52 protein-coding genes and 1 pseudogene (2 of these 53 cut by a window edge) are annotated in these 57671 nt (G+C 71.7%); 24 read left to right on the top strand and 29 right to left on the bottom strand.

Features of this window, described 5'->3' with window-relative positions; translation table 11 throughout:
- From KALB_RS02485 to KALB_RS02475, 3 genes are all read left to right on the top strand, one after another.
- Positions 1-471, top strand: the 3' end of a protein-coding gene (locus tag KALB_RS02485; protein WP_025354144.1) for a carboxylesterase/lipase family protein. It extends 1032 nt beyond the left edge of the window; 471 of the gene's 1503 nt are visible here — the last part of the coding sequence; the start codon falls outside the window, past its left edge; it ends in the stop codon at positions 469-471.
- A gap of 95 nt (positions 472-566) precedes the next feature.
- Entirely contained in the window at positions 567-1601 is a 1035-nt protein-coding gene (locus KALB_RS43595) for a hypothetical protein (protein WP_025354143.1), read from the top strand.
- Between the two features lie 32 nt (positions 1602-1633).
- Positions 1634-3346 carry an IlvD/Edd family dehydratase gene (locus KALB_RS02475; protein ID WP_025354142.1) on the top strand — a complete coding sequence of 571 codons (1713 nt, stop codon included), beginning with the start codon at positions 1634-1636 and terminating at the stop codon, positions 3344-3346.
- A 118-nt stretch (positions 3347-3464) separates the two neighbouring features.
- On the opposite strand, the gene KALB_RS02470 is transcribed toward KALB_RS02475, so the two are convergent.
- Positions 3465-4220: a GntR family transcriptional regulator gene (locus KALB_RS02470; RefSeq protein WP_025354141.1), complete on the bottom strand. Its 756-nt coding sequence runs from the start codon at positions 4218-4220 to the stop codon at positions 3465-3467.
- A gap of 277 nt (positions 4221-4497) precedes the next feature.
- Here KALB_RS02470 and KALB_RS02465 point away from each other — a divergent pair, with 277 nt between their 5' ends.
- From KALB_RS02465 to KALB_RS02450, 4 genes are read left to right on the top strand one after another with little or no spacing between them, the layout of a single operon-like run.
- Positions 4498-5745, top strand: a complete 1248-nt coding sequence (locus KALB_RS02465) for an extracellular solute-binding protein (protein ID WP_025354140.1) — start codon at positions 4498-4500, stop codon at positions 5743-5745.
- Positions 5746-5749: 4 nt separating this feature from the next.
- Positions 5750-6727 carry a carbohydrate ABC transporter permease gene (locus KALB_RS02460; protein ID WP_025354139.1) on the top strand — a complete coding sequence of 326 codons (978 nt, stop codon included), beginning with the start codon at positions 5750-5752 and terminating at the stop codon, positions 6725-6727.
- Between the two features lie 5 nt (positions 6728-6732).
- Positions 6733-7554, top strand: a complete 822-nt coding sequence (locus tag KALB_RS02455) for a carbohydrate ABC transporter permease (RefSeq protein WP_030107991.1) — start codon at positions 6733-6735, stop codon at positions 7552-7554.
- A 52-nt stretch (positions 7555-7606) separates the two neighbouring features.
- Positions 7607-8641 (top strand): SIS domain-containing protein, encoded by a 1035-nt coding sequence (locus KALB_RS02450; RefSeq protein ID WP_030107990.1) that lies wholly within the window; start codon positions 7607-7609, stop codon positions 8639-8641.
- Between the two features lie 123 nt (positions 8642-8764).
- Here the strand turns inward: KALB_RS02450 and KALB_RS02445 are convergent, their stop codons facing one another.
- On the bottom strand, positions 8765-9952 hold the full coding sequence (locus KALB_RS02445; RefSeq protein WP_025354136.1) for an NADH:flavin oxidoreductase/NADH oxidase family protein: 1188 nt from the start codon (positions 9950-9952) through the stop codon (positions 8765-8767).
- 60 nt (positions 9953-10012) lie between these two features.
- On the opposite strand from KALB_RS02445, the gene KALB_RS02440 reads away from it, so the two are divergent.
- Complete coding sequence (locus KALB_RS02440; protein WP_025354135.1) at positions 10013-10624, top strand: TetR/AcrR family transcriptional regulator; 612 nt, start codon at positions 10013-10015, stop codon at positions 10622-10624.
- A 592-nt stretch (positions 10625-11216) separates the two neighbouring features.
- On the opposite strand, the gene nagA is transcribed toward KALB_RS02440, so the two are convergent.
- The gene (nagA, locus tag KALB_RS02435; RefSeq protein ID WP_025354134.1) at positions 11217-12398 is read right to left on the bottom strand and encodes an N-acetylglucosamine-6-phosphate deacetylase; all 1182 of its coding nucleotides are present in this window, start codon (positions 12396-12398) and stop codon (positions 11217-11219) included.
- 234 nt (positions 12399-12632) lie between these two features.
- Between nagA and KALB_RS02430 the strand changes: the two genes are divergently transcribed.
- On the top strand, positions 12633-13307 hold the full coding sequence (locus KALB_RS02430) for a FadR/GntR family transcriptional regulator (protein ID WP_025354133.1): 675 nt from the start codon (positions 12633-12635) through the stop codon (positions 13305-13307).
- On the opposite strand, the gene KALB_RS02425 is transcribed toward KALB_RS02430, so the two are convergent.
- From KALB_RS02425 to KALB_RS02385, 9 genes are all read right to left on the bottom strand, one after another.
- A complete protein-coding gene (locus KALB_RS02425; RefSeq protein ID WP_025354132.1) occupies positions 13291-14130 on the bottom strand; it encodes an amidohydrolase family protein in 840 nt (279 codons plus the stop codon). The two genes, KALB_RS02430 and KALB_RS02425, sit on opposite strands and share 17 nt — an antisense overlap.
- Before the next feature lie 125 nt (positions 14131-14255).
- Positions 14256-15188, bottom strand: coding sequence for an aldo/keto reductase (locus KALB_RS02420; RefSeq protein WP_025354131.1), 933 nt, complete (start codon positions 15186-15188; stop codon positions 14256-14258).
- Positions 15185-15499: an L-rhamnose mutarotase gene (locus KALB_RS02415; RefSeq protein WP_025354130.1), complete on the bottom strand. Its 315-nt coding sequence runs from the start codon at positions 15497-15499 to the stop codon at positions 15185-15187. The genes KALB_RS02420 and KALB_RS02415 overlap by 4 nt, the downstream gene beginning before the upstream one ends.
- Entirely contained in the window at positions 15500-16501 is a 1002-nt protein-coding gene (locus KALB_RS02410; protein ID WP_025354129.1) for an ABC transporter permease, read from the bottom strand.
- On the bottom strand, positions 16494-17999 hold the full coding sequence (locus KALB_RS02405; RefSeq protein ID WP_025354128.1) for a sugar ABC transporter ATP-binding protein: 1506 nt from the start codon (positions 17997-17999) through the stop codon (positions 16494-16496). The genes KALB_RS02410 and KALB_RS02405 overlap by 8 nt, the downstream gene beginning before the upstream one ends.
- The gene (locus KALB_RS02400) at positions 17999-19033 is read right to left on the bottom strand and encodes a sugar ABC transporter substrate-binding protein (protein WP_025354127.1); all 1035 of its coding nucleotides are present in this window, start codon (positions 19031-19033) and stop codon (positions 17999-18001) included. The genes KALB_RS02405 and KALB_RS02400 overlap by 1 nt, the downstream gene beginning before the upstream one ends.
- A gap of 23 nt (positions 19034-19056) precedes the next feature.
- Positions 19057-19809, bottom strand: coding sequence for an SDR family NAD(P)-dependent oxidoreductase (locus KALB_RS02395; RefSeq protein ID WP_025354126.1), 753 nt, complete (start codon positions 19807-19809; stop codon positions 19057-19059).
- On the bottom strand, positions 19806-21107 hold the full coding sequence (locus tag KALB_RS02390) for an enolase C-terminal domain-like protein (protein WP_025354125.1): 1302 nt from the start codon (positions 21105-21107) through the stop codon (positions 19806-19808). Before KALB_RS02390 ends, KALB_RS02395 begins: the two co-directional genes overlap by 4 nt.
- Before the next feature lies 1 nt (position 21108).
- Positions 21109-21960 (bottom strand): fumarylacetoacetate hydrolase family protein, encoded by an 852-nt coding sequence (locus KALB_RS02385; protein ID WP_025354124.1) that lies wholly within the window; start codon positions 21958-21960, stop codon positions 21109-21111.
- Between the two features lie 131 nt (positions 21961-22091).
- Between KALB_RS02385 and KALB_RS02380 the strand changes: the two genes are divergently transcribed.
- On the top strand, positions 22092-23087 hold the full coding sequence (locus KALB_RS02380; protein ID WP_035970311.1) for an N-acetylglucosamine kinase: 996 nt from the start codon (positions 22092-22094) through the stop codon (positions 23085-23087).
- A gap of 230 nt (positions 23088-23317) precedes the next feature.
- Here KALB_RS02380 and KALB_RS02375 read toward each other — a convergent pair whose 3' ends face one another.
- Positions 23318-25558 (bottom strand): ATP-binding protein, encoded by a 2241-nt coding sequence (locus KALB_RS02375; protein WP_025354122.1) that lies wholly within the window; start codon positions 25556-25558, stop codon positions 23318-23320.
- Between the two features lie 266 nt (positions 25559-25824).
- Positions 25825-26469, bottom strand: a complete 645-nt coding sequence (locus tag KALB_RS02370) for a DUF3159 domain-containing protein (RefSeq protein ID WP_030109708.1) — start codon at positions 26467-26469, stop codon at positions 25825-25827.
- Positions 26470-26621: 152 nt separating this feature from the next.
- On the opposite strand from KALB_RS02370, the gene KALB_RS02365 reads away from it, so the two are divergent.
- From KALB_RS02365 to KALB_RS02340, 6 genes are read left to right on the top strand one after another with little or no spacing between them, the layout of a single operon-like run.
- Positions 26622-27821 carry an ROK family transcriptional regulator gene (locus KALB_RS02365; RefSeq protein WP_148309329.1) on the top strand — a complete coding sequence of 400 codons (1200 nt, stop codon included), beginning with the start codon at positions 26622-26624 and terminating at the stop codon, positions 27819-27821.
- A gap of 59 nt (positions 27822-27880) precedes the next feature.
- Entirely contained in the window at positions 27881-29212 is a 1332-nt protein-coding gene (locus KALB_RS02360) for an ABC transporter substrate-binding protein (protein ID WP_025354120.1), read from the top strand.
- Positions 29212-30198, top strand: coding sequence for a carbohydrate ABC transporter permease (locus KALB_RS02355; protein ID WP_025354119.1), 987 nt, complete (start codon positions 29212-29214; stop codon positions 30196-30198). Before KALB_RS02360 ends, KALB_RS02355 begins: the two co-directional genes overlap by 1 nt.
- On the top strand, positions 30198-31076 hold the full coding sequence (locus tag KALB_RS02350) for a carbohydrate ABC transporter permease (protein ID WP_025354118.1): 879 nt from the start codon (positions 30198-30200) through the stop codon (positions 31074-31076). Before KALB_RS02355 ends, KALB_RS02350 begins: the two co-directional genes overlap by 1 nt.
- Positions 31073-32338: a 6-phospho-beta-glucosidase gene (locus tag KALB_RS02345; RefSeq protein WP_025354117.1), complete on the top strand. Its 1266-nt coding sequence runs from the start codon at positions 31073-31075 to the stop codon at positions 32336-32338. The genes KALB_RS02350 and KALB_RS02345 overlap by 4 nt, the downstream gene beginning before the upstream one ends.
- Positions 32335-33357, top strand: coding sequence for an N-acetylglucosamine kinase (locus KALB_RS02340; protein WP_025354116.1), 1023 nt, complete (start codon positions 32335-32337; stop codon positions 33355-33357). The genes KALB_RS02345 and KALB_RS02340 overlap by 4 nt, the downstream gene beginning before the upstream one ends.
- A 3-nt stretch (positions 33358-33360) precedes the next feature.
- On the opposite strand, the gene KALB_RS47420 is transcribed toward KALB_RS02340, so the two are convergent.
- The 6 genes from KALB_RS47420 to KALB_RS02310 all read right to left on the bottom strand — a co-directional run bounded on the left by KALB_RS47420 (position 33361) and on the right by KALB_RS02310 (position 37705).
- Entirely contained in the window at positions 33361-33843 is a 483-nt protein-coding gene (locus tag KALB_RS47420) for a hypothetical protein (RefSeq protein WP_158510702.1), read from the bottom strand.
- A gap of 179 nt (positions 33844-34022) precedes the next feature.
- Positions 34023-34790, bottom strand: a complete 768-nt coding sequence (locus KALB_RS02330; RefSeq protein WP_025354114.1) for an ESX secretion-associated protein EspG — start codon at positions 34788-34790, stop codon at positions 34023-34025.
- Positions 34790-36028 carry a PPE domain-containing protein gene (locus KALB_RS02325; protein WP_025354113.1) on the bottom strand — a complete coding sequence of 413 codons (1239 nt, stop codon included), beginning with the start codon at positions 36026-36028 and terminating at the stop codon, positions 34790-34792. Before KALB_RS02325 ends, KALB_RS02330 begins: the two co-directional genes overlap by 1 nt.
- Positions 36029-36056: 28 nt before the next feature.
- Complete coding sequence (locus KALB_RS46255) at positions 36057-36584, bottom strand: DUF3558 family protein (RefSeq protein ID WP_158510701.1); 528 nt, start codon at positions 36582-36584, stop codon at positions 36057-36059.
- Positions 36581-37045, bottom strand: a complete 465-nt coding sequence (locus tag KALB_RS46250; protein ID WP_025354111.1) for a hypothetical protein — start codon at positions 37043-37045, stop codon at positions 36581-36583. The genes KALB_RS46255 and KALB_RS46250 overlap by 4 nt, the downstream gene beginning before the upstream one ends.
- Positions 37046-37183: 138 nt before the next feature.
- Entirely contained in the window at positions 37184-37705 is a 522-nt protein-coding gene (locus KALB_RS02310; protein ID WP_025354110.1) for a DUF3558 family protein, read from the bottom strand.
- A 160-nt stretch (positions 37706-37865) separates the two neighbouring features.
- Here KALB_RS02310 and KALB_RS02305 point away from each other — a divergent pair, with 160 nt between their 5' ends.
- Positions 37866-38660, top strand: a complete 795-nt coding sequence (locus KALB_RS02305; protein WP_201771879.1) for an SGNH/GDSL hydrolase family protein — start codon at positions 37866-37868, stop codon at positions 38658-38660.
- A gap of 165 nt (positions 38661-38825) precedes the next feature.
- On the opposite strand, the gene KALB_RS02300 is transcribed toward KALB_RS02305, so the two are convergent.
- From KALB_RS02300 to KALB_RS02290, 3 genes are all read right to left on the bottom strand, one after another.
- Positions 38826-41648 carry an AfsR/SARP family transcriptional regulator gene (locus KALB_RS02300; protein ID WP_025354108.1) on the bottom strand — a complete coding sequence of 941 codons (2823 nt, stop codon included), beginning with the start codon at positions 41646-41648 and terminating at the stop codon, positions 38826-38828.
- Positions 41649-41847: 199 nt separating this feature from the next.
- Positions 41848-44379: an ATP-binding protein gene (locus tag KALB_RS02295; RefSeq protein ID WP_025354107.1), complete on the bottom strand. Its 2532-nt coding sequence runs from the start codon at positions 44377-44379 to the stop codon at positions 41848-41850.
- Between the two features lie 428 nt (positions 44380-44807).
- A complete protein-coding gene (locus KALB_RS02290; protein WP_025354106.1) occupies positions 44808-46226 on the bottom strand; it encodes an FAD-dependent monooxygenase in 1419 nt (472 codons plus the stop codon).
- 73 nt (positions 46227-46299) lie between these two features.
- On the opposite strand from KALB_RS02290, the gene KALB_RS02285 reads away from it, so the two are divergent.
- A complete protein-coding gene (locus KALB_RS02285; RefSeq protein WP_025354105.1) occupies positions 46300-46923 on the top strand; it encodes a TetR/AcrR family transcriptional regulator C-terminal domain-containing protein in 624 nt (207 codons plus the stop codon).
- Here KALB_RS02285 and KALB_RS02280 read toward each other — a convergent pair.
- Positions 46916-47620, bottom strand: a complete 705-nt coding sequence (locus KALB_RS02280; protein WP_025354104.1) for an FAD:protein FMN transferase — start codon at positions 47618-47620, stop codon at positions 46916-46918. The two genes, KALB_RS02285 and KALB_RS02280, sit on opposite strands and share 8 nt — an antisense overlap.
- A 122-nt stretch (positions 47621-47742) precedes the next feature.
- Here KALB_RS02280 and KALB_RS02275 point away from each other — a divergent pair, with 122 nt between their 5' ends.
- Positions 47743-48450 (top strand): response regulator transcription factor, encoded by a 708-nt coding sequence (locus tag KALB_RS02275; protein ID WP_030109194.1) that lies wholly within the window; start codon positions 47743-47745, stop codon positions 48448-48450.
- A gap of 5 nt (positions 48451-48455) precedes the next feature.
- Positions 48456-49895 (top strand): sensor histidine kinase, encoded by a 1440-nt coding sequence (locus tag KALB_RS02270; protein ID WP_236650155.1) that lies wholly within the window; start codon positions 48456-48458, stop codon positions 49893-49895.
- Here the strand turns inward: KALB_RS02270 and mgrA are convergent.
- From mgrA to KALB_RS02255, 3 genes are all read right to left on the bottom strand, one after another.
- Positions 49854-50846: an L-glyceraldehyde 3-phosphate reductase gene (gene mgrA / locus KALB_RS02265; RefSeq protein WP_236650311.1), complete on the bottom strand. Its 993-nt coding sequence runs from the start codon at positions 50844-50846 to the stop codon at positions 49854-49856. The genes KALB_RS02270 and mgrA overlap by 42 nt on opposite strands.
- 94 nt (positions 50847-50940) lie before the next feature.
- Positions 50941-51516 carry a Uma2 family endonuclease gene (locus KALB_RS43585; protein ID WP_025354100.1) on the bottom strand — a complete coding sequence of 192 codons (576 nt, stop codon included), beginning with the start codon at positions 51514-51516 and terminating at the stop codon, positions 50941-50943.
- Positions 51517-51604: 88 nt separating this feature from the next.
- Positions 51605-52525, bottom strand: coding sequence for an NADP-dependent oxidoreductase (locus tag KALB_RS02255; RefSeq protein WP_025354099.1), 921 nt, complete (start codon positions 52523-52525; stop codon positions 51605-51607).
- A 78-nt stretch (positions 52526-52603) separates the two neighbouring features.
- Between KALB_RS02255 and KALB_RS02250 the strand changes: the two genes are divergently transcribed.
- Both KALB_RS02250 and KALB_RS02245 read left to right on the top strand, forming a co-directional pair.
- The gene (locus KALB_RS02250) at positions 52604-53011 is read left to right on the top strand and encodes a winged helix-turn-helix transcriptional regulator (RefSeq protein WP_025354098.1); all 408 of its coding nucleotides are present in this window, start codon (positions 52604-52606) and stop codon (positions 53009-53011) included.
- Positions 53012-53184: 173 nt separating this feature from the next.
- Entirely contained in the window at positions 53185-53691 is a 507-nt protein-coding gene (locus tag KALB_RS02245; protein ID WP_025354097.1) for a DUF6069 family protein, read from the top strand.
- On the opposite strand, the gene KALB_RS43580 is transcribed toward KALB_RS02245, so the two are convergent.
- Both KALB_RS43580 and KALB_RS02235 read right to left on the bottom strand, forming a co-directional pair.
- Positions 53652-55712 carry a tetratricopeptide repeat protein gene (locus KALB_RS43580; RefSeq protein ID WP_025354096.1) on the bottom strand — a complete coding sequence of 687 codons (2061 nt, stop codon included), beginning with the start codon at positions 55710-55712 and terminating at the stop codon, positions 53652-53654. The two genes, KALB_RS02245 and KALB_RS43580, sit on opposite strands and share 40 nt — an antisense overlap.
- A 2-nt stretch (positions 55713-55714) precedes the next feature.
- A complete protein-coding gene (locus KALB_RS02235; protein WP_025354095.1) occupies positions 55715-56884 on the bottom strand; it encodes a hypothetical protein in 1170 nt (389 codons plus the stop codon).
- Between the two features lie 449 nt (positions 56885-57333).
- Between KALB_RS02235 and KALB_RS50155 the strand changes: the two are divergent.
- A pseudogene (locus KALB_RS50155) lies at positions 57334-57489 on the top strand (helix-turn-helix domain-containing protein); the annotation flags it as partial.
- A gap of 75 nt (positions 57490-57564) precedes the next feature.
- A protein-coding gene (locus KALB_RS49010) for a hypothetical protein (protein ID WP_236650154.1) crosses the window boundary here: on the top strand, positions 57565-57671 show its 5' portion. 61 nt of this gene lie beyond the right edge of the window; 107 of the gene's 168 nt are visible here — the first part of the coding sequence; it begins with the start codon at positions 57565-57567; its stop codon lies off the right edge, out of view.

Here is a 57671-nt window from a genome sequence, read left to right as displayed (position 1 = left end):
CTGACCGACACCTTCGGCGAGCGGGTCGCACGGCGCTACGCGTTGGCGCCGGGGCAGTCCCCGCTCGCCGGGCTGTCCAGGCTCTACACCGACGCCGACTGGATCTGCCCGGCACTGACCAGCAACCAGTTGTACGCCAAGGACAAGCCCGCCTTCGGCTACGTGTTCGACGACCCGGCCGCACCGGTGGCGGACGGTCGGCCGCTGCCGCCGGAGGTGACCCCGGCGACCACGCACGCCTCGAACATCTACTACCTGCTCGACAACCCGGCGCTGTCCGGGGCCGAACGCGCCCTCAGCGATCAGCTGATCGCGTACTGGGCGAACTTCGTGCGCACGGGTGACCCGAACGGCACCGGCCTGCCGCACTGGCCGCAGGCCGGTGGCGCCCAGGCGCAACGGCTCGCGCCCGGCGCCACCGGGCCGATCGACCTGGTCGCCAGCCACCAGTGCGATCTGTGGGCGCAGTGATGGAGATCCTGTGAATCCCTATTCCTGATGGCGCCCGAAATGTCTAGCCTGTCCTGGGCCCGCACAGCGCGGGTCCAGGACAGGGGGGTTACACCGTGAAGTTCGGACGTGTGTTCGGTCTGCTCTGCGGTTCGGCCGTGGCCGTGACCGTGCTGGTTCCCGCGACGGCCTCGGCCGAGCCGGGCGTGCGGCAGCTGCCCGCGCTGCCGGGCGGGTCGGCCAGCGGGGCGTGGGGCGTCAACAACAGCGGCGCGGCCGCGGGCTGGTCCAACACCGGGAACACCTCGCACGGCGTGCGCTGGACCGCCGAAGGCACCGCCGTCGACCTGGGCACCCTGCCCGGGGACACCGGCAGCTCCGCCACCGCGATCAACAACTCCGGCACCGTGGTCGGGCGCTCCTCGTCCAGCGGCGCGGACCACGCCGTGCGCTGGGGCTCCGACGGCGTGATCAAGCAGCTCGCCGCGCTCGAGGGCACCACGTACTGCACGGCAGAGGCCATCAGCGACTTCGAGGTCGCCGCCGGGCACTGCGGCGCCTCCTGGGCCTCCTACGAGGGCCGTGCCGTGCGCTGGAGCTGGGACGGCACCGTCACGGAGCTGCCCGCTCTGCCCGGGGACAAGTTCAGCAGCGCGCTGAAGGTCAACCGCGCGGGCACGGCCGTGGGCTACTCGACCACCCCCGGCTACGTCTCGCGTCCGGTGCGCTGGAGCGCGGACGGCACCGTCACCGCGCTGCCGCTGCTGCCGGGCGGCGAGTCGGGCAAGGCGCGCGGCCTGACCGAGAGCGGCGTGGTCGTCGGCACGGTCTGGGTGTACCGCAACGGGCACGGGGTGAACCACGCCGTGCGCTGGAACACCGACGGCACCGTCACCGACCTCGGTGTGCTGCCGGGCACGACCGACGCGCAGAGCGAGGCGTACGCCGTCAACGCCGACGGCACGGTGGTCGGCGAGACGCAGGACTCGCAGGGCCGCTACACCGCCGTGCGCTGGGCCGCGGACGGCACGGCCACCAACCTCGGCCTGCTGCCGAACGCCGTGGAGGGGTCCATCACCTTCGCCACGGCCGTCAACGACAGTGGCCTGGTGGTCGGCAGCTCCTCGGCCAACGCCGTGCGCTGGGGCTGACACGGCCCCTGGTCGCCACTAGCGTCGGCTCCATGGTCGACTCGCTGCGCAGTCACGGCTGGTTCCGCGATGAGGGCGTGCTGGGCTTCACGCACCGGTCGTGGCTGCGCAACCAGGGTCATCCCGACCACGCCTTCGACGGGCGGCCGGTGATCGGCATCTGCCAGACCGCCAGCGACCTCACCCCGTGCAACGCGCACCTGCGCGGCCTGGCCGAGCACGTCAGGCGCGGGGTGTACGAGGCGGGCGGCCTGCCCATGGAGTTCCCGGTGACCTCACTGGGCGAGGTCCTGATGCGGCCGACCACCATGCTGTTCCGCAACCTGGTGTCGATGGACGTCGAGGAGACGCTGCGCGCCAACCCGCTGGACGGGGTGGTGCTGCTCACCGGGTGCGACAAGACCACGCCCGCCCTGCTGATGGGCGCCGCCAGCGTGGACCTACCGACCCTGGTGGTCAACGGCGGTCCGATGCTCAACGGCCGGTTCCGCGGCAGGCAGCTCGGTTCGGGCACCGACGTGTGGCGGTTCGCCGACGCGCGCCGCACCGGGGCGATGTCGGCCGCCGACATGAGCGCGGCCGAGGCGTGCATGTCCCGCTCCGCGGGTCACTGCAACACGATGGGCACGGCCTCCACGATGGCCTGCTGGGTCGAGTCCATGGGCCTGTCGCTGCCCGGCATGGGTGCGCTGCCCGCGGTGGACTCCCGGCGCGCGGCCCTCGCCCACGTGTCGGGCAGCCGCATCGTCGAGCTGGTGCGGGAGGACGTACGCCTGTCCGCGATCGCCACCCGGCAGGCCCTGGAGAACGCGGTGGTCGTCAACGCCGCGATCGGCGGCTCCAGCAACTTCGCCGTGCACCTGCTGGCGCTGGCCGGTCGGCTGGGCGTGCCGTTCGGCCTGGACGACGTGGACCGGCTCGGCAGGGACGTGCCGCTGCTGGTGGACCTGATGCCCGCTGGCCGCCACCTGATGGAGGACTTCTGCTATGCCGGTGGCCTGCCCGCCGTGCTGCGCGAGCTGGGCGACCGGCTGCCGCACCCGCACGCCCCGACGGTCACCGGCGGCACCCTGGCCGAGAACACCGCCGACGCCGAGGTGTTCGACCGCGAGGTGATCCGCTCGGTGGCCGACCCGCTGCGCAGCGACGCCGGGCTGGCCGTGCTGCGCGGCAACCTCGCCCCGGACGGGGCCGTGATCAAGCCTGCCGCCGCCTCACCCCGCCTGCTGCGGCACGCCGGGCGCGCTGTGGTGTTCCACGGGGTCGAGGACCTGCACGCTCGGATCGACACCGTGGACTGCGACGCCGACTCGGTGTTCGTGCTCACCGGGGTGGGCCCGCGCGGGTTCCCCGGTATGCCGGAGGTCGGCAACTTCGGGCTGCCCAAGCGGCTGCTGGACGCGGGCGTGGACGATGCCGTGCGGATCTCCGACGGGCGGATGAGCGGCACCGCGTTCGGCACCGTGGTGCTGCACGTGGCGCCCGAGTCAGCGGTCGGCGGCCCGCTGGCCCTGGTCCGTGACGGGGACCTGGTCGAGCTGGACGTACCCGCGCGCAGCCTGCACCTGGCCGTGCCCGAGGAGGAGCTGGCCAGGCGGCGGGCGGAGTGGACCCCGCCGCCCCGGGCCGCCGAGCGCGGCTGGGTCCGGCTCTACGTGGACCACGTCGGCCAGGCCGACACCGGGGTCGACCTGGACTTCCTGGTGGGCGGCAGCGGCGCGCCGGTGCCGCCGGGCAACCACTGACCTGTACTCATCCCCCGCCACTCCCAGGGGGGCGACCCCGTCACCAGTCTACCGCCCACCCCCGACAGTTGATCTTGCTCAAGATCCACATGTGGACAACTCGGCGGGTGTGCACAACTCAGTCGTCGATGGGCCGGTTCAGGGTGGCCACGAACTTGTACCGGTCACCCCGGTAGACCGAGCGCACCCACTCCACTGGGTTGCCCTCGGTGTCGAAGGAGTGCCGGGACAGCAGCAGCATCGGCAGGCCGATGTCCGCGCCGAGCAGCTCGGCCTCCTCCGGGGTGGCCAGCGCGGTCTCGATGGTCTCCTCGGCGTGACCCATCTCCACCCCGAACCGCTCGCGCAGCACCTGGTACAGCGAGCCGCCGGAGCTGACGTAGCGGCGCAGGCCCCTGAACCGCCCGAGCGCCAGGTGCGTCGTCTCGATGGCCATCGGCTCCCCGTCGGCCAGGCGCAGCCGGTGCAGGCGCAGCACCTTGGCCCCGGCCCGCACGCCGAGCCAGCGGGCCAGTTCGGCGTCGGCGGCCTCCTCGCTGGCCTCCAGCAGCCGCGAGGAGGGCTGGCGGCCCTGTGCCCGCATGTCCTCGGTGTAGGAGCTCAACTGCAGGCGCTGGGCGACCTTGGGCTCGGCGGCGAAGGTGCCCTTGCCCTGCACGCGGAGCAGCCTGCCCTCCACGGTGAGCTCGGCCAGCGCCTGGCGCACGGTGGTCCTGGACACGTCGAAGTCCGCGGCCAGCGAGCGCTCGGTCGGGATCGGCGAGCCGGGCGGCATGGACCGCAGCAGTTCGAGCAGGTGCCGCTTGAGCCCCCAGTACTTGGGCTCGCGCTGCACCCGCGACCTGGCCCCGGCGTCGGCTGACGTCTCGAGCATGGCCTCCTCCTCCTTGGCTTGTCGCCCCACACCCCGGTGAACAGGATGCCCTGTCAACCGCTCTTCGTGCGATCACACCCCCGGTCATTCGTCGGATGACTTTGCAACGGTCTGGCAACCACCTTGACATCGACTGTGGCGCGGCACACCCTTTCTCGCATTGGTCTACACCAAATTGGCGACACAGGTGAGCTCGTCCGGCGGCGGAGCCGGGGTGGAAGGGCGGAAGCACGTGCTGCGGAGAACTACCTCACGGAGAACTACCTCTCGTATCGTGATGGCCACCGTGGGGGCGGTGACACTGGCGCTGGTGGCGGCGGCCTGCGGTTCCGGCGCCTCGGGTGGCGGTGACAAGAAGCTGACCGTCTGGCTGATGAGCGGCTCGGCCCCGGACGCCACGGTCAGCGCGATCAACAAGGACTTCGAGGCCGCGCACCCCGGTGTGAAGGTCGACTACCAGGTCCAGCAGTGGAACGGCATCGGTCAGAAGCTGACCACCGCGCTGACCGGCACCAGCGGCGGCCCCGACGTCATCGAGCTGGGCAACACGCAGGTCTCGCAGTACACCTCGCAGAAGACCCTGCTGGACCTGACCGGCGCGGTGGGCGACCTCAACGGGGCGCAGTGGCTGCCCGCGCTCAAGGAGTCCGGGGCCGACAGCGGCAAGCAGTACGGCGTGCCCTTCTACGCGGCCAACCGCGTGGTGATCTACCGGACCGACCTGTTCCAGCAGGCGGGCATCACCGCCCCGCCCACCTCCAACGAGGAGTGGCTGGCCGACCTGGGCAAGCTCAAGTCCCTGCCGAACATCGACCCGCTGTACCTGCCCGGCCAGGAGTGGTACACGCTGCTGTCGTTCATCTGGGACCAGGGCGGTGACGTCGCCAAGTCCGACGGCGGCACGTGGAAGTCCGCGCTGAACACCCCCGAGGCGAAGGCCGGTTTCGCCTTCTACAAGCAGCTGGTGGATGCCTCCGGCACCAAGGCGGCCAAGGACACCGACGAGGCCAAGCCGCAGCAGTCCGACGTGGTGGCCAAGGGCGACACCGCCTCCTTCATCGGCTTCTCCTGGGAGCTGGCCGGGGTGCTCAAGGCCAACCCGGCGCTGAAGGACAAGTTCGGCGCCTTCCCGATCCCGTCCAGGACCGCGGGCCAGACGGCCCCGGTGTTCCTGGGCGGCTCGGACCTGGCCGTCCCGGCCAACAGCAAGAACGCCGACCTGGCCAAGGACTGGCTGAAGCTGATCACCAGCGCCAAGTACCAGGGCCAGCTGGCCGCGGGCGGCTCGGTGCCGGGCACCTCCACCGACACGACCGCGCTGAACAGCACCCCGGCGGGCAAGGCCATGGCCACCGCCGCCAAGAACGGCAAGGTCACCCCGATCACGCCCAAGTGGGCCGCGGTCGAGGCCGACAACCCGCTCAAGACGGCGCTGACCGCCTACCTGACCGGGCAGAAGAGCCTGGACCAGGCCGTGTCCGACGCCGACTCGGCGATCACCAAGACGCTCGGCAGTTCGAGCTGAGCCGATGACGGTGACCACGAACACCGCGGTGCCGGTGGGGGCTCCCCCGCCGGCACCGCGTGCCACCGCGCCCGAGCGGCCCCGCAAGCGGCTGCTCGGGCAGCAGGCGATCCCGTACCTGTTGCTGCTGCCCGCCACGTTGGCGGTGCTGGTCATGCTCGGCTACCCGGTGCTGTCCGTGGTGCTGACCAGCTTCCGCCAGCTCGACCTGGGCGAGCTGGTGCAGGGCGAGGTCGTCTGGAAGGGCCTGGACAACTACCGGGAGATCCTGTCCGACCCGAACTTCTGGGTGATCACCGGGCGCACCCTGGTGTTCACCGCGGCCTGCGTGGCCAGCACCGTGCTGGGCGGTCTTGGCGTGGCGCTGCTGATGCGGCACGCCAGCCGGGGCGTGCGGCTGGTGCTCCAGCTGAGCCTGGTGTTCGCCTGGGCGATGCCGCTGCTGTCGGCGACCACCGTGTTCCAGTGGATGTTCGACCAGAACTACGGGATCCTGAACAAGACCCTGGTGCAGCTGGGCTTCCACCAGTTCGCGGGCTTCTCCTGGTTCTCCACCGGGTTGAGCACCATGGCCGTGATCGTCATCCTGATCGCCTGGCAGGGCATCCCGTTCGTGGCCTTCACCCTGTACGCGGGCATCGTCGGTGTCCCGGCCGACCTGTACGAGGCGGCGGGCCTGGACGGGGCCAGCAGCTGGCAGACCTTCCGCGCGGTGACCTGGACGGCACTGCGCCCGCTGGTCAACGTGGTGACCTTCCTGTCCCTGCTGTGGGACTTCAAGGTGTTCGCGCAGGTGTGGGCGATCCGCCAGGGCGGGCCGGACGGCGGCAGCACCACGCTGCCGGTGTTGCAGTTCCTCAAGGGCATCGCCACCAGCCACTTCGGCGTGGCCGCGGCGGTCAGCGTGATCATGATCGTGCTGCTGGTCGCGGTGACCTGGCAGAACCTGCGGCTGATGCTGCGCAGCGAGGGGGTGGACTGATCGTGTTGCGTGTCAAGCGGATCACGGTGTCGGTGGTCGGCGTGCTCGTGGCGGTGCTGTTCGCCTTCCCCACGTACTGGATGGTCACCACCGCGCTCAAGCCCGCCAACCAGCTGCTGTCGGACAGCTACGACCTGGTGCCGCTGGGGCTGACCCTGCAGCACTTCGTGGACGGCATCAGCAAGGAGGGCTTCCTGACCGCGCTGGGCAACAGCGTGATCACCTCGCTGGGCGCGGTGCTGTTCGCGCTGATCGCCGGTCTGCTCGCGGCGGTGCCGTTGGCGCGCATGCGCTTCCGCGGCCGCAAGGGCTTCGTGCTGCTGGTCCTGGTCGCGCAGATGGCCCCGTTCGAGGCCCTGCTGATCCCGATGTACCTGATGATGCGCTCGGCGGACCTGCTCAACCAGCTGCCCGGCCTGATCCTGGTGTACTTCGCGGCCACCCTGCCGTTCACCGCGTGGACGCTGCGCGGCTTCGTGAAGGGCATCCCGGTGGACCTGGAGGAGGCGGCCATGGTGGACGGCTGCGGGCGCTGGGCGGCCTTCCGCCGGGTGACCCTGCCGCTGCTGGGCCCCGGCCTGGTGGCCACCTCGGTGTTCAGCTTCATCACGGCCTGGAACGAGTTCCTGTACGCGCTGACCTTCATGCAGGACCAGGGCAACTACACGCTGCCGGTGTGGCTGTCGGGCTTCCAGACCCAGTTCGGCACCGACTGGGGTGGCACGATGGCGGCCTCGACCGTGTTCACCGTGCCCGTGCTGATCTTCTTCCTGATCGTGCAGCGCAATCTCGTGTCGGGCGTCACCGCGGGGGCGGTGAAGGGCTGAGCCATCCACTAGTATTGGTCTAGACCTAGCGGGACCCCCGAGGAGGACCGTGATGCAGCCAGGCCAGCACATGAGCGCGGACATCGCCGCGCAGCCGAAGATCTACGCGGACCTGGTCGCGCGCCAGTCCGAGCTCGCGGGCGTCGCCGCGAAGATCGCCGAGCGCAGGCCCAGGTTCGCACTGCTGGCCGCGCGTGGGTCCAGCGACCACGCCGCGCTGTACGCCAAGTACCTGATCGAGGTACTGCTCCAGCTGCCCGCCGGGCTGGTGTCCCCGTCCACGACCACGCTGTACGGGGCCCGGCCCGACCTGACCGACGTGCTGCTGGTCTCGGTCAGCCAGAGCGGCGGCTCCCCGGACCTGCTGGAGGTCACCGAGTCGGCACGTCGCCAGGGCGCGCTGACCGTGGCGGTGACCAACACCCCGGACTCCCCGCTGAACCTGGCGGCCGAGCTGTCGGTGGACGTCGGCGCGGGCCCCGAGGTGGCCGTGGCGGCGACCAAGACCTACTCGGCGACCCTGCTCGCGCTGTACCTGCTGATCGACGCGGTGCGCGGCGGCAAGGGCGAGCAGGCCGCCAAGCTGGGTGAGCTGGCGCAGCGCACCCTGGACGAGTCCCAGGCCGCTGTCGACGAGGCCGTACAGCGGTTCAGGTTCGTCAACCGCGTGCTGACCACGGGGCGCGGCTACTCCTCGGCGACCGCTGCCGAGGCGGCGCTCAAGCTGGCCGAGACCAGCTACCTGTCGGCGCGCTCCTACAGCGGGGCAGACCTGCTGCACGGCCCGGTCGCCGCCGTGGACGCCGAGACCGGCGTGCTGGCCGTGACCAGTTCGGGTCAGGGCGGGGCCGCCATGCGCGAGGTGCTGGACGTGGTGCACTCGCGCGGCGCCGACGTGTTCGCCGTCGGGTCGGCGGCTGCCAAGGTGTCGGCGGCCCTGCGCATCCCGGTGGCCGAGTCGGCCGAGGAGGTCGCGCCGATGTTGGAGGTGCTGCCGGTGCAGCGGCTCGCGCTGGGCCTGTCGCTGGCGCGCGGCGGGGACCCGGACAGCCCGCGCGGCCTGAACAAGGTCACCAAGACCCGCTGAGCGGGACTCACACTCCACTGAGCGGGACACGCCGAACTGTCGGCGTGTCCCGCTCACCAGCACGCGAGTCCCGTCCTGAGGCACGCGAGTCCCGCTCTGGGGAGCGTCACTCCCGCTCAGCGGTCAGCGAGTCCCGCCCTGTGTGAGTGCGGTGGCGGTCAATCTGCCCAGGCCCGCGGCGATCGTGCCCAGCCCTGGCTTCGCCTGCGGCCAGCGCCCGGCGGCGATCCGCCGGAACTGGGCGTTGTGCCAGCCCAGTTCGAGATAGGCGTCGACCGGCCGGTAGCCGGTGCGCGGGGCGCTGCGGGGCAGCGACACGGGTTCGTCGGCGGCGAGCAGTCGCGCAGGGTAGTCGGTGACGAAGGCCAGCGGCCGGGCCAGGCCGATCACGTCCACGGCGCCGCTGTCCAGGACGCGGCGCATGGTCTTGGGGTCGCGCAGGCCGCCGGTGAGCATCAGCGGCATCTCGGTGCGCTCGCGTGCGGTCTCGGCGAACCCGAGGAAGTGCCCTTCCGCGTGGTCCATCATGGCCGGTGACTCGTAGTTGCCGCCGGAGATCTCCAGCAGGTCCACGCCCTCGTCGGCGAGGGCCCGCACCACGTCCAAGGACTCGGCCTGGCTGAACCCGCCGTGCTGGAAGTCCGCGCTGTTGAGCTTGACCGACACGGGCGTGCCCCGGCCCACGGCGGCCCGCACCGCGCGCACGACCTCCAGCAGCAGCCTGCGCCGCCCGGCCGCGTCCCGCCCGTACTCGTCCTCGCGCCGATTCGCCAGCGGGGACAGGAACTGTGACAGCAGGTAACCGTGCGCGGCGTGCACCTGCACCCCGTCCCACCCGGCCTGCCACGCCAGTTCGGCGGTTCGGGCGAAGGCCGCGACAACCCGAGCGATGCCCGCCCTGTCCAGCGCGCGCGGCCTGCGCAGGTTCATGCCGGGAATGCCGACGGCCACTGTGGACGGTCCGACCGGCTGCCTCAGCAGCGGCAGGCTGGCCACTCGCCCCGGGTGGTTGATCTGCATCCACGCCGCCGCGCCGCCGGACTTGGCCGCCTGGGCCCAGCTCCGGTACGCGGGCAGGTAACGCTCATCTTCCAGGATGGCGTTACGAGGCTCGGTGAGCGCGGTTCGGTCGACCATCACGTTGCCGGTGACCAGCAGGCCAGCACCGCTGCCGCCCCACACCCGGTACAGCTGGCGCAGCGCCTCCGTGGGCGCGCCGGTGCGGGTGGCGAGTTGCTCGCTCATCGCGGCCTTGGCGAGTCGGTTGGGCAGGGTGGCCCCACAGGGCAGGCGCAGCGGCTTGTCGAGCATGGCGACTCCCGGCTCCAGAAAGCTACAGTGCTGTAGCTTTTGCAGGCTACGCTGGCCGCCGTGACCACGGCAAGCAGCAAGCGCCCCTACGCCGCCAGACTCCCCCCGCAGGAGCGCCGCGAGCAGCTGCTGGACGCCGCGCTGCTGATCATCAACACCGACGGGGTAGGCGCGGTCTCCGTGGACGCCGTGGCCAGGACCGCGGGCGTGACCAGGCCGGTGGTGTACGGGCAGTTCGCCGACACCGGGGACATTCTGCGCACCCTGCTGACCCGCGAGGAGCAGCGTGCGCTGGCGCAACTCGCCGAACTGCTGCCGCGCGAGCCCGCCGAGCACGACCCGGTGGAGCTGTTCACCGCCACCCTGGACGGCTTCCTGCGCGCTGTGACGGCGCACCCGGACACGTGGCGGGCGATCCTGCTGCCGGTGGACGGCGTGCCGCCGCCGGTGCGCAGGCACGTGGAGCGGGCCGACCGGCAACTGCGGGACCGGTTCGCCGCGTTGTGCCGGTGGGCGCTGGGTGAGCGCGAGGTGGACGTGGAACTGCTCGCGGAGAGCCTGCTGGCGCTGATGAAGCAGGCGGGCCGCCTGGTGCTGGCCGAGCGCGAGCTCTACCCGCCGGAGCGGATCACCGCGTTCGGCCGCGCCATGGCCAGCGCGTTCCTGAGCTGAGGAGCACCGGTCACGCCGGTAGGCGGGACTCACGCGCGGCTGAGCGGGACTCGCCACGCCGCTGGGCGGGACTGACCGTCGGCTGAGCGGGACTCGCGCACCCCACAACGGGACTCGCGCGCGGCCGAGCGGCACCGGTCACGCTGCTGGGCGGGACTCACCGTCGGCTGACCGGGACCCGCGCACCGGAGAACGGGACACGCGCGCCGCTGAGCAGTCACCGCCGCCACGCGGGTGGGCGGGACTCGCGCGCCGCTGGGCGGGACTCGGCCGCTGGAGAACGGGACACGCCGCCCCCGCGCACTGGAGCGCGGAACCGCCCCGTCGGCCGAGCGGTCACCGCCACGCCACTGAACGGGACTCATCGTCGGCTGAACGGGACACGCGCACCCCACAACGGGACACGCCCGCCAGCGAGCGGGACTCGCACGCAGCTGAGCGGCACCGGTCACGCCGCTGAACGGTCACCGCCACGCCGGTGGGCGGGACTCACCGTCGGCTGAACGGGACTCGCGCACCGGAGAACGGGACTCGCGCGCCCCACAGCGGGACACGCCCGCCAGCGAGCGGGACTCGCCGGTGGTGGGCCGTGTCAGCTGCCCGCTGCGACCAGGCCGCCGACCTCATCGGCGTCGTACACGACCTCGCCGTCCACCCAGACCCTGCGCGGCCGCAGGTCCTCGTCCCACCACACCAGGTCGGCGACCGCACCGGGCGCGATGCGGCCCAGGTCCTTCGCCCCGATGGCGTCGGCCGGGATCTCGGTGGCCGAGGTGAGCGCGTCGGCCTCCGCGACCCCCAGCGAGACGATGTTGCGCACGGCCCGGTCCAGGGTGAGCGCGCTGCCCGCGATGGTTCCCTCGGGGGACCGCGGCACCCCGGCCTCGGTCAGCAGCACCTCGGCGCCGCCCAACCGGTAGCGCCCCGCGGGCATGCCCGCCGCCGCCACGGCGTCGGTGACCAGCATGACCCGCTCCCCGGCTGCGGCGAACACCAGTCGGCAGACCGGTCCGGCCACGTGCGCGAGGTCGGCGATCAGCCCGAGCGTGTACCGGTGGTCGGTGAGCGCGATGCCCGGCACACCGGGTTCGCGGTGGCTGAGCGGGGTCTGCGCGTTGAACAGGTGGGTGACCATGCTGGCGCCCGCGTCGGCGGCGGCCGTGGTCTGCGCGGCGGTGGCGTCGCTGTGCCCGACCGAGACGACCACGCCCGCCTCGACCAGTCGTCGGATCGCCTCGGTGCCGCCGGGCCGCTCCGGGGCCAGGGTCACGATGCGCAGCGCCTCGGCGACGGCCCTGTCGCGCAGGATCAGGTCCAGGTTGTCGGTGCCGGGTGCGACCATGAGGTCCGGGTCGTGCACACCGTGCCGCTGCGGGGAGAGGAAGGGGCCTTCCAGGTGCAGCCCGACCGGACGGGCACCGTAGTGCTCGGGCAGCGCCGCCATGGCCGCGACCAGCGCGCGGGACTGGCGCACGATCGCGGGTACCGGGGCGGTGATCAGGGTGGGCAGGAACCGGGTGACCCCGGTGCGCGGCAGGAAGCCCGCGACGGCGCGCATGCCCGCCGCGTCCACGTCGGCGAAGTCCACGCCGAAGGCACCGTTGATCTGGACGTCGACCAGGCCCGCGGTGAGCAGCCCGGTGGGCAGCACCTCCGCGTCAGCGGCCCGCCCCTCGACGACCTCGACGATCCGGCCGTCCCGGACCCGCACGGAGACGGGACCGGTCAGGGCGCGCCCGACGAGCGCCCTCGGGGCTGCGACTACGGCTTCCACAGAACCCTCCATTGGTCCAGACCATTAGAACGGTACGGCCAGCAGAGCAGCACGTCCAGTTAATTGTCCACCATAACCAGAAATACTGAGTGAAAAACCCGCTCCGCCAAGGGGGTGGTTGCGGAACGGACACAACCAACCTTACGCCGAATGGAGCAATCCACGTCTCGGGGAGCACCATGACGCATACTGGGCGCAAACATCCGAGGTCTTGTCGAGCGATTCGAGGCGGGCGTGGCAGTCACGGACGACGCGATCCTGCGCGTGAAGGAGATGATCGTCTCCGGGGAACTGCGGCCGGGTGACCGCCTGCCCAGGGAAGCCGACCTGGCCGAGCGCCTGGGGCTGTCCCGCAACTCCCTGCGCGAGGCCGTCAAGGCGCTGTCCCTGGTCCGGGTGCTGGACGTGCGCCAGGGCGACGGCACCTACGTGTCCAGCCTGCGCGCCGACGACCTGCTCGGCGCCCTGTCCTTCGTGCTGGACCTGCACCGGGGCGAGGACTCGGTGCAGGAGGTGCTGGAGGTGCGCCGGATCCTGGAGCCCGCCGCCGCCGCGATGGCCGCGCAGCGGATCAGCGAGGACGAGGTGGCCTCGCTGCGCGGGCTGTGCGACGCCGCCGCGGCGGCCAAGTCGGTGGAGGAACTGGTCGAGCACGACCTGGAGTTCCACCGCCGGGTCGTGCAGGCCTCCGGCAACGCCTACCTGGCGCAGTTGCTGGACACCCTGGCCGGACCGACCGTGCGAGTGCGGATCTGGCGGGGCATCACGCAGGCCAGCGCCGTGGACCGGACCGTGGCCGAGCACCGGGCCATCGTGGACGCGCTGGCCGCGCACCAGGCGGAGCTGGCCCGGTCCTGGTCGACCGTGCACGTGGCCGGGGTGGAGCAGTGGCTCAAGGACCTGGCCTGAGCCGGTAGACCTCGGTCGCGGTGCCGCCGAACACCCGCTCGCGCTCGGCCGCGCTCAGTTCCGCCGTGAGCTGTTCGGTCGCGTCGAGCACCTCCGGGTACTCGGCGGCCAGCAGGCACACCGGCCAGTCCGAGCCGAACATCACCCGGTCCGGCCCGAAGGCCGCCAGCACGACCTCCGCGTACGGCCGCAGATCGGCCACCGACCAGTTCGCGTGATCTGCCTCGGTCACCAGCCCGGACAGTTTGCACGCGACGTTCTCCCAGGCGGCCAACCGCCGGATCTCCCCCGCCCACGGTTCGAGCTCGCCACTGGCGATGGGCGGCTTCGAGCAGTGGTCGAGCACGAACCGGACCTCCGGCAGTTCACTGACGGTGCGGACCGCCGCCGGGAGTTGGTGCGGCAGCGTCAACAGCTCGTACACCAGCCCCGCCTGCCCGACAGCCGCAAGGCCGCGCCGAACCTCCGCCCGGCACAGCCAGTCCGGGTCCGGTTCGCCCTGCACCTGGTGGCGGATCCCGCGCAGCCACCGCCCGCCCGTGCCGCCCGTCAGCTCCGCCAACCGGTCCGCCACGTCCTCGGCGGTCAGGTCCGTCCAGCCCACGACGGCCTGCACCAGCGGCCACTGCTCGGCCAGCGCCAGGAACTCCGGGGTCTCCTCCGGCACCGTCACGGTCTGCACCAGGACAGTCGCCTCAACGGAGCCTTGACTCGCCAGCGGCAGGAGGTCCTCGACACCGAAACTGCGCCGGATCACCCCCGTGGTCCAGGGCTGATCGCGAACCGTGAGATCCCAGACGTGGTGGTGCGCGTCGACCCTCACGGCACGCTCCGGCACAGTTGTCCACAGGCCGCTGAGTTGTCCACAGCTCGCCCTTTCTGCCTGGTCACGGGGTTGCCCGGCGGTAGACTGGACTTGGGGTCGCCCCCCTGGGAGTGGCGGGGGATTTATACGGGTAGGAGCAGGTCAGCGGCGCGCAGGTCGGACCAGAGCTGGTCGGGGACCGGGGTAGCGAGCCAGCTGGCGTTCTGGCGGATCTGTTCGGGCGTGCGCGCGCCGACGGCCACCGAGGTGACGGCGGGGTGGCGCAGCGGGAAGTGCAGGGCGGCCTGGGGCAGCGGCACCGCGTGGTCGGCGCAGACGGCGGCGATGCGCCGGGCCCGGGCCACCAGCTCGGCGGGGGCGGGGCCGTAGTCGTAGGTGGCGTCGGCGGGCACCTCGGGGCTGGCGAGCAGGCCGGAGTTGAACACGGCGGCGGCGACCACGGACACGCCGCGTTCCAGGCACAGCGGCAGGAACTCCGCCAGCGCCCCCTGTTCGAGCAGGGTGTAGCGCCCGGCGAGCATCACCTGGTCCAGGTCGGTCTCGCGGACGAACCGCGCGGGCACCTGCCACTGGTTCATGCCCACGCCGATGGACCGGACCACGCCCTGCGAGCGCAGGTCCGCCAGCGCGGGATAGGCCTCGGTCAGGGCCTGGCGCCAGTGGTCGTCGGGGTCGTGCAGGTAGACGGTGTCCACCCGGTCGAGGCCAAGTCTGTCCAAAGAGGACTCAAGGGAGCGTTTGACCCCGTCGGCGCTGAAGTCCCACTCGCGGCGCAGCGTCGCTGGCACGTCGAATCCGCCGACGGGCAGGTCGGATCCGGCACCGGAGGCCGGGACGAGCACGCGGCCGATCTTGGTGGACAGGGTGTAGGAGTCACGCGGGTGCGCGGCGAGCGCGGCGCCGAGTCGGCGTTCGGACAGCCCGAGCCCGTAGTGCGGGGCGGTGTCGTAGGCGCGGATCCCGCAGTCCCAGGCAGCGGCGAGGGTCTCGGCCGCCACCGCGTCGCTGACGGCGCTGTAGAGGTTGCCGATGGGAGCGGCGCCGAAGGTGATCACGGCAGCTCCCAGACGAGCCGCACCGAGGGCTCGGCCCCGGAGTAGTCGTCGGGCACGTCGAGCAGCTCGGCCATGCGCGCCTGCCAGGGGATGTTGGCCGGGTGCTCGCGCAGTTGCTCACGCATGGCGGCGTAGTCGGCGACCTCGATGAGGTGGAACAACTCCCTGCCACTGCGCCAGATCCGCCAGGAGTGCACCCCGGCCTCACGCAGTGCACCGTCCAATTCGGACGGTATGGTGGCGTGCACGCGGTCGTATTCGGCTTCACAGCCCGGTTTGAGCCTGGTGTGCAGTGCGATGGTCTGCGTCATCTAGTCCTGGGCCTTCCCGGTCGTCAGCCTGGACAGCATCAGCGCGACGAGGATGATGCCACCGTTGATCGCGCCGTACCAGAACGGGGACACGTGGGCCAGGGTCAGGATGTTCTGCACCAGCCCGAGCATCAGCACCCCGCACAGGGCGCCGAACAGGGTTCCCTTGCCCCCGTTGAGACTCACCCCGCCGATCACCGCGGCGGCGAAGGTCGTGAAGATCATGTTCTGGCCCTGGGCCGCGGCCACCGAGCCGAGCCTGCCCGCCATCAGCAGACCGGCCAGCGCGGCCAGCACCCCGCCGAGGACCAGCACGGTCCACACCACCCGGTCCACCCGGATGCCCGCGGCCCGCGCCGCGTCCGAGTTGCCGCCGATCGCGTAGAGGGCACGGCCCTGGCGGAAGAAGCCGAGCACCACGATGCCCACGGCGAACAGCAGGCCGGTGATCCACACCGAGGCGGGCAGCCCGAGCCAGGTGGCGCTGCCCAGGTAGCTGACGGAGGCGGGCAGGTCGAACAGGTTCTGGCCGCCCGTCGCACCCAGCTGCACCCCGCGGATCGTGATCAGCATGCCGAGTGTCACCACGAAGCCGGACAGCCGCAGCTTGAGGATCAGCGCCCCGTTGACCAGCCCGATCAGCGCGCCGATGAGCAGGCACAGCGGGATCGCGGTCCACTCCGGCAGCCCAACCCCGAGCCCGTGGCTGGAGGCGGGCACGATCAGCGCCACGGCCAGCGCGGGCGCGAAGCCCACCGTGGACTCCAGCGACAGGTCGATCCGCCCGGCGATGAGGATCAGCGCCTCGGCGAGCACGACCAGACCCAGTTCGGTCTGCTGCTGCACCACGTCGAGCAGGTTGCCCGCGGTCAGGAAGATCGGGCTGACGATGAAGCCCACCACCAGCAGCACCAGGATCGCGGGCACCAGGGCCAGGTCCCGGAACCGGGCCAGTTGCAACTTCGGCTTGGCCGCGGGCAACTGGGCTGACAACTCACTCACTGCTCTCCCCGATTCCCTCGATAGCGCCGACCAGTTCCCCATCGGTCCACCCGGCGGCGAACTCGGCGGCCACCGCCCCGTGCCACATCACCAGCACCCGGTCGCACGGGCGCAGGTCGTCCAACTCGTCGGAGATCACCAGCACCCCGGTGCCCGACCCGGCCGCCCGGTCCACCGCGTCCAGCAGGTTCTCCTTGGACCGCACGTCCACCCCGGCCGTGGGGTCGATCAGCACCAGCACGCTGGGTTGGTCGGCCAGTGCCCGCGCCATGACCACCTTCTGCTGGTTGCCGCCCGACAGCCCGGCCACGTCCTGCTCGGGGCCGGCGGTCTTGATCGCCAGGTCGGTGATCATGGACTCGGCGACCGCGCGCCGACGGCCCGGTGAGATCGCGCCGAACCGGCCGAGCTTGTGCGCGATGGGCAGGGTGGCGTTCTCGGCCACGCTCAGCCCGGCGACCAGCCCCTCCTTGTGCCGGTCCTGGGGTACGAACCCGATGCCGCCCGCCAGTGCGGCGGGCACGCTGCCGGGGCGCAGCCGCCTGCCGGAGACCTGGACCTCGCCGTGCACCGGCTTGCGCAGGCCGACGATGGCCTCACCCAGCGCCACCTTGCCGCTGCTGGCCGACCCGGCGATGCCGACCACCTCACCGGGGCGGATGGCCAGGTCCACTTCCTGGAACTGGCCGGGCAGGCCGAGTCCACTGACCTTCAGCACGGGAGTCAAGTTTTCCGCTACTGGAGAACGATTTCCCTCGGTGCGCAGGCCGCTGGCCTCGCCGGTCATGGCCTCGACAAGGTCCTCTTTGGACAGTCCACGCACCGGACTGGTCAGGATGTGCCTGGCGTCGCGGAAGACCGTCACCTCCTGGCAGATCTCGAAGATCTCCTGCAGGTGGTGGGAGATGAACAGGAAGGTGACCCCGCCCTCCCGCAGGGAGCTCATCCTGGCGAACAGCCGCTCGATGGCCGGTCCGTCCAGCTGCGCGGTCGGCTCGTCCAGGATGATGAACCGGGTGCCGAAGGACAGCGCCCGCGCGATCTCCACCAGCTGCCGCTGTTCCACGGTCAGGTCGGCGGCCATCGCCGCGGGGTCCACGGCCACGGCGTACTCGTCGAGCAGTTCCGCGGCGCGGCGGCGCAGCCGCGGCCAGCTGATTAGCGAGCCGCCGCCGAGCGCCTGCCGGTTGATGAACAGGTTCTCCGCCACGGTCAGCGTAGGGATGATCGTGGACTTCTGGTAGACGCAGGCCACCCTGCGCCGCCACGCCTCCCGGTCCTCCACCGGGGGCGCGGGCTCGCCGCCGAAGCTGACCTGCCCGCTGTCCGGCCGGTTCAGCCCCGTCAGCACGGACACGAGGGTGGACTTGCCCGCCCCGTTGCGGCCGACGAGCGCGTGCGTACTGCCCTCGGCCACGGTGATGCCGACCCCGTCCAGTGCGAGGGTCCGGCCGAACCGCTTGCTGATGTCGCGGGCCTGTGCCGCTGGCTGTGTCATCACTTGCCGATCTGGTTGCCCCAGAGGCTGGAGTCGCCGACGTTGTCCTTGGTCACCAACGGCGCGGGCAGCTGGTCCTCCAACTGGCCGCTGCCGACGTCCACGATGGTGCTGCCGTGGTCGGTGGCGCCCGGCTTGAAGGACTTGCCCTCCACCGCGGCCTTCGCGTAGTACAGCGCCCACTTCGCGTATAGGTCGGCGGGCTGGGACACGGTGGCGTCGATCTGCCCCTGCTTGATCGCCTCGAACTCCTGCGGGATGCCGTCGTTGGAGATGATCGTGATGTGCCGGGGATCGCCGGCCGGGAACAGGTGGTTGGTGGACTTGAGCAGTTGCAGGGTCGGCGCCAGGAACACACCACCGGCCTGCATGTAGATCCCGTTGATGTCCGGGTTCGCGGTCAGGTCGGTCTGCAACGCGGCCGAGGCCTTGCCGCCCTCCCAGTTGGTGGGCTCGGCGAACACCGTGATGCCCGGGTAGTTCTGCTTCATGCAGTCACCGAACGCCTGTGAGCGGTCCCGGCCGTTGATCGAGGACAGGTCGCCCTCGAACTCCACGACCTTTCCCTTGCCCTTCAACTGCTCGCCGAGGTACTTGCACGCCTTCTCGCCGTACGCCTTGTTGTCCGCGCGCACCACCATGTAGGCGCCGCCCTTGTCCGGGCGGGTGTCCACGGTGATCACCGGGATCTTCTTCTGGTTCAGCCGGTCCAGGGTGGTGGTGATGGCGCCGGTGTCCTGCGGGGCCATCACCACGGCCTTGGCGCCCTGGTTGGTCAGCGTCTGCACGTTGGACACCAGGGTGTTGACGTTGTTCTGCGAGTTGGTCGGCGGCATCAGGTTGATGCCCAGGTCCTTGGCCTGCTGGGGCACGTACTTGGCGTAGGAGTTCCAGAAGTCGGAGTCGGCGCGGGGCAGGTCGATGCCGACCGGCCCCGCCCCGCCGCCGGTGGCCGCGTCGGTGCCCCTGTTGCACGCGGCCAGCGCCCCGGCGAGCGCCACGCACACCGCGACGGTGAGGATGCTGCGCTTCATGGTGTTCCCTCTGTTCGACTCGATCAGCTCGGCGGCCGCAGCCGCAGGCCGTGCATGCCTCCGTCGACGCCGAGCACCGTGCCGGTGGTGGATCCGGTCAGCGGGCTGGCCAGGTAGCAGATCGCGTTGGCCACCTCGGCCGCCGACACGAGCCTGCCGGTGGGTTGGCGCGCCCGCAGTGCCGCGCGCTCGGCAGCCGGATCGGCGGCCGAGTCGAGCAGGCGCGAAACCCACGGCGTGTCCACCGTTCCCGGTGCCACGCAGTTGATCCTGATGCCCTCGCGCACGTGGTCGGCGGCCATCGCGAGGGTCAGTGCGTACACGGCGCCCTTGCTGGCCGAGTACAGGGCGCGCTGCGGCAGCCCGGCCCAGGCGGCGATCGAGCAGGTGTTGACCACGGCCGCCGACGGGGACTGCCGCAGCCAGGGCAGCGCGGCCCTGGTCACCCGCGCGATGCCGACCACGTTGACGTCCAGCACGCGGTGCCACTCCGCGTCGGGGTTGGCGGCCACGTCGCCCTGCGCGCCGATGCCCGCGTTGTTGACGAGCACGTCGATCCGGCCGAACCGCGTTGCGACGCGGTCGATGGCGGCCCGCACGGTGTCGTCCTCGGTGACGTCGCAGGGCACGCCGGTCAGCGGCTCGGGCACGGCCTCGGGGTTGAGGTCCAGGCAGGCCACCCGCGCACCGCGCTCGGCGAGCAGGCTCGCGGTGGCCAGGCCGATGCCGGAGGCCCCGCCGGTGACCACGGCGACCAGGCCGGTGAAGTCGGTCATGCGCCCTCCTCCGTCCACACAGGACCGTCGGGGTATCGGTACCGGTTCAGCGTGTCCTCGCGCAACTGCGCGGAGAAGCCGGGGGCGTTCGGCGCGGTGTAGCGGCCGTCGACCACGGTGGCCGGGTCGGTGAAGTGCTCGTGCAGGTGGTCGACCCACTCGATGACCCGGTCCTGCATGGAGGCCGAGACCGCCACGTAGTCGAACAGGGACAGGTGGCGGACCAGCTCGCACAGGCCGACCCCACCGGCGTGCGGGCACACCGGGACGCCGAACTTGGCCGCCAGCAACAGGATCGCCACGTTCTCGTTGACACCGCCGACCCGGCACGCGTCCAGTTGCAGCACGTCGATCGCACCGGCCTGCAACAGCTGCTTGAACACCACGCGGTTCTGCACGTGCTCGCCGGTGGCCACCTTGATCGGGGCCAGCGCGTCGGCGATGGCGCGGTGCGCGAGCACGTCGTCCGGGGAAGTGGGCTCCTCGATCCAGTACGGCCGGTGCGGCGCCAGCTCGCGCATCCAGCGGATCGCCACCTCGGTGTCCCAGCGCTGGTTGGCGTCCACCGCGATGCGCACCCCGTCGCCGACGACCTCGCGGGCCAGCTTGAGCCTGCGCACGTCGTCATCCAGGTCCCCGCCGACCTTGAGCTTGATCATGTCGAAGCCCTCGGCCACGGCCTGCCTGGCCAGGGCGGACAGCTTCTCGTCGGAGTAGCCCAGCCAGCCGGGTGAGGTGGTGTAGGCCGGGAACCCACGCTCGGTCAGCTCCGCGACGCGCTGCGCCCTGGTCGGCTCGGCGGCGCGCAGGATGCCCAGCGCCTCGTCCGGGGTGAGCGCGTCGGACAGGTAACGGAAGTCGATCAGCCCGACGATCTCCTCCGGGCTCATCGCGGCCAGGAAGCGCCACACCGGCAGGCCCGCGGCGCGGGCGGCCAGGTCCCAGGCGGCGTTGACCACGGCGCCGATCGCCATGTGCACGACGCCCTTCTCCGGGCCGAGCCAGCGCAGTTGCGAGTCGCCGACCAGGTCGGCGGACAGCGCGGCCAGGTCGGCGGCGGTGCGGGGTGCCTCGCGGCCAACCACGTGCGGGGCCAGCGCGCGGATGGCGGCGGCCTGCACGTCGTTGCCGCGGCCGATGGTGAAGGCCAGGCCGTGACCGTTCGGGCCTTCTCCGGTGCGCAGCACCACGTAGGCCGCGGAGTAGTCGGGATCCGGGTTCATCGCGTCCGAACCGTCCAGTTCCCGCGAGGTGGGGAACCGGATGTCCAGCACGTCCAGGTCGGTGATCAGCGGCATCTCAGGCCTGCCCGAACTGCTGGCGCTGGCGGCCGAGCCCGTCGATCTCCAGTTCGACCACGTCACCCGCACGCAGGAACGGCTTGGGCTCGGGCTGGCCCAGCGCTACTCCGGCCGGAGTCCCGGTATTGATCAGGTCGCCGGGGCGCAGCACCATGAACTGGCTGAGGTAGCGCACGACCTCGGCCACGCCGAAGATCATGTTCTTGGTGGAGGAGTCCTGCTTGAGCTCGCCGTTGACCCACAGCCGCATCGGCAGGCGCTGCGGATCGGGTACCTCGTCGGCGGGCACCAGCCAGGGTCCCAGCGGGTTGAAGGTCTCGCAGTTCTTGCCCTTGTCCCAGGTGCCGCCGCGCTCGATCTGGAACTCCCGCTCGGACACGTCGTGCGAGAGCACGTAACCGGCGACGCAGTCCATGGCCTCCCGCTCGCTGTCCAGGTAGCGGGCGGTGCGGCCGATGACCACGCCCAGCTCGACCTCCCAGTCGGTCTTGACCGAGCGGCGCGGCACGAGCACCTCGTCGTGCGGGCCGACCACCGTGTCCGGGGTCTTGAGGAAGATCACCGGCTCACGGGGCACCTCGGCCCCGGTCTCGGCGGCGTGGTCGGAGTAGTTCAGGCCGATACAAATGATCTTGCCGATCCCGGCCAGCGGCGGCCCGACCCGGTGCTCGCCCTCGACGACGGGCAGCTCGCCGGCTGCCAGCGCGCGCCGCGTTCTGGCGATGCCCTCCGCCGCGAGGAAGGCACCGTCCACCTCGGGGGTGATCGGGCGCAGGTCGTGCACGACACCCTCGTCGGTGCGCACGGCGGGGTGCTCGGTGCCCGGGGCGCCCAGGCGCAGCAGCTGCACGGATCGGTCCTCCTCGCTCAGCCGACACGGCGGTCCGAAGACCTCCGATGTATATCCGTCCACAGGTCGACAAGTCCAGGGCCTGAGCCAGATTTTCCCGATAACTGATCCGATGAATGCGCGAGGTGCACGTGGCTGATACCGAGGGTTACCTGGTGGGCGTCGACGCGGGAGGTACCTCGACCAGGGCGCTGGTGGTCGCGCCGGACGGCCACCGCGCCGGGTTCGGCAGGGCGGGCGGGGCCAACCCCACCTCGCACCCGCCCGAGGTCGCCGCCGACCAGGTGGCCACGGCCATCCGCGCCGCGCTGGACCAGGCCGGCTGCCAACCCGCCCAGGTGGCCGCGGGCGTGCTGGGCCTGGCCGGGTCCTCCAAGCTCGCCGACGAACGGGTAGCCGGGCTGTTCAACCGGGCCTGGGCGGCCACCGGCCTGCGCTGCCCGCTGCGCGTGGTCACCGACTGCGAGGCCGCCTTCGCCGCGGGCACGACCGAACCGGACGGCACCGTGCTGGTCGCGGGCACCGGCTCGATCGCGGCCAGGATCGCCAACCACCGACAGGTCGCGCTGGCCGGGGGCTACGGCTGGCTGCTCGGCGACGAGGGCTCCTCGTTCTGGCTCGGCCGCGAGGCGGTGCGCGGCACGCTGCGCACGCTGGCCACCGGCTCGGCGCCGGGGGCGCTGGCCCGCTCGGTGCTCGCCGAGTGCATGTCCCTGTGGGAGGACCTGCCCAGCGACCCCGTGCTGCGCCGCTCCGTGGCCGCCCGGCTGATCACCACCGTGAACGGGGAGGCCCCGATCCGGCTCGCCCGGTTCGCCCCGCTGGTCAGCGCCGCCGCGTCCGGGGGCGACCCGCTCGCCGAGGAGATCATCACCGGCGCGGTGAGCTGGCTGGTGCGCACGGTGCAGGACGCCCGCTCCCCCGGCGAGCGCACCCCCGTGGTGCTGATCGGCAGCCTCGTCAACGCCGACACCCCGCTGGGCAAGCAGCTGCACGAGGCGCTGGCGGTGGAGTGCGGCGCCAGCGTGGTCCTCGCCACCGACGGGGCCGCCGGCGCGGCCTGGCTCGCCGCCCTGGACCTGCTCGGGCCGGCCGCCGCCCTGCTCCGCGCCCCGATGTTCGGCTAGTGGCGCGTCGCGCATCGTTGACCTGGTATCCGGTCCGGCCCGAGGCCGCGGTGTCATGAAAGTGCCGTTTGGGACATCTAGTGTCCTGAACGGCACTTTCATGACACGGCCCGCGTCGGCGGGCGCAGCTGGGTGGTCGCCGGCGAGACACGGTCAAGGTTCCGAGGCGAGCCACTAGGTCCGAGGGCCTGCTCGGCGGGACTCGCCGCCCGCTGAGCGGGACTCGCCGGTCAGAGGGCGCGGATCCGGGCGCGCAGGCCGCTGGCCCGGGGCTGGTCCCCGACCTCCTCGTACCGCTGCAAAGCCTGCTCCCAGCAGTGCTGCGCCTGGTCCAGCTGCCCGAGCCCGAGCTGGATGTCCCCGCTGCGGGCGAGCACGTCGGCCTCACCCCAGCGGTCCTTGCCGTCACGGCAGGCCCGCAGGGCACGCTCCAGCGTGGCCAGTGCCGCCGCGTGGTCGCCCTGCACCAACTGGATGTCGGCCATCCTGGTCAGCACCCAGGACTCGCCCTCCAGCGAGCCGATCCGCTCGTACAGGGCCAGCGCCTCGTTCATCGTGGCCAGCGCCTCGTCCAGGCGGCCCCAGCAGCGGTGCACCTCGCCCAGCGTGGTCAGGATCGCGCCGATGCCCTGGTTGTCCTCGAACTCGGTGAAGATCGCCAACGCCTTGGCCGCGTGGTCGCTGGCCAGTTCCGGGTCGCCCCGGTCGATCGCCAGGAAGGCCGAGCCCGCCAGCGACCAGCCCTCCCCGTGCCGGTCGTTGACCTGCTGGCGCAGCCGCAGCGCCCGCTCGTAGAGCAGCTCCGACTCGTTGTACTCGCCCATCCGCCGGTAGGCCTCGGCCAGGTTGGTGGCCACCCAGCCCTCGGCGTAGTTGTCGCCAACGGCCCTGGCGGCCTGCTGGGCGAGCTTGTGCGTCCTGGTCCAGACGCTCCACGGCTTGCGCAGGAACAGGTAGCTCCACAGCGAGATGGCCAGCTGCCAGGCGGGCACGTTGACCCCGGTGTCCACGGCCAGCTGGATCACCGGCTCGAAGTTGGCCAGCTCGGCCTCGCACCAGCGCAGGGCGGCGGCCTCGCTGTCGAACTCCAGCGCGGTCACGCCCTCGGCCAGCGGCTCGGGCTCCAGCCGCTCCACGCGGAACGGGGCCAGCACACGTGTGGCGGCCCGCGCGGTGTGCACGTACCAGGTGACGAGCCGGCGCACGGCCGCGACCCGCTCCTTCTCGTCCTCCTCGGCGGCGGCGAGGTCGCCCGCGTACTCCAGCAGCAGGTCGTGCACCTGGTACCGGTCGCGCACGGTGCCCTGCACGAGGTGCGCGCTGGCCAGCCGCTCGAACAGGCTGCGCGCGGTGCTCAGCGGGACCCCGGCCAGCGCCGCGGCGGCTGCCGTGCTGATGTGCGGGCCCCGGTGCAGGCCCAGCAGCCGGAACAGCCGGGCCGCCTCCTCGCCCAGCCGGCGGTAGGACCAGTCGAACACCGAGCGCACGGCCACCGAGTCGTAGGTGGACAACGCCTCCAGCCGACCACCGCTGTCCAGCTCCTCGACCAGGTCGCCGACCGAGTAGTGCGGCTGGGTGACGACCCGTTCCGCGGCGATGCGCAGGGCCAGCGGCAGGTAGCCGCAGCGGGCGGCCAGCGCGGCCACGGCGGCGGGCTCGGCCTTGGCCCGGTCCGCGCCGATGACCCGGCCCAGCAGGGCGACGGCCTCGGCGGGCGGCATGGGGCCGAGCGTGACCCGCAGCGCGTCCGTGCGCAGTGCGACCCCGGACAGCCGCTCCCGGCTGGTGATCACCACAGCGCACTCCGCCGAGGCGGGCAGCAGGGGTTCGACCTGACCGGAGTCGGCGGCGTTGTCCAGCACGACCAGCATGCGGCGGTTGGCCAGGATGGAGCGGAACAGCCCGGCCCGCCGGTCCAGTCCGCTCGGGATGCCGCTGGCGGGCACGCCGAGGGTGATCAGGAACTCCTCGAGCACGTCGTCCGGGTTGACCGGGCGGTCGGCGGGCGAGTGCCCGCGCAGGTCGGCGTAGAGCTGGCCGCCGGGGAAGCGCTCCACCACGTGGTGCGCCCAGCGCAGGGCGAGCACGGTCTTGCCCGCGCCGGGCGGCCCGTCGATGATCATCACGGTCGGGTTGCCCGGCTTGCCGCTGCCGATCAGGGCCTCGTCCAGCTGGCCGAGCTGGTCGTCGCGGCCGACGAAGCGGGCCATCGAGGCGGGCAGCTGCGCGGGCCGCACGGTCTCCTCGGCGCTGGCCAGCGCGAGCAGCGCCCCGTCGGCGCCCAGCGCCTGGTCGCAGGCCCTGGCCAGTTCCACCGAGGGCGCGCGGCCGTTCTCCACCTTGCTCAGGTAGCCGGGGGTGAACCGGACGAGCTGCGCGAGGTCGCGCAGGGACAGCGAGTGCTGCTGGCGCAGTCGCCGCAACTCCTGACCGAACAGGACGTTGGCACCGTCCGCCTTGCCACGCTGCATGAGTTACCCCGGCACCACGAGCGGCCTTTGCGGACCTTGTGGCCCGCCGGGAGTGTACTCGGCGCTGGTGGCGGGCGGTGCGCCAATCGACGTAGCAAGGCCCTTCGGCTGCCGGGTGTTTCTTGCAACAGGCAACGTGGAAACGCTCTAGCCCGCCGCCGTGCCGCTCGATAGACAACGAGGACCTCCGGCACAGGAGTCACCCCCAGCTCCTCGTGCCGGCTCCCAACCCGCTCGCGGCCATGCCGCGCCTGGTCGCGAGCGGGTCAAGCTGTTCTGGGGTGGCGCAGGCCGGGGTGGTCGGCGGGCAGGGTGCGCCGGAACACCCACCAGGTGGGGCCGAGCATCAGCACGAACAGCGGCCAGGACATGGCCACCCTGGCCACGCCCAGCGCCACCACGGCGTCCTGCCACCACAGCAGCCCGAAGACGATCACGCGCAGCACGTACTGCACCGCGTAGACCAGCGTGGCGCGGCCGTAGGCGCGGACCAGGTCGGGATCGCGGCGCCAGCGGGCCTTCTGGCCGACGAGCACGCCGACCACCACGCCGACCAGCGGCCAGCGGATGGCCCAGCTGACCACGAAGGCCATGCCGGACGCGGCGTTGCTGACCAGCTGGACCAGGAAGAAGTCGGCGGCCCGCCCGGTGTAGAGCGCCACCGTGGCGGCCAGTGCGACCACGAACATGCCCACCAGCACCGCGCGGATCCGGTCCCCGCGCAGCACCCTGACCAGCCCGACCGCGGCGCCTACACCCAGCGCGATGGCCGCGCCCCAGCCGATGGACTGGTCGGTGAGCAGCCAGCCCGCGACGAAGCCCACCGAGGGCAGGGTCGCGTCCAGGGCACCGCCCCGGCCTCCGAGCAGCGTCGCGAAGGTCTCTTCCCTGGCGGTCTCCTGATCGGTCACTACCCCAGCCTGCCAGGTTAGGTGGCCCTAACGCATACATCTCACGGGACGTCACCGGGCGGGCACCGGCTGAACTGGGCATTGACCGGGGTGAGCGTGGTCACTAGCGTGACCGGAAATCGTCTGGAAAGTTAACAGACAGGAGTTACCCAGTGCGAGCCGGAAGCCCGAGGCTGCTGCGCGAGATCAACGACCGCGCCGCGATCGACGCCCTGTTGCGCAACGGCCCGCTGACCCGCTCCGAACTGGAAAACCTGATCGGCCTGTCCAAGCCTGCCACCGCTCAGCTGCTCACGCGCCTCGAACTGGACGACGTGGTCCGCAGGGACGGCCTGCGCGGCGGTGGACGCGGCCCGCGCGCCCAGCTGTGGGCGGTCAACGGGGCCCTGGCGCACGTGGCCGCGATCGACCTGACCCCGGACTCGGTGGACATCGCCATCGCCGACATCTCCGGCACCACGCTGACCGAGCACCACGCCCCGATGCCGCGCGGCGGGGACGTGCTCACCGCGTTCACCGAGGCCGTGGGCAAGGCACTGGCCGAGGCCCACCTGAACCTGTCCGACCTGCACCACGTGGTGGTCGGCAGCCCGGGCGCGGTGGACCCGGCCACCGGCCAGCTCGGCTTCGCCCCGCACCTGCCCGGCTGGGAGGGCTTCGACCTGCCCGGCCGGCTGACCGAGCTGCTGGGCACCACGGTGACCGTGGAGAACGACGTGAACCTGGTCGCGGTCGAGGAGATGATCGCGGGCCGGGCCAGGGACGTGCGCGACTTCGTGCTGATCTGGCCGGTGGACGCGACCGGCGCCGCGGTGGTGATCAACCGCGTGCTGCTGCGCGGGGCGACCGGCGGTGCCGGTGAGATCGACTGGATGCGCGTGCCCGACCTGGCCGAACAGGACACCGGCGCGGGCAGGCAGGGCGACCGCTACGGCGAGCTGCTCAGCTCGGTCGCGGTGACCCGGCTGGCCAAGGCGCACGGCATCTCCGCCCGCAACGCGCTGGGCGCGGTGACCAGGGCGCTGGCCTCCGGCGCCGCGGGCCGCGAGTTCCTGGCCGACCTCGCGCGCCGCATCGCCTCGGGCGTGGCCGGGGTCGTCTCCGTGGTCGACCCCGAGCTGGTGCTGCTGTCCGGTGAGGTCGCACAGGCGGGCGGATCCGTGCTGTGCGAGCTGGTCGCCAGCGAGCTGCGCAGGCTGGTCATCCCGCGCACCCCCGTGGAGCTGGCACTGGTCGGCGGCCAGGCGGTGCGCGCCGGCGCGCTGCACTCCGCGCTGGCCGTGGTCCGCGAACAGGTCTTCGGCCTGCCCACCGAGGACATGCTGCCACCCGCAACCCGATCTTCGTCCTGAGTGGACGATTCCGCCGCCGCTGTACCTCCCCCGCCGAATCCCCGTCCCCAGGAGGGCCGATGCGCACCAGAAGAGGCGCTGCCCTGATCAGTGCCGCCACCGCAGGCGTGCTGCTGTCCGCGTGTACCGCGGGCGGTGGGTCGAACTCCGGCGCCGCCGCGGCGTTCGACCCCAACCAGCAACTCACCCTGACCGTCTACAGCAACTTCGCCGACCGCGAACTGGGCGTGCTGAACAAGGCCCTGGACGGCTTCCGCGCCAAGTACCCGAACATCAAGGTGAACAGCCAGGGCAACCAGGACGACGACAAGATCACCCAGTCGATCCGCAGCGGCAACCCGCCGGACGTGGCGATCTCCTTCGCCACCGACAACATCGGCCAGTTCTGCTCCAGCAAGGCCTGGCAGGACCTCAAGCCGCACCTGGACCGGGACAAGCTGGACCTCAACCAGATCCCGCAGGCGGTGCGGGACTACACCTCCTACCAGGGCACCCGCTGCGCGATGCCCATGCTCGCCGACGTCAACGGCCTGTACTACAACAAGGACCTGTTCGCGCAGGCCGGGATCACCGCCGCGCCCAAGAACATGACGGAGCTGTTCGAGGACGCCAAGAAGCTCACCCAGCGCAACCCGGACGGCTCGATCAAGACGATCGGCTTCATCCCGCAGATCGGCTTCTACGCCAACCACCCGCAGATCTGGGCCCCGCAGTTCGGCGCGAAGTGGGTGGACGGCAACGGCAAGTCCGACCTGGCCACCGACCCCGGCTGGCAGGAGCTGTTCACCTTCCAGAAGAAGCTGGTCGACTTCTACGGCTGGGAGAACCTGCAGAAGTTCACCGCGGGCCTCGGCCAGGAGTACTCGGCGGACCACGGCTTCAACAAGGGCCAGGTCGCGATGATGTTCGATGGTGAGTACCGCACCGCGTTCATCAACAACGACGCGCCCAAGCTGAACTACGGCACCGCCCCCTCCCCCGTGGCCGACGACAGGGCGAACCTGTACGGCGGGGGCTACACCACCGGCACCATCGTGGGCATTCCCAAGGGCGCCAAGAACTCCGCCGCCGGGTGGGAGCTGGTCAAGTACCTGTCCACCGACACCGGCGCGCTGGTGCAGCTGGCCAACGGGCTGAACAACGTTCCGTCCACAAAGGACGCGCTGCACAGCCCCGACCTGAAGCTGCCCCCGCAGTTCAAGACCTTCCTGGACATCTTCGACAACCCGAACCTGGCCTCCAACCCGGCCAGCCCCAACGGCGGGGCGTACATCAAGACCGTCGAGGACTTCGCCAACTCCTGGCAGAGCGGCAAGGTCACCGACCTCAAGGGTGAGCTGGCCAAGGTGGACAAGACGATCGACGACGCCAAGGCACTCGGCGGCAACTGATGACCGCGACCCTGGTGCGTGACACGCCGGGCACCGCCGCCCCGGCCTCCGCTTCGCGGAGGCCGGGGCACCGGAGCAGGCACAAGTGGTGGGCCGCGCTGTTCATGGCCCCGTGGGCGGTGGGCGTGCTGGTGTTCTTCGCCTACCCGCTGGCAGCGACGGTGTGGTTCTCGCTGACCAACTACGACGGGCTGAACACCGCGGACTTCGTGGGGCTGCGCAACTACGCGTTCATGTTCACCTCCGACCCGGTGGTGGGCACCGCCGCGTACAACACGCTGTGGCTGGTGGTCGTGCTGACCGCCGCCAGGGTGCTGTTCTCGATCGGCGTGGCCTCGGTGCTCACGAAGGTCCGGCACGGCGCGGGCTTCATCCGCGCGCTGTGCTACCTGCCCTCGCTGGCGCCCCCGGTGGCCGCGACGCTGACCTTCGTGTTCCTGTTCAACCCCGGTACCGGCCCGGTGAACACGGTGCTGCACTGGATCGGTGTGCAGGGCCCGCTGTGGTTCAACGACCCCAACCTGTCCAAGCCCGCGCTGACCCTGCTCACCCTGTGGGGCTCCGGCGAGCTGATGATCATCATCCTGGCCGCCATGCTGGACGTGCCCAAGGATCTGTACGAGGCGGCTCAGATCGACGGGGCCGGTCCGTGGACCCAGTTCCGCCGGATCACCCTGCCCTCGATCTCACCGGTGCTGCTGTTCGGCGTGATCAACTCGGTGATCTTCGCCCTGCAGTACTTCACGCAGGCGGTGGTCGCGGGCTCGGTGGCCTCCGGTTCGGCCGAGGCCGTGGGCAACAGCAAGATCATCGGCTACCCGTCGAACAGCACGCTGACCTTCCCGGTGTGGATGTACAACGAGGGATTCCGCTCGTACCACATGGGTTACGCCTCGGCCATGGCCGTGCTGCTGTTCGTGGTGTCCTTCGCGTTCACCGCGATCATGATCCGGCAACTGCGCTCGGCACGCGGAGGTGAGGTCTGATGACCGCGCTCACCCAGGTCGCCCCAGCGACCGCCGTGCGCCGCCGCGGGGCCGGCCGGCGCCAGGTCCTGCACTGGATCGCCGTGCACTCCTTCGGACTGGCCCTGGGCCTGGTGTTCACCCTGCCGATCGTGTTCGTGGTGCTCACCGCGTTCATGTCCGACCAGCAGGCGCTCACCTCGGACCTGTGGCCGCGCGACTGGCACCCGGAGAACTTCCTCACGGTGTTCCAGAAGGCCCCGATGCTGGAGTACTTCGCCAACAGCATGCTGTACTCCCTGCTGGCCACCGCGTTCATGCTGGTCTCCAGCGTGCCCGCCGCGTACGCCCTGTCCCGGCTTCGCTGGCGTGGCAGCAACTTCGCGTTCATGATCGTGATCGCCGCGATGATGCTGCCGCCCCAGGTGGTCGCCGTACCGATCTACAGCATGTGGGCCAACCTGGGCCTGACCGGCACGCTGTGGCCGCTGGTCGTGCCCTACCTGCTGGGCGACGCGTTCAGCATCTTCCTACTGCGCCAGTTCTTCGTCACCGTGCCCCAGGACTACTTCGACGCCGCCCGCATGGACGGCTGCTCGGAGATCCAGATCCTGTACCGGGTGCTGGTGCCGATGACCAAGCCCGGTCTCGCCGCCGCCGGGCTGTTCACCTTCCTCTACACCTGGAACGACTACTTCGGCCCGCTGCTGTACGTGGGCGAGAAGCAGGACAGCTGGACCCTGTCCCTGGCGCTGGCCTCCTTCCGGGGCATGCACCAGACGCAGTGGAACCTCACCATGGCCGCCACCGTGCTGGTCCTGGTGCCGGTGATCGTGCTGTTCCTGTTCGCACAGAAGTCCTTCGTCCGGGGAATCACCTTCACAGGAGTCAAGGGATGAAGCTGACCGTCGTTGGGGGCGGCTCCACGTACACCCCGGAGCTGGTCGACGGCATCGCGGGCCGTCGCACGAGCCTGGAGGTCGACGAGATCGTCCTGGTCGACCCGGACGCGCACCGGCTGTCGATCGTCGGGGAGTTCAGCAGGCGCCTGCTGGCGCACGCCGGGCACCCCGCCAAGGTGCGCACCACCAGTTCGCTGGAGGAGGGTGTCGAGGGTGCGTCCGCCGTACTGCTGCAACTGAGGGTCGGCGGCCAGCAGGCCCGGCGCTCGGACGAGACCTTCCCGCTGGTCTGCGACTGCGTCGGCCAGGAGACCACCGGCGCTGGCGGACTGGCCAAGGCCCTGCGCACGGTGCCGGTGGTGCTGGACATCGCCGAACGGGTGCGGGCGATCGCCGGTGAGGACACGTGGATCGTGAACTTCACCAACCCGGTGGGCATCGTGACCCGCGCGCTGCTGCAGGCGGGCCACCGGGCGGTGGGCCTGTGCAACGTGGCGATCACCTTCCAGCGCTGGACCTCCGCGCTGCTGGGGCTGCGTCCCGAGCAGGTGCGGCTGGACCACGTGGGGCTCAACCACCTCACCTGGGAACGCGGTGTGCACGTGGACGGCAAGGACGTGCTGCCGCAGCTGCTCGCCGACCACGCGGAGGGCCTGGCCGAGCACATCGGCCTGCCCGCTTCGCTGATGCGCCGACTCGGCGTGGTCCCCTCCTACTACCTCAAGTACTTCTACGGTCACGACGAGGTGGTTGCCAAGCAGCGCAAGGAGAAGCCGCGCGCCGACGTGGTCAGCGAGGTGGAGTCGCAGCTGCTGGACATCTACGCGGACCCGTCCGTGGTGACCAAGCCCGAGCAGCTGTCCAAGCGCGGTGGCGCCTACTACTCGGAGGCGGCCGTACAGCTGGTGCACTCGCTGACCAGCCGCGCCGCGGGCGAGGAGCACGTGGTGAACGTGCGCAACGGCGGCACGCTGCCGTTCCTGCCCGATGACGCCGTGATCGAAGTACCATCCATTGTGGACTCAGCTGGGGCGAAACCGCTGCCGGTGCGCCCTGTCGAACCCGCGTACGCCGGGCTGATCGCCCACGTCACCGGGTACGAGTACCTGGCGCTGGAGGCGGCGGTGCACGGCGGCCGGGACCGGGTGGCCGACGCGCTGCTGGCGCACCCGCTGATCGGGCAGCACGCCATCGCCGACCGGCTGGCCGACGAGCTCGTCGCGCAGAACAAGGACCTGCTGCCGTGGGCGAAGGCATGAAGGCGGCGGTACTGGCCATCGACGGTGGCAACAGCAAGACCGACGTGCTGCTGGTGGACGAGGAGGGGACCGTGCTGGCACACGTGCGCGGCCCCGGCGCGTCCCCGCAGAACATCGGGTTGCGGCCGAGCCTGGAGGCGTTCGACCGGATGGCGGGCGAGGCCGCGGCGAAGGCGGGGCTGAGCACGGCCAAACCCTTCGCCCGGCACACCGCGGCCTACCTGGCCGGTGCCGACCTGCCCCGCGAGGAGGAGGTGCTGCAACGGGAGTTCGACCGGCTCGGCTGGTCGGACAGCTCGGTGGTCGCCAACGACACCTTCGCGCTGCTGCGTTCGGGCACCACCGACGGGGTCGGCGTGGCGGTGGTCTGCGGCGCGGGCATCAACTGCGTGGGCGTGGCACGGGACGGCCGGGTGCACCGCTTCCCCGCACTGGGGCGTATCTCCGGCGACTGGGGCGGCGGCTCGCAGCTGGGCGGGGAGGCGCTGTGGTGGGCGGTGCGCGCCGCCGACGGGCGCGGACCGGACACGGCCCTGCTGCCGGCGCTGCTGGCCCACTTCGGCATGGACGACATCCAGGACGTGGTGGCGGGCCTGCACTTCGAGGAGATCAGCGGCGAGGTGGTGCACGAGCTGTGCCCGCTGCTGTTCCGCGTGGCCGCCGAGGGCGACCGGGTCGCGGGCGAGGTGGTGCGGCGGCTGGTCGAGGAGGTCACCGTGCTGGCGACGGTGTCGCTGCGGCGGCTGGACCTGCTCGGCGAGCGGGTGGACGTGGTGCTCGGCGGCGGGGTGCTGGCCAACGCGGGCGCGGAGGTGATCGGCGAGATCACCGCGGGCTGCCACGAGGTGGCGCCGCTGGCCGAGGTGCACGTGGTCGACCTGCCCCCGGTGGTCGGTGCCGCGCTGCTCGGCCTGGACGCGATCGGCGCCGGGCAGGCCGCGGAGCTGCGGCTGCGCACGCACTACGTGGCCGAGCCGCAGGCCGAGCCGGTGGAACAGCAACTGGCCGCGGGCGGCTGAGGCTCAGCTCACCGCGTGGTTCGGGACGGGGCCGGAGGCGGGCGGCGAGCTGGTGCTCGGGCCCTGGCTCGTCGTGGGCACGACAGGGGTGGTCATCAGCACCGGCGGCGTGGTCGTCGTCGTGCTGGTGGCCGTCGTCGTGCCACCGCCGCCGCTGCCACTGCCCAGCTGGGGCTGCGGGGCCGGTGCCGAGCTGCTGGGCGCGGGCGTCTTGCTCACGGTGATCGTCTTGACCGTGGGCGTGCCGTTGACGGTGACCGTGGAGACGATCACCGTCACCGGGAAGCCGTCCATCGGCGCCTGGTCGCCGCCCTGCTGTTCGTTGGTGGGCAACGGGTTGCCGCCGCGGTCCACCTTGCTGGCCGGGGCCTGCTCACCGCCGGAGGCGAGCCAGACGCCGACCGCCACGCCGACCACCGCGGCGATCGCGGCGCTGGCCGACACCGCAGACCGTAGCGGGAAACGGCGGGTACGCAGAAACTGCACGGGTGTCTCCTGCCACGAGGACCGTCCTCGGTCGGCTCATCGCGGAGCACAGCGCTCGTGCTACCGAATGGAGCACCCAGTCACTCGTTCGTGGGGTAACTGCGACCGAGAAGGCCAACAGGTTACCCCGTACGGGCGCAGCCTTCCGTGCCGAACCCTGCTCTGTTCGGCCTACCAGGTCAAACGCGGCTGGCGAGCCTGATCATCTCGCCGAGCCGGTGGACGAGGCGGTTCCCGTCGGCGGGGGCCACGGTGGCCCACTGCTGCCCGTCCCGGCCGCGGCCCAACACACCCACGTACCGGCCCGCCTCGGTGTCGAACCAGCTCAGCCCGGGCAGTCGGCGGGCGTTGCCCTGCTGGTCGAAGGTCGCGCCCGCGATCTGGCCCAACCGCAGCACCGGCGAAGCCAGGATCGCGGAGAGGGCCTGCTGCTGCTCGGTGGCCGAGGACCCGCCCGGTTCGGCCCAGCCGTTGACCCGCTGCCCGGGGGCGGCGACCTGGGCCGCGGGCAGGGACACCGGCTCGCCGGGTGCCGCCGGGGTGGGCGGCAGCAGGCCGACCAGTGAGGCGGCCATCGCCGTGTCCCGGATGTAGTCCAGCCGGATCGCCCGGTCCTGCTGCACGGCCAGCACGGCGCGCTGGCCGTGCGCGACCGCGGCGGCGCGCAGCATCACGCCCTGCGCGTTGTCCACCGTGGAGATGGTGTCCAGTTGCAGGTACGGCCTGCGCAGCAGGCGCAGCGCGTCCTCCAGGTCGGGATCCAGCTGCCGGTCGGTGACCAGCCGGCGCTCCTGTAGGTCCGCGTACACCGCGCCGCGGATACGGGCCCGCTCGTCCAGGGTCTCGCCGTGGCTGGGCACCTCGAACGGGTAGGGCACCGACCCCAGCCGCAGGTCCGCCCACAGGATGTCGAAGGCGGCCAGCGGGAGGATCGCGATGGTGGACATCAGTACCCGCCGGTCGGGTTCTCACCGATGACCGGAGGGGCGACCATCTGGCCGTCACCGAACACGTCGTCGGTCTCGACCAGGTAGCTCGGCCGCTTGTGGACCTTGTCCTCTTCCTTCTTGCCGCCACGCCCGCCTGCGCCACCCATGCCCCCAGGGGCACCAGCGCCGCCACGGGCCCCCGCGCCGCCGCGCGCCGCGTCCTCGGCGCCCATCGCCCCGGCACCGGCCGAGGAGCCCGCGCCCGGACGGCCGCCGCCGGCCGAGGAGGTGCCGCCGGCACCCGCGCCGCGAGCGCCCCCGGCACCGCCGCCGTAACCACCGGCGCCGCCAGGACCGAAGGCACCGCCGAAGCCGCCCTGCGTGCTCGGGGACGCGTTCGGGTTGTAGCCCTGCGGCACCTGCGGGTTCTGGTTGTAGCCGCCCTGGGGCAGGTCAGGGGTGTAGCCAGCGATCTGGGTCGGGCCGGTGTACTGCGTGTTCGGGTAGCCGCCCGGCTGGTTGTAGCCGCCCTGGCCCAGCTGGCCGGGGACCTGGTGGCCGCTCTGGCCGCCGCCCTGGCCCGAGTAGCCGCGGTTGCCGCCACCGCCGCCCTGAGCGCCGACCCCGTAGGCCGCGCCGCCGAAGCTGCCGCCGGGGCCACCGGTACTGCCGCTCGGCATGGTCGTGCCCGCCCCGCCGTTGCCGCCGAGGTCCGGCGGGGGCAGGAACGGCGGGATGGTCGAGGAGGCGTGTTGCAGCGTGGTGTCCCGGGTGGAGATGACCTCGATCGCCTTGTCCTTGGCGTCCACGGACTTCTCGTGCTGGGAGTACATGTCGAAGGGCAGCGTGAGCATCTTGATCGGGTTGGTCGCCGCGTCCTGGATCATGTCCTTCGGCTTGAACGGCACCGGCTCCGGCATGTCCGCCTTGGCCTTGGCCGAGGCGTCCGCCTGCTGGTGCACCGCGTCACCGGTCTTGCTGAAGTTGTCGGCGCTGTCGGCGCTCCAGTCGCGGACCTTCGCCAGGTGGGCGCGCGCCATGTCGGCGGCAGCACCTTCCCAGTGGGACTGCGAGCCGTTGATGGCCGCGTCCAGGTCCACCGCGGACTGCCGCAGCGAGTGCGCGATCTTGTGCCAGGTGTCGCCGACCGCGTAGGCGTTCGCCGGGTTGTTGTCGTTGACGACCTGAGCCTTCAACTCGTCGTGCGAATTGCTCGCGTAGTTCTGGTTGATACCCGGAACCGCCGGCTGAGTCATCGCTACTACCCCCTCATCACAATCCTGGTCAGGCCGACGGCAGTTTCGGCTCGATGATCTTTGCAACCTGTTCGGCTGAGTCACAGGCGCTGGCGCGACCGGGAATGCTGGCGACGATGACGGTCACGCTGGAGTTCTGTGGGAGCGCCAACCCATAGGCGCACATGTTGGTCTTCTCGTTCACGATCTTCACCGCTGACCTGCTGCCCACGGTGGCCTTGCTGGGATCGCTCGCGCCCGGCAGGTGTAGCCCGTCAACGGCGGTGCCCTCGTGCAGGCCGATGTTCACGGCGACGCCGCCCGAGAGCACCCACAGGCAGTCCTGGCCCGCGGTCGTGGGCTGGCCGGTGATGCCAAGCTGCTTGAGGTCGGCATCGGAGAACAGCTTGCACGGGTTGACCACCGAGCCGCTCGAGGAGCTGGTGCTCGGCGCGGTGGTACCGGTGCTCTGCGCGGTCGTGGTCTGCGGCGAGGCAGACCCCGTTATGTCCCCACAACCGGCTGCCGCGGTGAGTACGGCCGCGCAGGACAGCGCCAGGACAACTGAACGCCTCACGCGTAACTTCCCGATCCGTCGACGCGGTGCTTCCCGGCCTGGTCGGCACCGTGGTAGTTGTTCACGCTGGTCTGGATGGTGCGCTTGAGCTCGTCGAGGCTCTGCTCGAACTTGGCCAGCGTCTCCTCGGCCGAGCCCGAACCGCCGACCGCGATCTGCGTGTTCCGGTTGCCGATCTGCTGGGCGTAGCCCTGGCCGAGGGGGGTGGCCGCCTGCATGTTGGCCATAGTCGCCCGAGCCGCGGACACCGCGTTCTGGATGTCGGAGAGCTTGCTGTTGATCAGTTCGGCGGTGTTGCCGTCGACGGCGAAGCTGCCCGCGGTCGCCGCGGCGGCCACGCCCTCCATGGCTGTGATCATCGCCCCGAAGCCGAAGATGTCGGCGCCGTTCTCCTTGGAGAACTGCTGCTGGGCGTAGTTCGCGGTGTTGCCCGCGCCCTGATCTGCGCCTGGTGTCGACATGGCTCTCCCCACCCGATGCTCGCTGCCGTGCACTGATGCTAGCGAATCGCCCACTCGGACGTAGGGCAGTTGGCCCAGGTTCCCCATGGGCGCGAAGTCACACGAACGGTTCAGCGCGAGTCGGGCATTGCGGACGTTTCAGGCATTCAGCGGCAATTTGGGGTCGATGACGAAGGCCACCTTCAACGCGTCGTAGCAGGCGGTTGGCGTGTCCCCGCCACCGATCTTGCTGACCTCGATCTGCGCGCTGGAGTGCGCGGCGGCCGACAGGTAGAGCTGGCACTTGCCGGCCTCGGTGCCGGTGACCCTGCGGCCCTGGCGCTGGTTGACGGCGGTGTCGGTGGCGGTCCCGCCGAAGGTGATGTCGTTGACGCCGACGGAGGGGAACAGGCCGATGGTGGCGAAGTAGCCCTGGGGCAGCAGCCAGCCGCAGGCGCTGGTGGACCCGCCCATGAACGCGGAGTGCGCGCTGCCCGCGATGCCGAGCCTGCCGCTGTCCTGCGCGGAGATCAGCGAGCAGGGGTCCACGTTGTCCATCGAGGACGGTCGGGCCGGGGTGCTCGGCGCGGGGGCGGAACTGCTGCTGGCGGCGCCCGATCCGCAGGCGGTCACGGCGAGCGCACCCGCGGCCAGCACGGCGGCGAGCCGGTACTTCTTCACGACGCCACTCCTCCACGATCACCGGCGAACGGCCAGATCCTAGCCGCATCCGCCGACCTACGGTGCCGTAACCGACGGTGGCGTAGGTCGAACCCGAGGGTGCAAGCTGTCCAGTTGGTTGGCGAGGCCAACCTTTCTGCCTGGAAGGGGAGGACGGATCGTGCACAGCTGGCAGAGCTACGTCGCCATCGGGGACAGCTTCACCGAGGGGCTGGAGGACCCCGGCCCGGACGGGGCCTACCGGGGCTGGGCGGACCGCCTCGCCGAGATCATGGCGGCGGGCAACCCGGACCTGCGCTACGCGAACCTGGCGGTCCGCAGCAAGAAGATGCGGCACATCCTGGCGGAGCAGGTGCCCGCGGCCGTGGCGCTGCGACCGGAGCTGGTGTCGCTGTGCGGGGGCACCAACGACATCCTGCGACCGGGCGCCGACCCGGACGCGGTGGCCGCCCTGTTCGAGCAGTGTGTGCGGCAGCTCACCGAGGCGGGCAGCAAGGTCGTGATCTTCACCGGTATCGACACGAAGGGCGTGCCGGTGTTGCAGCGGCTGCGCGGCCGGATCGCGACCTACAACGTGCAGCTGCGGGCGATCGCCGACCGGTACGGCTGCCTGGTGGTGGACCTGTGGCCGCTGACCGCCTTGCAGGACCGCAGGGCCTGGGCCGAGGACCGGCTGCACCCCTCACCGGAGGGGCACCGGCGGATCGCGCTGCTCGTGGCGCAGACCATCGGGGTGCGCACCGAGCAGGCCTGGGACGAGCCCTGGCCGCCCGCGCAGGAGCTGGTGGGGCTCGCGCGGCACCGCGCGGACCTGCGCTGGGCACAGCAGTTCCTGGTGCCGTGGATCAGCCGTCGGCTGCGCGGGGTCACCTCCGGTGACGGGCTGAGCGCGAAGCGACCCGAGTTGGGGCCGTTGTGCCAGCGGTCACGTCAGGGCCAGCAGGAGAAGTGCTGAGTTGTTGATGCGGCCGGGCGGTGCTCTCCCCAAGCACCGCCCGGCCGCAGGGTGACAGACCCCCCTCTGGGTCCCCCAGCATCACCCCTCCGCACCGGATCCGGAAACCGGTCCAGCGCCCGCCACCAACCTGTCACACCGCGCTGTACGGGCACTAAAAGTCAACTAAACAGCCAGCCGGGCGAGCAGCTGCTCGGTGTCGGCCGCGTAGGGCGAGCGCATCCGCCGGTAGACGTCCAGGGCCAGCCCGAGCTCGAAGCGGGCGGGCTGCTTGCGACCCTGGTCCAGGTAGAGCTCGCCGAGTTGGTGGTGCAGCATGGCTTCCACGTAGGCCATGCCGTGCTTCTGCGCCAGGCGCAGGCCTTCCCGCGCGTAGCCCTCGGCCTCGTCGTACCGCTTGAGCTGGCGGCTCACCCAGCACAGGTTGGCCAGCGCGCGGGCGGCGTCCTCGTCGTTGCCGCCAGCGCGGTGCAGGCCCAGCGCGCGCTGGTAGTTGTCGAAGGCGCTGTCGTAGCGGCCCTGGTCCTGGTCCAGCACGCCGAGGTTGTTCAGCGCCACCGCCTCACCCTGCTGGTCACCGAGTGTCCGGTACAGCGCGAGCGCGCGGCCCAGGTGGGTGTGCGCCTGCTCGTAACGGCGCAGCTCGGTGTGGATGCCGCCCAGGTTGTCCTCGGCGGTGGCCTGCAACGCCAGTTCCCCGAGCTCGCGGGCGATCTGGTGCGCGCGCTCGTAGTTGCGCAGCGCCTCGGTGTAGCCGCCGACCAGTTCGGCGGCGTTGCCCAGCCCGCGCAGCATGAGCGCCTCACCGGCCCGGTCGCCCACGGCCTGCGCGCTGGCGAGCCCGAGCCGGAACAGGTCGGCCCAGTCGGCGGCGAGCCCGCGCAGGTACAGGTAGGAGCGCAGGCACAGGGCGAGCTGCCAGGCGCGCCGGTGCAGGCCCTTCGCGGCGCCGAAGCGCACGGCGGCGACCAGGCCGGGCCACTCCGCGTCGAACCAGCGCAGGGCCTGGTCGGCGGTGGCGATGACCGGGGTCTCGCCGGGGTCGGCGGGCAGGTCGGGCCGGTAGCTGTCGCGCGGCGGGCGGATCAGCCGGTGCGCGTGGTCGGCCACGACCAGGTAGTGGTCCAGCAGCCGGTTGCCCAGTTCGGCGCGCTGCTCGGCGGTGAGCTCGGTCTCGGCCAGTTCCCTGGCGTGCAGGCGCAGCAGGTCGTGGATGACGAACCGGTCGGCCCTGGTCTCGGTGATCAGGTGGGCGCCCGCCAGCTCGCGCAGCCGCCTGCGGGCGGTGACCAGGTCGGTCCGGCACAGCGCCGCGACCAGGTACGGGGTGACCGTGGGCCCCTGGTGCACGCCGAGCACGCGGAAGGTCTCGGCCAGGTCGGGGTGCAGCGCCCGGTAGGACACGTCGAAGGCCCCGCGCACGCTGGTGTCGGCGTCCTCCAGGTCCAGCGCGCGCAGGCGGTGCTGTTCGTCGGCCAGCTCGGCGACCAGGTCCTGAACCGTCCACTGTGGACTCGCCGCGAGCCGGGCCGCCGCGATGCGCAGCGCCAGCGGCAGGTGGCCGCACAGCCGGGCGAGCGTGCGCAGCGCCTCGATCTCCTCGCCGCGGCGCTGGTGCCCGCCGCTGGTGTCGAGCAGTCGGATGGCCGCCTCGCTGGAGAGCGTGTCCAGGGTGAGCAGTCGCGCGCCACCGCGGGCCACCAGCCCGTCCAGCCTGCGCCTGCTGGTGACCAGCACGAGGGAGCCGGTGCCCGCGGGCAGCAGCGGGCGGACCTGCTCGGAGTCGCGGGCGTCGTCGAGCAGCACCAGCACGCGGCGCTCGGCGAGCACCGAGCGGTACAGGGCGGCGCGCTCGTCGGTGTCCAGCGGGATCGCCTCCGCCGGTACGCCCAGTGCGAGCAGGAACTGGGTCAGCACCTCGGCGGGCGAGGTGGGCGGCTGCGCGGAGTCGAACCCGCGCAGCGCGGCGAACAGCTGCCCGTCGGGGAAGGCGCCCGCGGTGCGGTGCGACCAGGTCAGCGCCAGCGCGGACTTGCCGATGCCGGGCGGGCCGATCAGCCCGGCCAGGGTGATGGCGCCCTCGCCGCCGGGACCGGCGTGCAGCAGGCCGTCCATCCAGGACAGCTCCACGTCGCGCCCGGCGAAGGAGCTGCTCGCGGGCGGCAGCTGGGCGGGGATGACCGTGCCGTAGGACAGCGGGCGGTGCGCCCCGGTGCCGGGCAGCCGCAGCGCGGGGTCGTCGCGCAGCACCTGCTCGTGCAGCTGGCGCAGCTCGGGCCCGGGGTCCACGCCGAGCTCCTCGGAGGCGTAGCGCTGGAAGCGGCGGTAGGACACCAGCGCGTCGATGCGCCGCGCCGAGCGGTACTGGGCGAGCATCAGCAGGCTGAGCAGCCGCTCGCGGGAGGGGTGCTCCTCGACCAGCCGGCGCAGCTCGCCGACGACCTCGGCGTGCTTGCCCAGCTCCAGGTCGGCGCAGACCCGCTCCTCCACGGCGACCAGCCGCAGCTCGTCCAGGTCGGGCAGGCCGGTGGCCAGCGGGGCGTCGACCAGCACCGGGCCGCGCCACAGCCGCAGCGCCGCGCGCAGCAGCTCGGCGCGCTCGGCGGCGGGGCGCCCGCTGGCCTGGGCGATCAACGTGCGGGCCCGGTGCAGGTCCACCTGGTCGGGTTCGACCTGCAACAGGTAGCCGGGCGGCCGGGTGAGGATGCTCGCGGGGCCGCCCGCGGTGCCCAGGATGCGGCGCAGCTTGGAGACGTAGCCGTGCACGATGGTGCGGGCGGTGTCCGGCGGGTCCTCGCCCCACAGCGCGTCCACGATCTGGTCGAAGGCGACCACCTGGTTGGCGTCGAGCACGAGCAGTGCGAGCAGGCTGCGCACCCCGCTGCCGCCCAGCGGCGCGGGCCTGCCGTCCAGCAGGATCTGGACCGGTCCGAGCACACCGAACTCCAGCAGCGGGCCGGTCCGTTCGATCGAGCGCGACTGCGTCATGCGGCGCCTGTCATGCTGGGCGGCTCCCTGGAGTTGCTGCGGCCTGGCCTGCGGCGGGGACAACTTACGCGACCTCATCGGACACGGGTGAGCACAGTCCCCCGTTCAGACCAAGGGGCAACCACTCACAGCAGCATCTCACAGCAGCCAGCGCCCGATCGAGGGAAAGCGCTCGCCGGTTTGCGAGTCAGGACACGAGTCAGGACAGCAGCTTCGCCAGCCGCACCCGCACGCTGGCCACCCAGGGGGAACCGATGTGGCCGAAGGACTTCAGCGCGTCCTGCCACACCGCGCGCGCCGCGGGCTTGTCGCCCCTGGCCAGGTGCACGTCCCCGATGCCGCGCAGCGCGTAGCCCTCGCGCAGCGAGGAGCCGCACACCCGGGAGAGCCGGACCGCCTCCGCGAAGCAGGTCTGCGCCCGGTCCAGCAGCCCGGCGCCGAGGTTGGTCTCACCCAGGTGCACCCGCACCCAGGCCTGCCGCTCCTCGTCCCCGAACTCCTCGTAGATCAGCAGGGCCTGGTTGTTGCAGGACAGCGCGGCCCGGTAGTCCCCGCGCAGCCGCGCCAGCTCGCCGAGGTTGCTCAGCGGCTGGGCCTGTAGGTACCGGTCGCCGAGCAGCCGGTGCAGTGCGAGGGCCTGCCGCGAGCGCTGCGTGGCCTCGGTGTGCCGGCCCAGGTGGAACAGCGCGGACCCGGCCAGCCCCGCACCCAGGGCCACCGCGGCCAGGTCGCCCTCGCCCATGGCCAGCCGCTGGCAGTCGTCGTGCTCGGTGAAGGAGCGCTCGTGCTGGCCCAGCCTGCCGTGCAGCACGCCAAGCCCGGACAGCATGAGCGCCTCACCGACCTGGTCGCCCGCGGCCCGCGCCGCGGCCAGGCCCAGCTCGTGGCTGGTGCGCCAGTCCTCCCACGGGCAGCGGACGGCGAGGAAGTCGAACAGCAGCCTGGCCAGCCGCCACACCGGGTCGTTGAGCCCGGCGGCCTGGGCCTCGCGCAGCGCGCCGATCAGGTTGGCGCGCTCCCGCTCGAACCAGGCCAGGGCCTGCCCTCGGGTGCGCAGCTCGGGGGTGACCAGCGGGCTGCCCACCGAGGGTGCGAGCCGGTCCACCGGCGGGCGGATCAGCCGCCGGGCGCGGTCGGCGACCACGCAGTAGTAGGCCAGCCCGCGGTGCGCGATGGCCAGTGCGTCGGCGATCGGCAGTTCGGTGGCGGCCACCTCGCGGGAGTGCAGCCGCACCAGGTCGTGCATGCCGAACCAGTCCTGGCCCAGCTCGGTCACCAGGTGTGCCGCGGCCAGCGCCCGCAGGGTTGCCCTGGCCGAGGCGGGCGAGCAGGAGTTCATCGCGGCGATCAGGTGCGGGCCGAACTGGCTGCCGGGCAGCAGGCCGATCATGCGGAACACGGCGGCGTGCTCGGGGGCGAGCCTGCGGTAGGACACGTCGAAGGCGCGGCCGACACTGATCTGCACCTCGTCGGCGTCGGAGATGTGCAGTGCGCGCAGCCGGTACCGCTCGTCGGCCAGTTCCTCGGCCAGCCGGGCCAGGCTGCCCCGCGGGGAGACCGCCAGCCGGGCGCCGACGATGCGCAGCGCCAGCGGCAGGTGCCCGCACATGGCGGCGACCCGGCGCGCGTTCACCGGGTCGTGCTGGGACCAGCGCACCCCGGTGACCTCGTCGATCAGCCGGACGGCCTGCGCGCGGGACAGGGTGCCCACCGGCACGTAGGCGGCACCGTCGCGGGCGACCAGCCCGTCCAGCCTGCGCCTGCTGGTGACCAGCACCAGCGAGCCCGCCCCGCCGGGCAGCAGCGGGCGGACCTGCTCGGAGTCGCGGGCGTCGTCGAGCAGCACCAGCACCCGCCTGCCGGTGAGCAGCGAGCGGTAGAGCGCGGCCCGCTCCGCCAGGTCGACCGGCACGTCCTCGGCGGCGACGCCGAGCGCGAGCAGGAAGCGGCGCAGCACCTCGGCGGGCTCCACCGGCGGGCGGTCCGGGTCGAACCCGCGCAGCCCGGCGTAGAGCTGGCCGCCGGGGAAGCCGTCGGCGACCCGGCTGGCCCAGGTCACGGCGAGCGCGGTCTTGCCGGCACCGGCCGCGCCGACCACCACGCTCAGCGGGCGGCCGTCCTCGGCCAGCAGCTGGTCCAGCGCGGCCAGCTCGTCCTCACGACCGGTGAAGCCCGAGGGGGGCGGCGGCAGCTGGGCGGGCACGACCTCGGTCCGGGACCGTTCGGTCACGGCCGGGGTCAGCGCGGGGTCCTCGTAGAGGATCCGGTCGTACAGCGTGCGCAGTTCGGGGTCGGCGGGCTGGTCGGTGTGGCCGGTGCGCTGGTGCTCGTAGACGGCCAGTGCCTCGCTGCGGCGGCCGAGCCGGTGCAGTGCGAGCATCCTGCGGCCGATCAGCTCACGGCGGGCGCAACCGGGCATGGCGGACGGATCGGCCTCGGCGATGACCTCGTCCAGTTGCACGTCCACCCGCTCGGGGTCCACCCGCAACCGATAGCCCCCCGGCTCGGCGAGCAGCTCGGTGCTCCCACCGGGGTCGGCCTTGTCCAGCAGCACCCGCAGCTCGTCGGCGGCCTCGGCCCGGTCGGTGGTCACCAGCAGGCCGGGCCGCAGCGCCAGCCGGCACAGCAGCTCACGCGCCTGTGCGTCCTCGACGACGAACGGCCCGTCCAGCCCTATCACCTCCACCTGACCGAGCAGGCGGATCAGCAGCCGATCCTCCGCCGCGGCCACGCGTGTCCCCCCAGATCAGGTGACTCCTCCTCCAGCGCAAGCTACCGGCGTGACCGAGGGCCCGTCTGCCCGCACGGGCCAAATTGCCCCTTATTCCTGCCCGATCTGGTGTGAACAAAGGAGAAACACGGCCCGAACGTATGAAGAGGACGCACCGGGTGCCGGGCCGTGGAGACGAAGCGGCCCCCACCCGGGTGCTCCCGATTGCGCCCGGGTGGGGGCCGCGCCTCGACGACTTGACCAACAGCGGTACGGGACTCACCCCGAGCGGGAACCCCGGACTGCTCTTGATCAACGTCAACGAAGCGGAAGTGGACCAGTGCCAAGGAATTTGGCAAACCGACCGCTCCCTGGTCTGCGCCTACAACCTAACAGAGCGCGTGCGAGCCGTCACAACCACCCACCCTTTTGGACTACCAGCACCCTGATCAGCGACGCAGCGTCGCCGGGGCACCAAACCACTGGCGCAGAACCGCTTCGAGGTCACGCGGGCCGCCATCGACCCACACCACGTGGCCGTCCGGGCGCAGCAGCACCGCCCCCGCGTCGAGCTCCTCGCCGCACTCGGCCACCACGTCCACCCGGTCCGCCCAGCCCGGCACCGACAGCCCCCGCCCGGTCTGGTCCAGCAGCAGCCCGCGCCCGGTGCGCAGCAGGTCGTAGAGCCGCCCCGACTTCAGCCCGACATCGCGCATCCGCTTGCCCAGCAGCGGATGCGCGCCCTCGCCGACCTCGTAGCGGATGTCCACCGCGCTGATCATCCCGGTGAGGTACCGGCAGGTGTCCTCCTGGTCGAGCAGTTCGGACAGGAAGTCGCGCAGGGACTCCGAGCGCATCAACTGGCCCTGCACCCGGGTGTTCTCCAGCACCCGGGCGCCCACCGGGTGCCGCTCCGAGTGGTAGGTGTCCAGCAGGCCCTCCGGGGCCCAGCCGTTGACCTGCGCGGCCAGCTTCCAGCCCAGGTTGAACGCGTCCTGCAGGCCCAGGTTCAGCCCCTGGCCGCCGGCGGGCAGGTGGATGTGCGCCGCGTCCCCGGCCAGCAGCACCCGGCCGACCCGGTACCGCCGCGCCTGCCTGCTGGCGTTGCCGAAGCGCGAGATCCAGCGCGGCGAGTGCGCACCGAAGTCGGTGCCCGCGACCTCGCGCAGCCGCTGCTTGATCTCCGCCAGGGTCGGCGGCACGCTGCGGTCGGCGGCCACCTCCGCGGCGTTCACCGTCACCCGGTACAGCCCGTCGCCCAGGTGGAAGCAGCCCAGCACCCCGTTGGGCCGGATGCCGAACGGGGCCTCGCCGGGGGACTCGGTCAGCTCCACGTCGGCCAGCACCATGTCCATCTGGGACGGCGTGCCGGGGAAGTCCACACCGAGCAGCCCGCGCACCGTGCTGCGCCCGCCGTCGCAGCCCACCACGTAGCTCGCACGCAACTGCTGCCCGTCGGCCAGCTCCACGGTGACGCCCTGCTCGTCCTGGCTCAGCCCGGTCACGGCGCTGCCCCGGCGGATCTCCGCGCCCAGCTCCAGCGCGCGCTCGGTGAGCAAGCGCTCGGTCGTCGCCTGCGGGGTGCCCAGCGCGAACGGGTGGGCGGTGTCCAGCAGGTCGTAGCGCAGCTTGAACACGCCGGCGAAGTGGCCGCCCAACCCCCTGCGCGGGCTGGACTCCACGAAACGGTCCAGCAGCCCGCGCTGCGCGAGCACCTCCACGCTGCGCACGTGCAGCCCCAGCGCCCTGGACTGCCCGCTGGGCTCGGCCAGCCGCTCCAGCACCACCGTGCGCACCCCGGCCAGCCGCAGCTCGCAGGCCAGCATCATGCCGGTCGGACCCCCGCCGACGACCACGACGTCGATCATCAGAACCCCCACGCTTAACGTCGTTAAATTTAACGTCGTTAAGCATGGATCTAACGACGTTAAGCTGTCAACCATGAAACTCAGCAGGGAGGCCGTGATCCGGGCCGCGCTGGAGCTGCTCGACGAGGTCGGGCTGGACGGGCTGACCCTGCGCGGGATCGCGACCCGGCTGGGCGTGCAGGCGCCCGCGCTGTACTGGCACGTCAAGAACAAGCGCGAGCTGATCGACGAGATGGCCACCGCGATCCTGCATGAGGCGCTGTCCGGGATGCCGCTTGCCAGCGAGCACGAGTCCTGGGCCGACTGGCTGGCCGAACTGGCCCGCGGCTACCGGGCGATGACCCTGCGGTACCGCGACGGGGGCCGGGTGCTGTCCGGGGCACACACCCCGGCGCCAGAGCTGTACCGGATGCTGGAGACGGTGCTGCGCGTGCTGACCGAGGCCGGGTTCTCGGCGCGGGAGGGGCTGCGCGCGATCACCACGCTGATCAGTTTCGTGTCCGGGTTCGTGATCGAGGAGCAGGCCCTGCAAGCCATCGCGGAGCGCAGGCTGGCCGAGGACCGCCCCGACCCGCTGCTGTTCCCACTGCTGAGCAGCGGGAACAGCAGTACGCTGGACAGCTCGGTCAGCGACGAGACCTTCGAGTACGGGCTCAAGCTGCTGCTGGACGGGATGCGGGTCGCCCGGCTCAGCTGACCTCGACCACGATCAGCTCGTCCAGTGCGGCCGAGCGGTGCACCACGTGCTCGGCGTCCACCGCGAACACCAGGCAGCCCGGCTGCGAGTCGGCCCAGGACACCCCGTCCGGGCCCAGTGCGTAGGCCGCCGCGGCCACCACCCCGGCCGTGACCAGGTCCGCCGCCACCACGCTGACCGCGAGCAGCCCGCCATCCGGGCCCCGTTCGACGGGCACGCGCGTGGCCACCGCCAGGTCGCGCACCCCCAGCACCGCGCACACCCGGTCAGCCAGCTCGGGGTGCCGGATGCCCACCAGCCACGGCCTGCCCGGTTCCGGCTCGCCCACGGCCAGCACGTCCCCGCCCGCGTTCAGGCAGAAGTTCGCCGAGCCCCCGGCCCGCAGCCGGTCGGCCGCCCGCCGCACCGCCCAGCCCAGCGCCGCCGGGCCGGGGTCCAGCCGCCCGCCGGGCGTGCGCGCGCTGAACGCGCCACCGGTGAGCCGCTCGTAGTAGGCGCAGATGCCCAGCACCTCGGCCAGGTCCACGGGCAGTTCCGCCAGCTCGCCCCGCTCCAGGCGGCACACCTGGCTGTCGGCCAGGCCTGGGTTGAACCGCCGGTCCAGTTCGGCCAGGCAGTCGTAGGCCCCGTCGGCGGGCACCCCGTCGCGGACCTCGATCGACACCGGTCGTCCCAGCAGCTGCTCGACTCTGCTCATACCTCCAGGGTGCGCGGGGCTGGTGGGAGCCGCCTTTGCGTCGGCTGTCGAATTCCTGTCGATGCGCCACGAGTGGTGGGTTCGGCTCGCCCGGTCCGGCCCGGGTGCAGCACGATGTCCAGGTGCGTGCGGACAAGGGCGAGCCGCCGGTCCGGCTGCTCGTGGTGGATGACGAACCGGCGATCGCCGACCTGGTGGCCACGGTGGCCCGCTACGAGGGCTGGCAGGCCAGGACCGCGGGCAACGGAGCCGCGGCGCTGACCGAGGCGGGCAGCTTCAACCCGGACATCGTGGTGCTGGACCTGATGCTGCCCGACATGGACGGGTTCACGGTGCTGGACAGGCTGCGCGAGTCCGGGGCGATGGTGCCGGTGGTGTTCCTGACGGCCAAGGACGGCACCGCCGACCGGGTCGCCGGGCTGACCAGGGGCGGGGACGACTACCTGGTGAAGCCCTTCGCGGTGGAGGAGCTGATGGCCAGGCTGCGCGCGGTGTTGCGGCGTACCACCGGCCCCGGCTGGAAGCGCTCGGTGCTGCGGGTGGAGGACCTGGAGCTGGACGAGGACACCCGCGAGGTGCGGCGCGGCACCAGGACCGTCTCGCTCACGCCCACCGAGTTCGAGCTGCTGCGCTACCTGATGCGCCGCTCCCCCGCCGTGCTGACCAAGGCGCAGATCCTCGACCACGTGTGGGACTACGACTTCGGCGGCCGCTCCAACGTGGTGGAGCTGGTCATCTCCCACCTGCGACGCAAGATCGACACCGGTGAGCAGTCACTGATCCACACCATCCGCGGTGTGGGCTACGTCGTGCGCCGCAACGGCGCGTGAGCCCGGTGGCCACCGCGTGGCGGGGCCTGCGCCTGGGCACCCGCCTCGCGCTGGCGCTGGGTGTGCTGGCACTGGTCGTGTTCGGACTGGTCGGCGCGATCACGGTGTCGGTGATGCGGGAGTCCCTGCTGCACCGGCTGGACTCCCAACTGGACGACCTTCAGGTGCAGTACCGGAACACCCAGCTGGCGCCCCGCCCCACGCGTCCCTCCAACCGGGACACGCTGGTGGGCGTGGTCTACCGGTTCGGCGACGACGGCGCACCGGTAGCCGTGGAGAGCACGAACCTGCCCTCGGACACCAGCATGCTGGAGGCCATGGCCAAGTCGGTGCACACGGGCTCGCGCGCGGCGCGGCAGACGGTGTGGTTGGCGGGCAACGAGTACCGCGCGCTGGCCATCTCCGTGCCGGGCAGGGTCCGGGTGCTGGCCATTTCGCAGGAGGAGACCGAGCACACGATCAAGACCCTCGCCCTGGTGGAGGCGCTGACCTTCTTCGCGGCGCTGGCGGTGCTCGTCGGCGCCGGGGCCGCCGTGCTGCGCAGGGGTCTGCAACCGTTGGGGGACATGGCTTTCACCGCGCACGAGATCGCCTCGACCGACCTGACGGCGCGTTCGGTGGACCTGTCGACCAGGGCCGAGGGCACCGGCGGCGGGCTGGAGGTCGAGGAGCTGCGCACCGCCTTCAACGTGATGCTCGCGCACATCGACGAGTCCCTGGCCGCGCGCTCGGCCGCCGAGCAGCGGCTGCGCCAGTTCGTCGCGGACGCCTCGCACGAGCTGCGCACCCCGCTGACCTCCATTCGCGGCTACGCGGACCTGTTCGCCTACGCGGCGGCCAACGAGCCCGCCGAGCGGGACCGGCTGATGGGCCGGATGCGCGAGGAGGCGGGCCGGATGAGCGCACTGCTGGACGACCTGCTGCTGCTGGCCAGGCTGGACGCCACCGAGACCCCGCTGCGCCCGGAGCGGGTGGACCTGGTCGAGCTGGCCATGGCCGCCGCGGAGGGCTTCCACGCGGGGCGGCCCGAGCACCCGCTGAGCTTCGACTCCCAGGTGGACAGTCTGCGGCTGGACGCCGACCCGATGCGGCTGCGGCAGGTGCTGGACAACCTGCTGACCAACGCGGCGGTGCACACCGAGCCCGGCACGGCGGTGGCGCTGCGGGTGCGCACCGAGCCTGACTGGGCGGTGGTCGAGGTGGCCGACGCCGGGCCGGGCATCAGCGAGCAGGCCCAGGCCAGGGTGTTCGACCGGTTCTACCGGGTGGACGACTCGCGGACCAGGGGCAGCGGCGGAACAGGCCTGGGCCTGTCCGTGGTGCACTCACTGGTGGCCGCGCACGGTGGCACGGTGTCGCTGACCAGCAGGCCGGGCGACACCGTGTTCACCGTGCGACTGCCCTCAGCCAGCCTGGTGGGAGGGAGCCCACAGGTCGATTCCTGACTCCACGGCGTACTTGTCGATCTGGGTCAGCTCGTCCTCGGTCAGCGGCGGCCCGTCCAGCGCGGCCACGTTGTCCTCCAGTTGGGCCACCGAGCTGGCGCCGATCAGCGCCGAGGTGACCCGGCCGTCGCGCAGCGCCCAGCTCAGCGCCAGCTGCGCCAGGCTCTGACCACGCCCGGCCGCGATCTCGTTGAGCGCCCGGATCCGGCCCAGGTTCTCCTCGGTGAGCAGGCTGGTGGACAGGGACTTCTGCTGGCTCGCGCGGGAACCCTCGGGCACCCCGTCGAGGTACTTGTCGGTGAGCATTCCCTGGCCCAGCGGGGAGAACGCGATGCACCCCGCACCGACCTCGGACAGGGTGTCCAGCAGCTCGGGCTCGATCCACCGGTTGAGCAGCGAGTAGGAGGGCTGGTGGATCAGCAGCGGGACGCCCGCCGAACGCAGCAGCTCGGCCGCCTCCCTGGTCTTGGCCGGGGAGTAGGAGGAGACGCCCACGTAGAGCGCCTTGCCCTGCTGCACAGCGGAGACCAGCGCGCCGACCGTCTCCTCCAGCGGGGTCTCCGGATCGAACCGGTGCGAGTAGAAGATGTCCACGTAGTCCAGGCCCATCCGGGTCAGCGACTGGTCCAGTGAGGACAGCAGGTACTTGCGCGAGCCCCACTCCCCGTAGGGCCCGGGCCACATGTCGTACCCGGCCTTGGTGGAGATCAGCAGCTCGTCCCGGTAGCGGCGCAGGTCGTCGTCCAGGATGCGGCCGAAGTTGCGCTCGGCCGTGCCGTACGGCGGCCCGTAGTTGTTGGCCAGGTCGAAGTGGGTGATGCCCAGGTCGAAGGCCCGGCGCGCGATGGCCCGCCCCGACTCGTAGGGGCGGTCGTCGCCGAAGTTGTGCCAGAGCCCGAGCGAGATCGCGGGCAGCTTGAGCCCGCTGCGACCGCACCTGCGGTAGTCCATCCGGTCGTAGCGCTGGTCGGCAGCCTGGTACGGCACGTGGTGCCCCTCCCGTAGTGGTTCACGTGGCGGCACCGCCGAGTCTAGGCAGAACGGGTCAGGGACTCAGGTCGGCGGGATCGAAGGTCACCGGCTCGGGTGCGGTCCTGAGGGTGACCTCCGCGCCCGACACCGCGGTGGTCTCCGCCACGTAGCCGTCCTTCTCCAGGCGGTGCGCGGTGACGGTCACGCCGCCGACCTTGTTCAGCTCCACCGCCCAGAAGAACGGCACCCCGGCCAGCGCGTAGGCGGCCACCTTGTTCGCCCGCTCCTCGGCGGTGTTGCCCGGGGACCACACCTCCACGGCCAGTTCCACGTCCCCGGCCCGGAAGCTGGTGCCCACCGGCCTGGTGTTGAGCACCACCACGTCGGGGACCAGCCCGGTGCGGGCCCGCGTGCTGATCCCCACCGCGACCGCGGTCACGACGTAGAGGTCGGTACGGCGGGACAGGGCGGCCTTGAGCACCGCGCGGAGTTCGTCCGCCGCGTACTGGTGTTGTCCTGCCGGTGCCGGACTCACGTGGAAGTAGCCCCAGATCAGTTCGAGCCGGGTCCCGTCCTGCGGCGGCTCGGCGGTCAACCAGTCGTCGACCGTGTGGGGGCCCATCTCGTGGTGCAGCAGTGCGGCCGTCACTCGACCCGCCTCCTCAGCTCGACTCACGACCACCCTCCCACGCACCCCTGACAAGTTCCGTTCAGCACCGAGTCTCCCCCACCAGTCGTCACGGCACCAGCACGACTCGTCCCCGCAGGCCGCCCTTGGCGAGTAGCTCGTGGGCGTGCCGCACCTCGTGCAGCGGCAGCGTGTGAGCGACCCTCAGCGTGAGCTCGCCCCGCTCGGCGAGCGCGGACAGTTCGGCGAGCCGGGGGCCGTCGGCGTGCACGCGCACGGTGGCGACCCGGATCCCGCGCTCTGCCAAGGGTTCCGCCCCGATGCGCACCGCGACGAGCACGCCGCCGGAGCGCACGGCACCGAGCGCGGGCGCACCCAGCACGGCGGTGTCCAGCACACCGTCGACCCCACCTGGCACGAGTGCGCGCACCGCCCCGGCCAGATCGCCACCGCGGGGCACGAACCACTCGGCGCCGAGCCCGCGCACGAACTCCTCGTCGCGCGGATCTGCTTGTGCCACAACACGAATCGCACGCCGGGCGGCCAGCTCCACGGCGAAACCGCCAACGGCGCCGGCGGCACCGGTCACCAGCAGGGTGCTGCCGGGCTCGAACTCGAACAGGTCCAGTGCCTGTGCGGCGGTCAACCCGTTCAGCGGCAGGGTCGCCGCCGCCACGGTGGGCAGTGCGGTGGCGGCCACGGCGCTCGCGTCCAGCAGGACGTGGTCGGCCTGGGCGCCGAGCGGGGTGGCCGGCCGGTCGCGCAGGCCGATCACGGTGTCGCCCACGGCGAAGCCCGCGCCTGGGCCCGCGGCGTGCACGGTGCCCGCGACGTCCCAGCCGAGGCCGACCTGGTCCACCTCGCCGAGCAGTGCCGCCAGCGCCCCGGACCGGGTGGCCAGGTCCACCGGATTGACGGTGGCGGCGCCGACCTTGACCAGGACCTGCCCCTCAGCCGGTTCGGGGACCGGCACCTCCGCGATCTCCAGCACCTCGGGACCACCGAACTCTCGTGTGATGACTGCTCTCATGGGCACCAACTTAGAAGCTGATACTCTCTTCTGGTAAGTACATACTTAAAAGTGCGTAACTTACCCGGAGGAGGCCCGGTGCCCACGCTGACCGCCACCGCGCGCAGGAACGAGGCGCGGGAGACCTACAACGCGTTCCTGGCGACCTGCCCGGCGCACCAACTGCTGGCCAGGATCAGCGACAAGTGGGTGAGCCTGGTGCTCAGCGCGCTGTCGAACGGCCCGATGCGCTACAGCGACCTGTCCCGCAAGATCGCCGGGGCCAGCCAGAAGATGCTCACCCAGACCCTGCGCACCCTGGAGCGGGACGGCCTGGTCTCCCGCGAGGTCACGCCCAGCGTGCCGGTGCGGGTTGACTACGCGCTGACCGAACTGGGCGCCAGCCTCATGCCGGTGATCCGCGCGGTGAAGGACTGGTCCGAGCGCAACATCACCTCGGTGCTGGCCGCACGGCAGTCCTACGACCTCGGCGCGACCTCCCGGTAGCCCCCCCCCGATGCTACGACCTGCGCGAACCCCGTTCCGGACGGCGAGGTCGCGCCATTGGACCAGGGCCGAGGGCGGCCGTTGGATGATCTTCCGGCGCGGCGCGCGGCGCGGGCTTGTGATCGGCGGGACAATCGGGGGTGCAAGCCCGCCAGGTGGAAGGACGGACGGACATGACCGACTACGGGGACGCTCCGATCACCGTGCAGTCCGGTCGGCTGTGGGCAGGTGCCGCGGCGACAGCGCTGGTGGCCGGGCTGATCTCGATCGTGGGCATCCTGATCGGCCGGGGCCTCGTGCACGCGGAGGTGCTCGCCCCCAAGGGCGACGGGGTGTGGGGCGGGGCGAACACCGTGACCTACGCCATCGTCTCCGCCGCGATCGCGTTGCTGGCCGCGGGGCTGCTGCACCTGTTGCTGCTGACCACGCCGAGAGCGACCACCTTCTTCACCTGGATCATGGTGCTGCTCACGCTGATCGCCGTGGTGCTGCCGCTGAGCCTGCCGGTGAACTGGGACAGCAAGATCACCACGGGTCTGATCAACCTGGTGATCGGGCTGGTGATCACGGGGATCCTGACCGGGCTGGCGCCCAGCGCGGTCAGGATGACCCCGCCTCCCCCGCACCGCCCCCGGGAGGACTACGACGAGACCGTGGAGTGGCCCGACCGCAGGCGCTGATCGGCCAGGCAGGCGGCCCGCTGCCCGCGCAGCTCCGCCTCGTCGGCGCCGGGCAGTTCCAGTGCCGCGTCGAAGTCGCGCAGCGCCAGCTCCACCTGACCGCTGGCGCGCAGCGCGACCCCGCGGTTGAACAGCACGTCCGGGTCCGCGCCGACCTGTTCCAGGGTCCTGGTCAGGTCCTCGACGGCGTGCTCCAACCGTCCCGCGTCGAAGTGCACGGCGGCCCGGTTCACCAGCGCGGCCGGGTAGTCCGGGTCGGCCGCCAGCGCCGCGTCCAGCGCGCGCAGTGCCCGCTCGGGCTCCCCGCGCTCCAGCGCGATGGTGCCCGCCATGCACAGCAGCCTCGGTTCCCCTGGCAGCAGCGCCAGCCCGGCCAGCACGTCGGCCTCCGCCTCGTCCACCCTGTCCAGCCCCAGCAACAGGTCCGCGCGGGTGATCCGGGTGTCCACCTCGTCGGGTTCCATCTCCAGCACGTAGTCCAGGTCCGCCAGCGCGCCCCCGGTGTCACCGACCTCGATGCGGGCGGTGGCCCGGTTGTAGTACAGCTCCGGGAAGGGCGGGGCAAGCCGCACGGCGTGGTCGTAGTCGGCCAGCGCGGCGGCGAAGTCCCCGCGCTTGCGGGAGACCTTGGCCCGCTCGGACAGGTAGTCGGTGTAGTACGGGTCCAGGCCCACCAGCGTGGTGTAGTCCGCGTACGCCTCGTCCAGCCGGCCCGTGGCCAGCAGCAGCCGCGCGCGGTTGTAGAGCAGCTGCGAGCGGTGCAGCACCCACTGGTCGGGGTCCAGTTCCCGGTCCAGGCGGTCGATCCCGGTGTTGATCAGCTCCAGCGCGCGGCCCAGGTTGCCCCGGTGCATCTCGATCAGCGCGAGGGCGTTGTTCTGGAAGCCGGTGAACACCAGGCGTTCCCGCTCGTCGGGCAGCAGGCTGGCGATGGCCAGCGCGTTGTTCTGCCACTCCAACGCCTTCTCGTGGTCGCGCGGGGTGAAGAACCTGGTGTACAGCATGGCGATCGCGTAGCTGGTGGTCATGTGCACGCGCGGCAACGGGTAGCGGTGCCGCAGGTCCTCGTACAGGCGCAGCGAGCCCTCCAGGTCACCCAGCGGCACCAGCGCGGCAGCGGCCTGGCAGGTGAACTCGCAGTACACACGTTGCTGTGCAACAGGATCAGTGACCGCACGCCCGCGCATGCCCAGATCCGCGATGGCCGCCGAGAAGCCCACCTCCACACAGAACTGCAGGGCTCGCGCCAGTGCCTCCCGCCCCGCACCACCCGGGTCGGTGCCGCGCTCCCGGTGGTAGGTGATCGCGCCGACCTTCGTGCCCCAGCTCGATCCCGGTTCCAGCTCGTCCGCGCGCCGATCGTGTTGTGCCGCGACAAGTGCCGGGTCGGCAGCCCGGTAGGCGGCGAGCTCGGCCGGGTCCTCGCTCGTGCCGTCCGAGGCGATGTAGGCGGCCACCAGCTCCGCACTACTCCGATCGTCCACAGTGGACTCACTGGGCTCGGCCCGCACCGTGCGCAGGCCGTCCACGGACAACTCGGCACCGGACACGACCACCCGCAACCGGGCGGGATCCGCGCGGCGCACCAGGATCGTGACGAGTTCGCGGGTGGTCGGCTCCGCCTCGTGCAGGTCCTCGAACACCAGGCTCATCGGCCGGTGCTCGGCCAGCCGCAGCAGGAAGGTCACCACCCCCTGGCTCATGCAGCGGATCATGCCGGAGCCGAAGAACCGGGTCCGCTCGGTGAACGGGGAGTCGGCGGCCAGCGTGCTCGGCGCGGGCCCGATGATCTCGGCGAGTTCGGGCATGCCGTAGAGCAGCTCCACGCGATGCTGCTCGACCAGGTCGGGGTGCTCGGCGGCGGCCTCTCCCAGCAGCGCGGCCAGCACCTCGTCCACCCCGGTGTAGGGCCCGCGCAGCCGACGGTGACAGCGCCCGACGGCGGTGTGCGGCCCCTCCTGGGCCCAGCGGCGCTCGCGGTCGGCGCGGCGGTTCCCGACGATCACCAGGTGCTCACTCATGATCAGGTCATCTCCCGGATCGGGGCGCGGCGCTTGCGCCGGGACAGGTGGGCCAGCAGGGCGAGCTGACCGAGGTTGACCAGCAGGGACACCGCGCCGTCCCAGAAGGCGGCGTCCACCCTGCCGGAGACCAGCCGCCCGCCGATGGTGGTGGCGTACTCGACGACCACCGGCACGCTGGCGAACACGGCGATGCCCAGCGCGGTGGTCACGCCGAGCACCAGGAACGGCCCGTACCAGCGGCCGACCCTGCGGTCGTGCTCGGTCCACGCGCTCTCGTCGACGAGCTTGTCCGCACGACCGAGCAGGCCCCAGAAAGCGTTGCGCAGCAAGGCTTTGCTCGCCTCGTGCAGGGAGTAGCAGTTGAAGGCGGTGGCGAACACGTAGTAGAGATCGGTGCGCAGGAAAAGCTGGAACTGCCAGGCGAAGCGCATCACCACGGTGAAGCCCATGGCCAGCGCGAGCCGACCGGCCAGCGAGAGGGACCCGTCCGCTTCGCGGGTGGCCGCGGCGAGCAGGTCCAGGCAGGCCAGCACGAGTAGGTCGCACAGCATGCCCGCCAGGAAGGGCAGGTACCGCTTGGCGCGCGGCACGCTGAGCACCCCGTTGAGCTTGGTCTCGAACACGATGTAGGCCAGCCGGTTGCTCATGCCCAGCTGGCTGGTCAGGCCCAGCCGCTGCCCGGCGAGCACGTGGAAGCCCTCGTGCAGGAACAGCAGCGGCACCTGGCCGAAGGTGATCACGAGCTGCACCACGATCACCGAGGAGGTGAAGAAGATCTGCCCCGGCGCGGGCAGCAGGTCGGGTTGCCCGGCGAGCACCACCAGCCAGGCGGCGAGCAGCACCGCGAAGCACACCCACGCGGCCGGGGAGAACAGCGCGCGGCCCAGCCAGCGCCAGCGCAGCGCGCCCGCGGTGCTGTCGGCGGCCTCCCCCTCGTGCCGCACGAACCCGAGCTCGTCCAGGGTCTCCAGGAACTCCTCGACGTCGACGGGTTCACCGTAGGTGTCCTCGTACCAGCGGGCCGCGTGGTCGGGGGCCATGCCCTCGGCCATCCTGCCCAGCAACGCGGCGCCGTCCGCGGGCAGCACCGCGTAGGAACCGGTGCCCATCCGGCCGACAACCACCTCGTCCCCCTCGGGCACGAAGCTGAGCTGGTGGAACGAGACCATGGCCGCCCTCCCTCACGGGACCCGCGTGCGCCGGAGTGGGCGCACGCGGGCCGGTGTCATGCCGTGTGTCAGGCGTTGACCACGTGGTACGGGCACTGGCAGGCGGCCGAGGTCAGGCGGACGTCGCCCGCACGGCGCACGGTGATCTTCTTCATCTTGGTCGTCGTCTTGAGCTTCATCCGATCCTCCAGGGTTCGAACACCGACGGCATTCACTTTCGCCGCTGACGGATTTCTATCAGCCGCAAACCGGTCGAATGGCGTTCACGACCACTTTCAGAACACCGTGAGAACAACGGAGCGTGCCCACTCGGTCACCGAACAGAACTGGGTCGATTCGCGAACGCGGACGTAACTCTTTCGGAGGATGCGTTGACGGGGTCCCGTGTCGAACACTCTGTCGTCCGACGAGAGAACACACTGGTCAGCGTCGGTCTGAAGGGGCAGGACATGAGGGAAACTGGGGCAGCGGCGATCCGTCTCGGCGCCGAGTTGCGCAGGCTCCGCCTGGAGCGGGGGCTCTCCCTGCGGGCGATGGCCAAACGGGTGGGAATGAGTGCGCACAGCGGACTGGTTGACTACGAACGGGGGAATCGCATTCCTCCGCACGACCTGCTGACCAGTTATCTGAGAGAACTGAGACCGACCGATCAGAAATTGGTGTCACTACACCGCTTGGCAATGTCAGAACGGGCAGACCTGCGGGCCGGAATAGCTCCGGAACCGCCCGTGTCGCCCATTGTCGTGTCCCCGGCACCGCCGAGGGTGCTGCGGGTGACCGCCACCGT

It is taken from the genome of Kutzneria viridogrisea DSM 43870 (genome assembly GCF_000525635.1).
GTDB classification, from domain to species: Bacteria; Actinomycetota; Actinomycetes; order Mycobacteriales; family Pseudonocardiaceae; genus Kutzneria; species Kutzneria viridogrisea.
Note: the sequence above shows the minus strand (reverse complement) of the source record. Positions and strands in the feature narration are given on the sequence as shown.

Bases quoted from the DNA above. Each gene is read 5' to 3' on its own strand.
- KALB_RS02405 (WP_025354128.1), bottom strand. From the start codon at position 17,999: ATGACACAGCCAGCGGCACAGGCCCGCGACATCAGCAAGCGGTTCGGC.
- KALB_RS43580 (WP_025354096.1), bottom strand. From the start codon at position 55,712: ATGAGTGAGCACCTGGTGATCGTCGGGAACCGCCGCGCCGACCGCGAG.
- KALB_RS02300 (WP_025354108.1), bottom strand. From the start codon at position 41,648: ATGACGCAGTCGCGCTCGATCGAACGGACCGGCCCGCTGCTGGAGTTC.
- KALB_RS02285 (WP_025354105.1), top strand. From the start codon at position 46,300: ATGAAACTCAGCAGGGAGGCCGTGATCCGGGCCGCGCTGGAGCTGCTC.
- KALB_RS02395 (WP_025354126.1), bottom strand. From the start codon at position 19,809: ATGACCGACTTCACCGGCCTGGTCGCCGTGGTCACCGGCGGGGCCTCC.
- KALB_RS02400 (WP_025354127.1), bottom strand. From the start codon at position 19,033: ATGAAGCGCAGCATCCTCACCGTCGCGGTGTGCGTGGCGCTCGCCGGG.
- KALB_RS02450 (WP_030107990.1), top strand. From the start codon at position 7,607: ATGCAGCCAGGCCAGCACATGAGCGCGGACATCGCCGCGCAGCCGAAG.
- KALB_RS02475 (WP_025354142.1), top strand. From the start codon at position 1,634: ATGGTCGACTCGCTGCGCAGTCACGGCTGGTTCCGCGATGAGGGCGTG.
- KALB_RS02235 (WP_025354095.1), bottom strand. From the start codon at position 56,884: ATGGTCTCGTTCCACCAGCTCAGCTTCGTGCCCGAGGGGGACGAGGTG.
- KALB_RS02375 (WP_025354122.1), bottom strand. From the start codon at position 25,558: ATGCAGCGTGGCAAGGCGGACGGTGCCAACGTCCTGTTCGGTCAGGAG.
- KALB_RS02470 (WP_025354141.1), bottom strand. From the start codon at position 4,220: ATGCTCGAGACGTCAGCCGACGCCGGGGCCAGGTCGCGGGTGCAGCGC.
- mgrA (WP_236650311.1), bottom strand. From the start codon at position 50,846: ATGGACTACCGCAGGTGCGGTCGCAGCGGGCTCAAGCTGCCCGCGATC.
- KALB_RS02350 (WP_025354118.1), top strand. From the start codon at position 30,198: ATGACCGCGCTCACCCAGGTCGCCCCAGCGACCGCCGTGCGCCGCCGC.
- KALB_RS02345 (WP_025354117.1), top strand. From the start codon at position 31,073: ATGAAGCTGACCGTCGTTGGGGGCGGCTCCACGTACACCCCGGAGCTG.
- KALB_RS02355 (WP_025354119.1), top strand. From the start codon at position 29,212: ATGACCGCGACCCTGGTGCGTGACACGCCGGGCACCGCCGCCCCGGCC.
- KALB_RS02445 (WP_025354136.1), bottom strand. From the start codon at position 9,952: ATGCTCGACAAGCCGCTGCGCCTGCCCTGTGGGGCCACCCTGCCCAAC.
- KALB_RS02460 (WP_025354139.1), top strand. From the start codon at position 5,750: ATGACGGTGACCACGAACACCGCGGTGCCGGTGGGGGCTCCCCCGCCG.
- KALB_RS02330 (WP_025354114.1), bottom strand. From the start codon at position 34,790: ATGTCCACCATCGCGATCCTCCCGCTGGCCGCCTTCGACATCCTGTGG.
- KALB_RS02280 (WP_025354104.1), bottom strand. From the start codon at position 47,620: ATGAGCAGAGTCGAGCAGCTGCTGGGACGACCGGTGTCGATCGAGGTC.
- KALB_RS02390 (WP_025354125.1), bottom strand. From the start codon at position 21,107: ATGCCGCTGATCACCGACCTGGACGTGCTGGACATCCGGTTCCCCACC.
- KALB_RS02465 (WP_025354140.1), top strand. From the start codon at position 4,498: ATGGCCACCGTGGGGGCGGTGACACTGGCGCTGGTGGCGGCGGCCTGC.
- KALB_RS46250 (WP_025354111.1), bottom strand. From the start codon at position 37,045: ATGTCGACACCAGGCGCAGATCAGGGCGCGGGCAACACCGCGAACTAC.
- KALB_RS02325 (WP_025354113.1), bottom strand. From the start codon at position 36,028: ATGACTCAGCCGGCGGTTCCGGGTATCAACCAGAACTACGCGAGCAAT.
- KALB_RS02255 (WP_025354099.1), bottom strand. From the start codon at position 52,525: ATGAGAGCAGTCATCACACGAGAGTTCGGTGGTCCCGAGGTGCTGGAG.
- KALB_RS02360 (WP_025354120.1), top strand. From the start codon at position 27,881: ATGCGCACCAGAAGAGGCGCTGCCCTGATCAGTGCCGCCACCGCAGGC.
- KALB_RS02415 (WP_025354130.1), bottom strand. From the start codon at position 15,499: ATGACGCAGACCATCGCACTGCACACCAGGCTCAAACCGGGCTGTGAA.
- KALB_RS02290 (WP_025354106.1), bottom strand. From the start codon at position 46,226: ATGATCGACGTCGTGGTCGTCGGCGGGGGTCCGACCGGCATGATGCTG.
- KALB_RS02340 (WP_025354116.1), top strand. From the start codon at position 32,335: ATGAAGGCGGCGGTACTGGCCATCGACGGTGGCAACAGCAAGACCGAC.
- KALB_RS02245 (WP_025354097.1), top strand. From the start codon at position 53,185: ATGACCGACTACGGGGACGCTCCGATCACCGTGCAGTCCGGTCGGCTG.